50 protein-coding genes (2 of these 50 running past the window's edge) are annotated in these 57,026 nt (G+C 68.4%); 25 read left to right on the top strand and 25 right to left on the bottom strand.

Annotation, left to right across the window (positions count from 1 at the left end):
• From kdgT to ACWPKK_RS19165, 6 genes are all read right to left on the bottom strand, one after another.
• Positions 1-87, bottom strand: partial view of a 2-keto-3-deoxygluconate transporter gene (gene kdgT, locus ACWPKK_RS19190; RefSeq protein ID WP_324870749.1) — the 5' portion only. Its footprint begins 930 nt before the window's first position; 87 of the gene's 1,017 nt are visible here — the first part of the coding sequence; its start codon is at positions 85-87; its stop codon lies beyond the left edge, outside the window.
• Between the two features lie 215 nt (positions 88-302).
• A complete protein-coding gene (locus ACWPKK_RS19185; protein ID WP_452007284.1) occupies positions 303-1,430 on the bottom strand; it encodes a malate/lactate/ureidoglycolate dehydrogenase in 1,128 nt (375 codons plus the stop codon).
• Between the two features lie 163 nt (positions 1,431-1,593).
• A complete protein-coding gene (locus ACWPKK_RS19180; RefSeq protein WP_452007282.1) occupies positions 1,594-3,270 on the bottom strand; it encodes a methyl-accepting chemotaxis protein in 1,677 nt (558 codons plus the stop codon).
• 87 nt (positions 3,271-3,357) lie between these two features.
• On the bottom strand, positions 3,358-3,972 hold the full coding sequence (locus ACWPKK_RS19175; RefSeq protein ID WP_324870746.1) for a histidine phosphatase family protein: 615 nt from the start codon (positions 3,970-3,972) through the stop codon (positions 3,358-3,360).
• Positions 3,973-3,983: 11 nt separating this feature from the next.
• Positions 3,984-5,141, bottom strand: a complete 1,158-nt coding sequence (locus tag ACWPKK_RS19170) for an alpha/beta fold hydrolase (RefSeq protein WP_452007279.1) — start codon at positions 5,139-5,141, stop codon at positions 3,984-3,986.
• Positions 5,142-5,212: 71 nt separating this feature from the next.
• Positions 5,213-6,742, bottom strand: coding sequence for an MFS transporter (locus ACWPKK_RS19165; protein WP_452007277.1), 1,530 nt, complete (start codon positions 6,740-6,742; stop codon positions 5,213-5,215).
• 772 nt (positions 6,743-7,514) lie between these two features.
• On the opposite strand from ACWPKK_RS19165, the gene ACWPKK_RS19160 reads away from it, so the two are divergent.
• Genes ACWPKK_RS19160 through ACWPKK_RS19150 form a run of 3 tightly spaced genes read left to right on the top strand, consistent with a single transcriptional unit; the run spans position 7,515 to position 10,079 of the window.
• Entirely contained in the window at positions 7,515-7,892 is a 378-nt protein-coding gene (locus ACWPKK_RS19160; protein WP_452007275.1) for a FeoA family protein, read from the top strand.
• Positions 7,893-7,928: 36 nt separating this feature from the next.
• Positions 7,929-9,854: a ferrous iron transporter B gene (feoB, locus tag ACWPKK_RS19155; protein ID WP_452007273.1), complete on the top strand. Its 1,926-nt coding sequence runs from the start codon at positions 7,929-7,931 to the stop codon at positions 9,852-9,854.
• A gap of 3 nt (positions 9,855-9,857) precedes the next feature.
• Positions 9,858-10,079 carry a hypothetical protein gene (locus ACWPKK_RS19150; protein WP_452007271.1) on the top strand — a complete coding sequence of 74 codons (222 nt, stop codon included), beginning with the start codon at positions 9,858-9,860 and terminating at the stop codon, positions 10,077-10,079.
• A gap of 12 nt (positions 10,080-10,091) precedes the next feature.
• Here the strand turns inward: ACWPKK_RS19150 and mntR are convergent, their stop codons facing one another.
• Complete coding sequence (gene mntR, locus ACWPKK_RS19145) at positions 10,092-10,571, bottom strand: manganese-binding transcriptional regulator MntR (RefSeq protein WP_324870740.1); 480 nt, start codon at positions 10,569-10,571, stop codon at positions 10,092-10,094.
• A gap of 244 nt (positions 10,572-10,815) precedes the next feature.
• On the opposite strand from mntR, the gene ACWPKK_RS19140 reads away from it, so the two are divergent.
• On the top strand, positions 10,816-12,174 hold the full coding sequence (locus ACWPKK_RS19140; RefSeq protein WP_324870739.1) for an Nramp family divalent metal transporter: 1,359 nt from the start codon (positions 10,816-10,818) through the stop codon (positions 12,172-12,174).
• A 21-nt stretch (positions 12,175-12,195) separates the two neighbouring features.
• Here the strand turns inward: ACWPKK_RS19140 and otnI are convergent, their stop codons facing one another.
• Together otnI and ACWPKK_RS19130 are read right to left on the bottom strand one after the other, a co-directional pair.
• Positions 12,196-12,969, bottom strand: coding sequence for a 2-oxo-tetronate isomerase (gene otnI / locus ACWPKK_RS19135; protein ID WP_452007268.1), 774 nt, complete (start codon positions 12,967-12,969; stop codon positions 12,196-12,198).
• A gap of 225 nt (positions 12,970-13,194) precedes the next feature.
• Positions 13,195-14,211: a 1-aminocyclopropane-1-carboxylate deaminase gene (locus ACWPKK_RS19130; protein WP_452007266.1), complete on the bottom strand. Its 1,017-nt coding sequence runs from the start codon at positions 14,209-14,211 to the stop codon at positions 13,195-13,197.
• A gap of 141 nt (positions 14,212-14,352) precedes the next feature.
• Between ACWPKK_RS19130 and ACWPKK_RS19125 the strand changes: the two genes are divergently transcribed.
• Positions 14,353-14,832, top strand: coding sequence for an Lrp/AsnC family transcriptional regulator (locus tag ACWPKK_RS19125; RefSeq protein WP_452007264.1), 480 nt, complete (start codon positions 14,353-14,355; stop codon positions 14,830-14,832).
• Positions 14,833-14,900: 68 nt separating this feature from the next.
• Here ACWPKK_RS19125 and ACWPKK_RS19120 read toward each other — a convergent pair whose 3' ends face one another.
• Positions 14,901-15,395: a nuclear transport factor 2 family protein gene (locus ACWPKK_RS19120; protein WP_452007262.1), complete on the bottom strand. Its 495-nt coding sequence runs from the start codon at positions 15,393-15,395 to the stop codon at positions 14,901-14,903.
• Between the two features lie 260 nt (positions 15,396-15,655).
• Between ACWPKK_RS19120 and ACWPKK_RS19115 the strand changes: the two genes are divergently transcribed.
• Positions 15,656-16,036, top strand: coding sequence for a hypothetical protein (locus tag ACWPKK_RS19115; RefSeq protein WP_452007260.1), 381 nt, complete (start codon positions 15,656-15,658; stop codon positions 16,034-16,036).
• Positions 16,037-16,059: 23 nt separating this feature from the next.
• Here ACWPKK_RS19115 and ACWPKK_RS19110 read toward each other — a convergent pair whose 3' ends face one another.
• Positions 16,060-17,373 (bottom strand): amidase, encoded by a 1,314-nt coding sequence (locus ACWPKK_RS19110; protein ID WP_452007258.1) that lies wholly within the window; start codon positions 17,371-17,373, stop codon positions 16,060-16,062.
• A 408-nt stretch (positions 17,374-17,781) separates the two neighbouring features.
• Between ACWPKK_RS19110 and ACWPKK_RS19105 the strand changes: the two genes are divergently transcribed.
• On the top strand, positions 17,782-19,332 hold the full coding sequence (locus ACWPKK_RS19105) for an FAD/NAD(P)-binding protein (RefSeq protein ID WP_452007256.1): 1,551 nt from the start codon (positions 17,782-17,784) through the stop codon (positions 19,330-19,332).
• A gap of 27 nt (positions 19,333-19,359) precedes the next feature.
• On the opposite strand, the gene ACWPKK_RS19100 is transcribed toward ACWPKK_RS19105, so the two are convergent.
• The 5 genes from ACWPKK_RS19100 to ACWPKK_RS19080 all read right to left on the bottom strand — a co-directional run bounded on the left by ACWPKK_RS19100 (position 19,360) and on the right by ACWPKK_RS19080 (position 24,390).
• Positions 19,360-20,064, bottom strand: a complete 705-nt coding sequence (locus tag ACWPKK_RS19100; protein ID WP_452007255.1) for an aspartate/glutamate racemase family protein — start codon at positions 20,062-20,064, stop codon at positions 19,360-19,362.
• A gap of 14 nt (positions 20,065-20,078) precedes the next feature.
• Positions 20,079-20,906 carry an ABC transporter permease gene (locus ACWPKK_RS19095; protein WP_452007254.1) on the bottom strand — a complete coding sequence of 276 codons (828 nt, stop codon included), beginning with the start codon at positions 20,904-20,906 and terminating at the stop codon, positions 20,079-20,081.
• 3 nt (positions 20,907-20,909) lie between these two features.
• Positions 20,910-21,827, bottom strand: a complete 918-nt coding sequence (locus tag ACWPKK_RS19090; RefSeq protein ID WP_452007252.1) for an ABC transporter permease — start codon at positions 21,825-21,827, stop codon at positions 20,910-20,912.
• Between the two features lie 181 nt (positions 21,828-22,008).
• Positions 22,009-23,313, bottom strand: coding sequence for an ABC transporter substrate-binding protein (locus tag ACWPKK_RS19085; protein WP_324870728.1), 1,305 nt, complete (start codon positions 23,311-23,313; stop codon positions 22,009-22,011).
• Positions 23,314-23,370: 57 nt separating this feature from the next.
• Positions 23,371-24,390 carry an ABC transporter ATP-binding protein gene (locus tag ACWPKK_RS19080; RefSeq protein WP_452007249.1) on the bottom strand — a complete coding sequence of 340 codons (1,020 nt, stop codon included), beginning with the start codon at positions 24,388-24,390 and terminating at the stop codon, positions 23,371-23,373.
• A gap of 291 nt (positions 24,391-24,681) precedes the next feature.
• On the opposite strand from ACWPKK_RS19080, the gene ACWPKK_RS19075 reads away from it, so the two are divergent.
• Positions 24,682-25,416, top strand: a complete 735-nt coding sequence (locus ACWPKK_RS19075) for a GntR family transcriptional regulator (RefSeq protein ID WP_452007247.1) — start codon at positions 24,682-24,684, stop codon at positions 25,414-25,416.
• Between the two features lie 226 nt (positions 25,417-25,642).
• Here the strand turns inward: ACWPKK_RS19075 and nagE are convergent, their stop codons facing one another.
• Positions 25,643-27,100, bottom strand: coding sequence for an N-acetylglucosamine-specific PTS transporter subunit IIBC (gene nagE, locus ACWPKK_RS19070; RefSeq protein ID WP_452007245.1), 1,458 nt, complete (start codon positions 27,098-27,100; stop codon positions 25,643-25,645).
• A gap of 58 nt (positions 27,101-27,158) precedes the next feature.
• Positions 27,159-28,061 carry an N-acetylmuramic acid 6-phosphate etherase gene (locus ACWPKK_RS19065; RefSeq protein ID WP_452007243.1) on the bottom strand — a complete coding sequence of 301 codons (903 nt, stop codon included), beginning with the start codon at positions 28,059-28,061 and terminating at the stop codon, positions 27,159-27,161.
• A gap of 232 nt (positions 28,062-28,293) precedes the next feature.
• Between ACWPKK_RS19065 and ACWPKK_RS19060 the strand changes: the two genes are divergently transcribed.
• A complete protein-coding gene (locus tag ACWPKK_RS19060) occupies positions 28,294-29,052 on the top strand; it encodes a GntR family transcriptional regulator (protein WP_452007241.1) in 759 nt (252 codons plus the stop codon).
• 51 nt (positions 29,053-29,103) lie between these two features.
• Complete coding sequence (locus ACWPKK_RS19055) at positions 29,104-29,772, top strand: HAD-IA family hydrolase (protein WP_452007239.1); 669 nt, start codon at positions 29,104-29,106, stop codon at positions 29,770-29,772.
• Positions 29,773-29,917: 145 nt separating this feature from the next.
• Here the strand turns inward: ACWPKK_RS19055 and nagA are convergent, their stop codons facing one another.
• From nagA to ptsG, 3 genes are all read right to left on the bottom strand, one after another.
• Complete coding sequence (nagA, locus tag ACWPKK_RS19050) at positions 29,918-31,078, bottom strand: N-acetylglucosamine-6-phosphate deacetylase (protein ID WP_452007237.1); 1,161 nt, start codon at positions 31,076-31,078, stop codon at positions 29,918-29,920.
• Entirely contained in the window at positions 31,078-32,124 is a 1,047-nt protein-coding gene (locus ACWPKK_RS19045) for an SIS domain-containing protein (protein WP_452007235.1), read from the bottom strand. Before ACWPKK_RS19045 ends, nagA begins: the two co-directional genes overlap by 1 nt.
• Before the next feature lie 178 nt (positions 32,125-32,302).
• Positions 32,303-34,099 (bottom strand): PTS glucose transporter subunit IIBC, encoded by a 1,797-nt coding sequence (ptsG, locus tag ACWPKK_RS19040; RefSeq protein ID WP_452007233.1) that lies wholly within the window; start codon positions 34,097-34,099, stop codon positions 32,303-32,305.
• 333 nt (positions 34,100-34,432) lie between these two features.
• On the opposite strand from ptsG, the gene ptsP reads away from it, so the two are divergent.
• Positions 34,433-37,009, top strand: coding sequence for a phosphoenolpyruvate--protein phosphotransferase (gene ptsP / locus ACWPKK_RS19035; RefSeq protein WP_452007231.1), 2,577 nt, complete (start codon positions 34,433-34,435; stop codon positions 37,007-37,009).
• A 120-nt stretch (positions 37,010-37,129) separates the two neighbouring features.
• Here the strand turns inward: ptsP and ACWPKK_RS19030 are convergent, their stop codons facing one another.
• Positions 37,130-37,831, bottom strand: coding sequence for a hypothetical protein (locus ACWPKK_RS19030; RefSeq protein ID WP_452007229.1), 702 nt, complete (start codon positions 37,829-37,831; stop codon positions 37,130-37,132).
• Between the two features lie 299 nt (positions 37,832-38,130).
• On the opposite strand from ACWPKK_RS19030, the gene ACWPKK_RS19025 reads away from it, so the two are divergent.
• From ACWPKK_RS19025 to ACWPKK_RS19015, 3 genes are all read left to right on the top strand, one after another.
• Entirely contained in the window at positions 38,131-39,045 is a 915-nt protein-coding gene (locus ACWPKK_RS19025; RefSeq protein WP_452007227.1) for a DUF6502 family protein, read from the top strand.
• The gene (locus ACWPKK_RS19020; protein WP_452007225.1) at positions 39,042-40,400 is read left to right on the top strand and encodes a DUF5666 domain-containing protein; all 1,359 of its coding nucleotides are present in this window, start codon (positions 39,042-39,044) and stop codon (positions 40,398-40,400) included. The genes ACWPKK_RS19025 and ACWPKK_RS19020 overlap by 4 nt, the downstream gene beginning before the upstream one ends.
• Before the next feature lie 492 nt (positions 40,401-40,892).
• Positions 40,893-42,995, top strand: coding sequence for a methyl-accepting chemotaxis protein (locus tag ACWPKK_RS19015; protein ID WP_452007223.1), 2,103 nt, complete (start codon positions 40,893-40,895; stop codon positions 42,993-42,995).
• A 31-nt stretch (positions 42,996-43,026) separates the two neighbouring features.
• Here ACWPKK_RS19015 and ACWPKK_RS19010 read toward each other — a convergent pair whose 3' ends face one another.
• The gene (locus ACWPKK_RS19010; protein ID WP_452007221.1) at positions 43,027-44,244 is read right to left on the bottom strand and encodes an ROK family protein; all 1,218 of its coding nucleotides are present in this window, start codon (positions 44,242-44,244) and stop codon (positions 43,027-43,029) included.
• Between the two features lie 366 nt (positions 44,245-44,610).
• Between ACWPKK_RS19010 and ACWPKK_RS19005 the strand changes: the two genes are divergently transcribed.
• The 11 genes from ACWPKK_RS19005 to ACWPKK_RS18955 all read left to right on the top strand — a co-directional run bounded on the left by ACWPKK_RS19005 (position 44,611) and on the right by ACWPKK_RS18955 (position 56,290).
• Positions 44,611-46,128, top strand: coding sequence for a sugar ABC transporter ATP-binding protein (locus ACWPKK_RS19005; RefSeq protein ID WP_452007219.1), 1,518 nt, complete (start codon positions 44,611-44,613; stop codon positions 46,126-46,128).
• Positions 46,088-47,113, top strand: coding sequence for an ABC transporter permease (locus ACWPKK_RS19000; RefSeq protein WP_452008208.1), 1,026 nt, complete (start codon positions 46,088-46,090; stop codon positions 47,111-47,113). Before ACWPKK_RS19005 ends, ACWPKK_RS19000 begins: the two co-directional genes overlap by 41 nt.
• A 56-nt stretch (positions 47,114-47,169) precedes the next feature.
• On the top strand, positions 47,170-48,132 hold the full coding sequence (locus tag ACWPKK_RS18995) for a substrate-binding domain-containing protein (protein WP_452008205.1): 963 nt from the start codon (positions 47,170-47,172) through the stop codon (positions 48,130-48,132).
• 151 nt (positions 48,133-48,283) lie between these two features.
• A complete protein-coding gene (locus ACWPKK_RS18990; RefSeq protein WP_452007217.1) occupies positions 48,284-49,351 on the top strand; it encodes a sugar phosphate isomerase/epimerase family protein in 1,068 nt (355 codons plus the stop codon).
• Entirely contained in the window at positions 49,348-50,520 is a 1,173-nt protein-coding gene (locus ACWPKK_RS18985; protein WP_452007215.1) for a Gfo/Idh/MocA family protein, read from the top strand. The genes ACWPKK_RS18990 and ACWPKK_RS18985 overlap by 4 nt, the downstream gene beginning before the upstream one ends.
• Positions 50,521-50,898: 378 nt before the next feature.
• A complete protein-coding gene (locus ACWPKK_RS18980) occupies positions 50,899-51,735 on the top strand; it encodes an alpha/beta fold hydrolase (protein ID WP_452008202.1) in 837 nt (278 codons plus the stop codon).
• 3 nt (positions 51,736-51,738) lie between these two features.
• Positions 51,739-52,233: a DNA starvation/stationary phase protection protein Dps gene (gene dps, locus ACWPKK_RS18975; protein WP_452007213.1), complete on the top strand. Its 495-nt coding sequence runs from the start codon at positions 51,739-51,741 to the stop codon at positions 52,231-52,233.
• A 160-nt stretch (positions 52,234-52,393) separates the two neighbouring features.
• On the top strand, positions 52,394-53,080 hold the full coding sequence (locus ACWPKK_RS18970; protein WP_452007211.1) for a hydrolase: 687 nt from the start codon (positions 52,394-52,396) through the stop codon (positions 53,078-53,080).
• A 311-nt stretch (positions 53,081-53,391) separates the two neighbouring features.
• Entirely contained in the window at positions 53,392-53,667 is a 276-nt protein-coding gene (locus ACWPKK_RS18965; RefSeq protein ID WP_452007209.1) for a XapX domain-containing protein, read from the top strand.
• Positions 53,668-53,747: 80 nt separating this feature from the next.
• Positions 53,748-55,661, top strand: a complete 1,914-nt coding sequence (locus tag ACWPKK_RS18960) for an amidohydrolase (RefSeq protein ID WP_452008199.1) — start codon at positions 53,748-53,750, stop codon at positions 55,659-55,661.
• Between the two features lie 197 nt (positions 55,662-55,858).
• The gene (locus ACWPKK_RS18955; protein ID WP_452007208.1) at positions 55,859-56,290 is read left to right on the top strand and encodes a DoxX family protein; all 432 of its coding nucleotides are present in this window, start codon (positions 55,859-55,861) and stop codon (positions 56,288-56,290) included.
• A gap of 33 nt (positions 56,291-56,323) precedes the next feature.
• Here the strand turns inward: ACWPKK_RS18955 and ACWPKK_RS18950 are convergent, their stop codons facing one another.
• Positions 56,324-56,965, bottom strand: coding sequence for a response regulator transcription factor (locus tag ACWPKK_RS18950; RefSeq protein WP_452007206.1), 642 nt, complete (start codon positions 56,963-56,965; stop codon positions 56,324-56,326).
• On the bottom strand, positions 56,965-57,026 hold the final stretch of the coding sequence (locus ACWPKK_RS18945; RefSeq protein WP_452007204.1) for a response regulator. The gene runs 1,468 nt beyond the window's last position; only the last 62 of its 1,530 coding nucleotides appear in the window; its start codon lies beyond the right edge, outside the window; its stop codon occupies positions 56,965-56,967. Before ACWPKK_RS18945 ends, ACWPKK_RS18950 begins: the two co-directional genes overlap by 1 nt.

Here is a 57,026-nt window from a genome sequence, read left to right as displayed (position 1 = left end):
GGCGAAGGTGTTCAGGCACGCACCGAGGAACAGTGGAACGATCATCATCCCGCCGGGGATGCTGTCTATGCGCTTCTTGATGTTCATGACGCTAGGCTCCTGAAATGCCCGCTCGGGGTTTGCGCCGGGAGCGCGCGGCTCGCTGGCCGCGTTGTGTTCGTGTGTACTAGTATACTAGTACGCAGCGCTGCGAAAGACCTTGATATGGATCAATTCGGATTTTTCGCAGGAACACGGGCAAAGGCAGGGGCGACAGGGGCGCGGAAACGGTTGCGGCCGCGCCCTTCAGGCGTCGCAGATGGTCAGGCCAGCAACTCCGCCAACTCCACACCCCGCTCCCGGCCCAGGCTGTCCAGCATCGCCAGGGTGGCGCCGTCGAGCGGGATGCCGTCGGCCAGCCGCTGCCGGCGGGTGCGGCTTTCCGGCTCGCCCGGCAGCTGGATGGAGTCGGCACCGGGTGCGGTGGGCGTGTCGCGGATATAGGCGACCAGATCGTCGAGATCCGCGGCCCACTGGGCATTGCCGCCGCGTGCGGGGTCGAAGACGATGGCGAACATGTTGTTCATCACCCGGCCGGAATCCTGGTGCGACGGCGTGCCCGGCATCGCCGACGCCAGTGCTCCGGCCAGCACGTCGCACATCAGCGACAGGCCGAAGCCCTTGTGGCCGCCCAGCGGCAGCAGCGCGCCGGAGGGATCCTGGAACATCACGCCGGGATCGCGCGTGGGGTTGCCTTGCTGGTCGAGCAGCAGGCCGGGCGCCATCTCCTGCCCCTTGCCCATGGCGACCCGGCATTTGCCGACGGCCACGGCGCTGGTTGCGAAATCCAGGATCAGGGCCGGAGTCGCCTGCGTGGCCGGGATGGCGATGCAGATCGGATTGGTGCCCAGCCGCGGCCGGGTGCCGTCATGCGGCGCCACCGCCGGGCGGGTGACGACATTGACGAAGGCCATGGCGACAAGGCCCGCATCGCTGCACTGCTCGCCATAGGAGCCGACGCGGCCGATGTGATGGCTGTCACGCAGGGACAGCACCGCCAGCCCGTCCCGCCGTGCCCGCTGGATGGCGAGGTCCGTCGCCTCCCGCGCGATCACCTGACCATAGCCGCTGCCGCCCGCGACCGACAGGAAGGGCCCCGTCTCGCCGATCACGGTCGCGTGCTGGTTGGGGCGGAGCAATCCGGCGGCGATGGCCGGCATATACATGGCGAGCATGCCGACGCCATGGCTGTCATGCCCACGCAGGTTCGCCTCGACCAGATGGTCGGCCACCACCCTCGCCTCCTCCGCCTCGCTGCCGGCAGCCCGCAGCAGGCGGCGCACGGCCTCGGCCAACTTATCGGCCTGCACCGGCCGGATGCTGGTCCCATAGACGCCGGCATTGAAGGATGCCGCCGCGGCGAAGGGGTCCGTTTTTATCTCAGTCATCATCTGCCTTCCCGACCGGCGACCGCCGCCACCGGGCGACGGCCCCATTTCAGGTCCCTATTTGGTCCCGGCTTCACAACCGGAACAAGGGCGGAAATGGGAGGGCAGAAATACACCTGGGCTGGCTCCCGGCGGCCTGTACCGCCGGGAGCGCATCCTCTTCTGGTCAGGCCGCGTTGACCTCGGCCACGAAGCGGCGGACCTCGTCCTTCAGACGCTCCGACTGCTCCGACACGCTCTCCACGCTGGTGGACACCAAGCGCATCCGCTCGCTGGTGGTGGTCATGGTCGCCGACAGCGAACCGACGCTGCTGGTGACCTGACGGGAATTGTCGGCGGCCGTGCGGGCATTGGCGAAGATTTGGTGGGTCGCCGCCTCCTGCTGCTGCACGGCCGACGCCACCTCGCCGTTCAGGGCGCTGAGGTTGGTGATCAGGCTGGCAATGCCCTCGATGGCGCCGATGGCGTTGGCGGTCGCCGCGCGGATGGCCCCCACCTGCGACTGGATGTCCTCGGTCGCCTTGGCGGTCTGGGTGGCGAGGCTCTTCACCTCGCTCGCCACGACGGCGAAGCCCTTGCCGGCCTCGCCGGCACGTGCCGCCTCGATGGTGGCGTTCAGCGCCAGCAGGTTGGTCTGGCCGGCGATGGAGTTGATCAGTTCCACCACCGCGCCGATCTGCTCGGCGGCGGACGCGAGACCGGTGACGATGCCCGTGGTGTTGGACGTCTCCGTCACCGCGCGGGATGCGGTCTGGGCGGCGCTTTCCACCTGACGGCTGATGGCGGCGATGGACCCGCGCAGCTCCTCACTGGCGAGAGCGGCCGACTCGACGCTGTCGGACGCGCCCTGGGCGGCGCCTGCGGCGGCATGCGCCTGATCGGTGGTGCTGGCGGCGTCGTTGCTGAGGGCAGCGGTGCGCTCGTGCAGGGCGACGGTGGTGGTGCTGAGCGTCGCCACGACCTCGTCCATCGCGCGGGCGAACTCGGCGGCGCGGGCGGACAGGCGCTCGCGCTGGACGTCGCGGGCGGCGCGGTCCAGTTCGGCGCGCTGGCTCTCGTCGCGGGCGGTCTGCAGGGTGGTGGCGAGGCCGGCAACGGCGCGGGCCATGTCGCCGATCTCGTCTGGGCGGTCGGCATGAGGCACGGTGACGGTCAGGTCGCCGCCGCCGATGCGGCCCAGCACGTCGCGGACCGCCAGCAGCGGACGCGACAGGCCGCGCGAGACCCAGATGCCGATGCCGACGCTGATCGCCAGCAGCAGCAGGGTGACGCCCAGTTCACGCAGGGCACGGGCCTGGAATTCCGCGTCGACGTCGTCGGTGTAGACGCCGGTGCCGATCATCCACTGCCAGGGCTGGTAGCCGGTGGCGTAGGCGATCTTCGGCGACGGATCGGCGGTGTCGGTGCGCTTGTGGCGGAAGGCGACGAAGCCGCCGCCGGCCTTGGCCGCGTCCGTCATTTGCACGTTGAAAGGAACGCCGTCGGGATCCTTCAGGTTCAGCAGGTTCTTGCCCTCGACCTGCGGGCGCAGGCCATGGACCAGGCTGACACCGGCATAGTCATAGACGAAGAAATACTCGCCGTTGCCATAGCGCATGGCTCGCACGGCATTGCGGGCAAGCTCCTGCGCTTCGCCGCGCTGCAACTTGCCGGCCTTCTCCTGTTCGCCGTACAGGGCGATCACGGAGGATGCGGCGTCGACCATCTCCTTCACCTTGGCCTTGCGCTGTTCGATCAGGTTCGTGCGCATTCCCGTCAGGTGGACGGTGGCGCCGGCAAGCGTGCTGAGCAGCGCCACGCCGAACACCAGCAGCATCAGCCGCGTACCAATCTTGAGCTTCATCACGCCCTTCTCCTCAGTCCTGATCCACGCGGCACCGCAAGGCATCCACGCATCGTTCGAATTGGTTGGTCTGTTGGTCGTCTTCGCTCAGGCCGTGCATCCGGCCAGTCTCTCCAGTTGGTCGCAGCGCCACCGCCCCGGTCCGCCCGGCGGGACGGACAGGCGGGTGAAGGCCACGACCTCGCAATTTTCCAGCTCCACCCCCGGCCGGCCGGCCAGACGGTGCAGCAGGATGCGGCCGATCCCCTTGCTGCCGACCAGCAGCGGCCGGCGGGCCAGCAGGTCGGCGGCCGGATTCGCAGGCGAGGTGGCGAGTTCCTCCACCCCGTCGAGGACGCGCGCGGCGAACGCGCCCTCGCTCTCCCCGCCCGGCGGGGTTTCACCTGCGGCGAACCAGGGCCGGGTCAGATCGATCGGCAGCCCGTTCCACTCCCCCAGCCGGCGCTCGCGCAGCCAGTCGCGGGAGAGAAGCGGGACGCCCAGCGCCTCGGCAAACAGGGCGCCGGTGACCGCGGTGCGTCGCAGCGGACCGGCGATCACGAGGCCGCAGTCGTGCCCTTGGGCGCGGAAGCGCTCCGCCGCCCGGCGGGCCTGTTCGATGCCTTGTTCGGTCAACGCGACGTCGCGGTCGCCGCCGCAACGCACGCCGCGGCGGTTGTCCTCGGTCTGGCCGTGGCGCACGAAATGAAAGCGGTCGGTCATCGCCAGCCCCCTTACCGGAACAGGATGCGGTCGGCGCCCGCGGTCCATCCGAGGGTGCTTTCCGCCGGCCAGCCACGGGGGGCCGCCATCCAGCGGCGCAGGGCATCGATGTGCAGCGGATCGCTCAGCGTCGGGGTATGGCCGACGTCCGGCACATGGACGACGCTGACCCGCGGCTTCTCCATCATCCGCGCGATGGTGGACTCTTGCAGGGCGTCGCTCATCATACCGTGGACCAGCAGCACCGGGCAGGATACCCGCTGCCAGTCGTCCCACTGGTCGTGGTCCTGGGCGGCGCCGTCGCGGTAGCATTGCAGCGCGCGGATGTCGTGGCGGTAGACGCGGCCGCCATTCTCCTCCGACCAGCGGGTCTGGTGGAAGCTGTTGTGCAGAAGCACGGTGTCGTCCACCGGCCCGTCGTTCTTCTGGGCGGCGCCGGTGCGGTGGAACAATTGGGCCGGATGGCGGAAGACATAGTGGCGGGCGACCGACTCGGCGCGGCGGCGGCGGCGCTCGTTCGGGATGAAGGGACCGATGTCGTTGAGGATCAGGCCATCGACCAGCTCCGGCGCCTCGGCCGCCACCCGCATGGCGACGTTGCCGCCGAGCGAGGAGCCGAGCAGCGTCACCGACCCCAGCCGCTTGTGCCGGATCAGCGCCATCACCTGGGCGACGTTGCCGTCGAAGCTGTAGTCCGACTGTTCCGCCAGCCAGCCGCTGCGGCCGCGCCCCGCCCAGTCCAGGCACAGGACGTGGTAATGGCGCGACAGGGCACGGGCGATGTAGTCGAAGCGCCGGGCCGAATTGGCGATGCCGCCGAGGCAGATCAGCGCCGGATTCTGCGGGCTGCCCCATTCCGTGTAGGCGAGGCGGATGCTGTAGTCGGTACGCAACCGCTCCACCGTGCCGGGCTGCAGCTCGGCGCTGTGGGTGTAGTCGAAATGGCGCAAGCTGTGGCCGGCCCCGATCAGCGGCTCGATCACCCGCATGATCGTCTCGTAGGTCTTCCAATTGATCTCTTCGGCCGATCCGATGCCGAGCGCGTCCAGCGTGGCGCGCAGCGCCTCCATCGCACGGCCATGACGGCCATCGGCTGGAAGGGTCTGGCCGCCGCAGAGCGGCGGTGCCGGCATGGCGCGAAGGGGCTCCACGAGCATCTGGTCAGGCATGGGCGTCTTCGCCTCCGTGATAGATGGGTGGGGGATCGATAAATGCGGAGATGGCAAGCGGGTCGCCGTGGTCATGGGGCCGCGCCCTCTCCGGCCGGCCGTGATGCGGGGGCTGCGGCCGGGGCCAGCAGGAACACCGCGCAGAAGGCCGTGCCGCACAGCATGCCCAGCACGCCCAGCGTCACCAGCGCCGCCTGAATCCCGAATTGGTCGGCGGCGGCGGCGGCCAGCAGCGGGCCCGCCACCGATCCGCCCCGCTCCAGCAGGCGGTAGACGGCGAAGACGCTCGAGTCGCCCATGCGGGCGCATTCCGTACGGCAGACCTCCGGCACCAGGGCCAGCTGGGTCGCGTTGTTCAGGGCGTGGGCGACACCCAATGCCGCGATGCCGGCCAGGATGCCCGGAACGCCGGGGTCCTGAAGGACTGCCAGCGTGCCCGCCCCGCCGACCAATCCGCCGATCCCGGCGAGCAGGGCATGGCGGCCGGTGCGGTCGGCCAGCCGCGACACCCATGGACCGAGCAGCACGATGATCAGCCCGTATGTCATCATCAGCCGGCCGATCCCCGCCGGCGTCTCGCCTGCCGCATGGAGGGAGACCGGAACCAGATAGAAGAGGTAGCCGGTCAGCATCAGCTTCGTCGGCACCGACGAGAACAGCAGCAGGGCGACGAAGCGCGGGTTGGCGAGCAGGCCGCCCACGTCGCCCAGGCGGAAGCGGCGGTTCTGCGCCCGCTCCACCCGGTCGGCCGGAAGCAGGGTCGCGGCGGCGGCGGCGGCGGCCAGCGCCAACAGGGCCGAGGCTGCGAAGGTGGCGCGATAGCCGAGAAGGTCGGCGAGGACACCGCCCAGCGGCGCGCCACACAGGCCGGCGACGATCACGGCGGCGACGAACTGCGCCATGCCGCGCGCCCGCTGACCGGCCGGGGTGTGGCGGGCGATGAAGCCCTGCGCGCCGATGAACATCACGGCATAGCCGAGCGCGCAGGCGCTGCGCCACAGCAGCAGTTCTGTCAGCGACCCCGCCAGCGCCGTCCCGGCGAAGCCCGCGACCGCCGGCAGGGTGCCGAGCAGCAGGGTGCGGCGGCTCCCGAACCGGTCGGCCCAGGCGCCGGCGAAGGGGGTGAAGACCGCGACCAGCGCCATGAACAGCCCGATCGGCAGCCCCATCATCAGGGTTTCCGACAGGCCGGGCACCGGCGTGTAAAGCTCGCGCACGTAGAGCGGCAGGAAGGCGCGCGACAGCTCTTCCGCCAGCATGAACAGGAACAGCGCGGCGCGCATTCCCGCCACCGCCGACGCGGGTTCCGATGCCTGTGCCGGTGCCGGGCGGCGCGGCGCGGCGGCAAGCAGGAGCAGAGCCTCGAACACCAGCAGAAGCGAGACAAGCAGCAGAACGGCGCCATCAAAGAGGATGCCGCGCAGCGCCTCGGCCGGCAGCACGGAGGTCAGCTGCGGCAGCACCCCGGCCGCGAAGGCGATCAGGGCCGTCGCCACCATCATGATGGCGCGCAAGGGCGTGGCTCCGGCCGCGCGCAGCAAGGCCGGAGCCCACAGGGCCGACAACGCCACCGCAGCCGAAACTGCGGCGGCAACTGTCATCAAACGATCACGAACGACATTGAGCACAACCTGTGCGGCATTGGGCTCAATTGTCGAGGCATAGCTTACATAAAATTTAGCACAAACCAGAAAAGACAGGATGACGAGGCTAATTGCTGTGATGACAGGCAGAGTCACGCGCGGACGTGCGACCGAATTTGGTTGCATAGGCAGCTCCAGACACACAACCGCTTTCAGGAAGTGTGTTGGAGGCTAAATCGTAACTCCAAAGAATTGGTAAACCGAAATTGCATCGGAAATAAATGTTTCCTCCGGATTGTTGCATATCCGTGTATGCATTTTGTTCAGATCACTGATACTGAAGATCTTCGGTAAAATGCCGACGGATACTCGCGGAGATAGGGAACAACTACTTCGTTATGTGAATAGCGACCGTTTTCTTGTCTGCGATACAGCACATACCAAAGCAACCGCGATCCCCATCGTCCAAGGACAAATGGCGGTTGCAGTGCAGCACGGGCCTTTCGACGCTATTTCAGATTGGGGTGCAGCCATCGCCGCCACGCAAAGTGGGTCCATCGGTCTTTCGTGCAGGGCAATTAGCACCAAGCCCGCATACCAAAATTGCAGGGAAAAAAGGCCTATGACCACGCTCCCGGCGGCCACCCCATTGTCGGCATGTCCATAGCAGGGCTTTGCGACGCTTCGCCACATCGCTGTTGAGAGTGATTCGCATCATTATGGCCCCTGCGGCCCGGTGCCGCCGAATTGCACGCCCTGTCGGTGCCGTGCAGCCGAAAGGTGATCCTCAATGACTGCCCCCGTGTCGGGTCCGATCTCCGGACCCGCTTCCGCCGCCGTTCCCTCTCCCGTTGCCCGCATGACGCCCGGTCCGGCACCCGGTACCTCCTCCGACCCGCCGTCCGCCGTGGACGGCTGCCGTCTCGGCGCGTTGCGCAAGGGCCAGCGCGCGGTGGTGACCGGTCTCGACGAGAGTGCGGTCGCCACCCCGCTGCCGCCCGGCGAACTGGAACGCCGCATGATCGAGATGGGCCTGATCGAAGGCGCCCGCGTGGAGATCCTGCATGAAGGATTCCCGGGCTCCGATCCGCTTGCCGTGCGCATCAACGACCACACCCTGGCCATGCGCCGGGCGGAGGCGCACGCCGTTCTGGTGACGCTCGGCTGAGCGTCGCCTCCCCTTCCTGCGGAAAGGATTTCCGCGATGTCGAATTCTGCCGTTTTGGCCGTACCCGTTATGCCCACAGCCGGTTTGGCCGCTTTGCCGCGCATCGCGCTGGTCGGCAACCCGAACTGCGGCAAGACCGCCCTGTTCAACGCGCTGACCGGCGCCCGCCAGAAGGTCGCCAACTATCCCGGCGTCACGGTGGAGCGCAAGGTGGGCGAGCTCCTGAGCCCCGCCGGCGCCCGCGTCCAGGTGATCGACCTGCCCGGCACCTACAGCCTGCGCGCCCGCTCTCCCGACGAGGAGGTGACACGCGACGTCGTGCTCGGCCGGTTCGAGCATGAAACGCCGCCGGACGTGATGGTCTGCGTCGCCGACGCCACCAACCTGCGCCTGCATCTGCGGCTGGTGCTGGAGTTGAAGAAGCTCGGCCGTCCCATCATCCTGGCGCTCAATATGATGGATGTCGCCGAGGCGCGCGGCTGCCGCGTCGACGCGGCGGCCCTGTCGGCGGCGCTCGGCGTGCCGGTGGTGCCCACGGTGGCGATCAAGCGCACCGGCGTGGTCGGCCTGCTCGACCAGATCGACCGCAGCATGATGGTGATGGCGTGCGACGGCCCCCCGGCACCCTGCGGCTGGAGCGAACCGTCGGCACGCGACCTGCGCGCCTACCATCAAGAGGTCGAATCGATCCTGGCCGCCGCGCTGCGCGACGCCGGAAAGCCGTCGCTCGCCACGCAACGCATCGACGCGGCCCTGCTGCACCCGGCCATCGGCCTGCCCTTCCTGTTCCTGGTGCTGTTCCTGATGTTCCAGGCGGTGTTCGCCTGGGCGGCCCTGCCGATGGACATGATCGAGGGCGCCCTGGGCTGGGTGCAGGCGGCAGCCGGCGCCGCCCTGCCCGACGGCATGCTGAAGAGCCTGATCACCGACGGCATCATCGCCGGGGTGGGCAGCGTGGTGATCTTCCTGCCGCAGATCCTCGTGCTGTTCCTTTTCATCCTGATCCTTGAATCCACCGGCTACATGGCACGGGCGGCCTTCCTGCTCGACCGGCTGATGGGCGGCGTCGGCCTGCACGGCAGGGCCTTCATCCCGCTGCTGTCCAGCTTCGCCTGCGCCGTGCCCGGCATCATGGCGGCGCGCACCATCGAAAACCGCGCCGACCGGCTGGCCACCATCATGATCGCCCCGCTGATGACCTGCTCGGCCCGGCTGCCGGTTTACACGCTGATCATCGCCGCCTTCGTCCCCGAACAGACGGTGGCCGGCGGCATGATCGGGCTGCAGGGGCTGGTGATGTTCACGCTCTATGCCGCGGGCATCCTGTCGGCGCTGGCGGTCGCCTTCGTGCTGAAGCGCACGATCTTCAAGGGCGCGCGGGAGCCGCTGCTGATGGAACTGCCGGCCTATCGGCTGCCCAGCCCGCGCGACATCCTGATCGGCCTGCTGGAACGCGCCCGCATCTTCCTGGCCCGCGCCGGCACGGTGATCTTCGCCATCATGATCCTGCTGTGGTTCCTCGGCACGTTCCCGGGGGCACCCGAGGGCGCCACCGGCCCGGCGATCGACTACAGCTTCGCCGGAATGCTGGGCCATGCGCTGGCGCCGCTGCTGGCGCCCATCGGCTTCACCTGGCAGATCGCCATCGCGCTGGTGCCGGGCATGGCGGCGCGCGAGGTGGCGGTGGCCGCGCTCGGCACCGTCTATGCGCTGAGCGAGACGGGAGACGCGCTGTCCGGCTCGTTGTCCGGCGTGCTGGCGGCGGACTGGAGCTTGCCGACGGCGCTGTCGCTGCTGGCATGGTTCGTGTTCGCCCCGCAATGCGTCTCCACCCTGTCGGTGGTGAAGCGGGAGACCAACTCCTGGTTCTGGATGATGGTGATGATCGCCTATATGACGCTGCTCGCCTACGGTGCGGCCTTCGTCACCTTCCGGATGTCCAGCGCCCTGCTGGGAGGGTGAGCGATGATGGAAACACTCGTCGTCGGGCTGATCGTCACCCTGGCCTTCGCCTGGGTCGCCTGGACCATCCTGCTGCCGGCCGCCGCCCGTGACCGCCTGCGCCGGCTGGCGGGTCGCCCCGCCCCGCCAGCCCCGGCGGGCGGTTGCGGCGGGGGCTGCTGCGGCTGCGAGGCGGCCGGCCCGAAGCCGGTGCGGCGCCACGGCGGCTCCTGCGGGAGCCACTGAGAGGGGTGACGGTCAGCCGCCCCGCGCCAGCGCGCGGCGGAAGGCGTCCAGCGTCTCGGCGCTGACATGGTGCTCGATGCCTTCGGCGTCGATGCGCGCAGTGTCGGCGCTGACGCCGAGGGAGCGCAGGAAGGCCTCCACCGTCTGGTGGCGCTCCCGGCTTTCCTCGGCGATCCGGCGGCCGGCATCGGTAAGGAACACCGCCCGGTAGGGCTTGCGGGTGACCAGCCCCTCCGCCGCCAGACGGTCGAGCATGCGGGCGACGGTGGGCTGCGCCACGCCAAGCCTTGCGGCGATGTCGACCTGCCGGGCCTCCTGCCCGCTTTCGATCAGGTCGGCGATCAGCTCCACGTAATCCTCGGCCAGGGCGGAGCGCTGCGCCTCCCGTGTGCGGCGGAACCCCTCGGCATGGAGTTCGGCATCGGGCAGGGCGGAATCAGCCGACACGGCCCCACCCTCTTCCCACTCAGGCGACTTCCGGGATTCGGCCATCGCGCGCGTCGACTCCTCTGAAGGTCATGCCCAAACGGTTGCGCCACACCCTCCGACGCCAACCGCTGGCCGTCAAGCCACCATCGATCCGACCGACACCCACCCGTCGGGACGCGCATCCTTCGGGGATGGGTGGAGATTCCGGCAAAAAGTTGCGGTTCGGAAAGTATAGCACCTTGCATACTCGTTGTCCCGGTACATACTTGATTGATACCAATTCGCAACTCGGCCAGGAGTCTCGCCGATGTCGGAAGCCGAAGCCGCCCTGCCGACCCCGAAGGCCTGGAGGAATTCCAGTCCGGATGGAGAGGCGCGACTCAGCCTGCCTGAGGTCCATGCCTCCGTCGCGGTGCCGCAGGGCGGCCTGTGGCTGCGCCGGATGCTGGCCTTCGCCGGGCCGGGCTACATGGTGTCGGTCGGCTATATGGATCCCGGCAATTGGGCGACCGACCTCGCCGGCGGGTCACAGTTCGGCTACACGCTGCTTGCCGTCATCATGTTGTCGAACCTGATGGCGATTCTGCTGCAGTCGCTGGCTGCAAGGCTCGGCATCGTCACCGGCCGCGATCTGGCCCAGGCCTGCCGCGACCATTATCCGCGTCCGGTCAACATGGTGCTGTGGGTGGCGTGCGAGGCAGCGATCATCGCCTGCGACCTTGCCGAAGTGATCGGCACCGCCATCGCGCTGAACCTGCTGTTCGGCATCCCGCTGATCGGCGGCGCGCTGATCACCGCGCTCGACGCCTTCCTGGTCCTGCTGCTGATGCAGCGGGGGTTCCGCTATCTGGAAGCCTTCGTGATTGCGCTGCTGGTGGTCATCGCCGGCTGCTTCATCGTGCAGATCGCCGCCGCCGCTCCGCCGGTCGCCGCCGTCCTGCACGGCTTCGTGCCATCGGCGGAGATCGTCACCAACCCCGAGATGCTCTACATCGCCATCGGCATCCTGGGCGCGACGGTGATGCCGCACAACCTGTACCTTCATTCGTCCATCGTGCAGACGCGGGCCTATCCGCGCACGGAGGAAGGGCGGCGCGACGCCATCACCTGGGCCACCGCCGACAGCACCATCGCGCTGATGCTGGCCCTGTTCGTCAATGCCGCCATCCTGATCCTGGCAGCCAGCGTCTTCCACGGCAGCGGCCATACCGACGTCGCGGAGATCGGACAGGCGTTCGAACTGCTGTCGCCCCTGCTCGGCCTCGGCATCGCATCGACCCTGTTCGCGGTGGCATTGCTGGCCTCCGGCCTGAATTCCACGGTGACGGCGACGCTGGCCGGCCAGATCGTGATGGAGGGCTTCCTGCGGCTGCGCCTGCCCCATTGGGCGCGCCGGCTGCTGACCCGCGGGCTTGCCATCATCCCGGTGGTGGTGGTGACGGCGATCTATGGCGAACGCGGCACGGCGCAGCTTCTGGTCTTCAGTCAGGTGGTGCTGTCGATGCAGTTGCCCTTCGCGGTGATCCCGCTGGTCCGCTTCGTCACCGACCGCAGCAAGATGGGCAAATTCGTGGTCCCCGGCTGGGTCGCTACCCTGTCCTGGATCGTCGCCACGGTGATCGTCGTGCTGAACCTGAAGCTGCTGTACGACACCGTCCTCGCGTGAGGGCCGGTCAGTCGCGGCCGGTCAGCCGCAGTAGGGGCCGAACCAGCCGAGCCCCTCCTCGGTCCGGCCCCGCGGGCGGTATTCGCAACCGACGAACCCGCCATAGCCCAGCCGGTCCAGTTCGGCGAACAGAAAGGGCCAGTTGAGTTCCTCCCCGTCCGGTTCCTGGCGGGAGGGGACCGAGGCGATCTGGATATGGCCGATCATCGGCATCAGCCGGCGCAGCGCCGTGGTGACGTCGCCATGCAGGATCTGCCGGTGGTAGATGTCGAACTGCAGCCTGACGTTCGGCCGCCCGATCCCGGCGATCAGCCTTTCCGCGGCGGCGAAATCATTCAGGAAATAGCCGGGCATGTCGCGCCCGTTGATCGGCTCCAGCATCAGATCGATGCCGCGTTCGCCCAGCACATCGGCGGCATACAGCACCGCATCGCGATAGCGCGCGGCGGCCGCCGGGTCGCCGGGCTCGCCCAGCCCGGCCATAAGGTGCAGCCGGCGGCAGCCCGTCGCCTCGGCATAGCGCAGCGCGGTGGCGACGCCGGCCTTCACCTCTCCGAAGCGGCCGGGCAGAGCGGCCAGCCCCCGCTCCCCCGCCGCCCAGTCGCCGGGCGGCATGTTGAACAGGGCCTGGGTCAGGCGATTGCGCTGGAGACGCCCGGCGATCTCGTCCGGCGCATGGTCGTAGGGAAACAGATACTCGACGGCGCGGAAGCCGGCATCCGCCGCGGCGTCGAAGCGGTCGAGGAACGGCCTCTCCGTGAACATCATCGTCAGGTTTGCGGCGAAGCGGGGCATGGCGCGGACCAGCCTTGGCAGGAGGGATGTCCGGGGCCGGCCCCGGCGGATGCGGCCGGACGGCCAGCCGCATCACGCGCGGGATTGAAGAGAAGCCATCCCGAAAGGTCAAGGCCGGTTCCGGCAGCAGGTCGCCAGGGCCATCGCATTTGGCTCCCTCTCCCGCCCCGGGAGAGGGAGCCAAATGCGAAAACCCTGGACAAGCCGCAACCCGGTCCGCCGGACTCAGCCGTTGCGGTAGGTGTAGCTGTAGCCGTTGATCGCCGGCGCCCCGCCGAGATGGGCGTAGAGCACCTTGGAGCCCTCCGGGAACCAGCCCTTCCTGACGAGGTCGATCATGCCCTGCATCGACTTGCCTTCATAGACCGGGTCGGTGATCATCGCCTCGGTGCGGGCGGCGAGGCGGATGGCCTCGTTGGTCTCGGCGCTCGGCACGCCATAGGCGGGATAAGCGTAGTTTTCCAGGATGACGATCTCGTCGTCGCGGACCTCGCGGCCGAGCTCGACCAACTCGGCCGTGCTGTCGACGATCTGGCGAACCTGGGTTCGGGTCTGCTCCGGCGTACCGGAGGCGTCGATTCCGATCACACGGTCGGCCCGGTCGTCGTCGGCGAAACCGACGATCATGCCGGCCTGGGTCGATCCGGTCACCACGCAGACGACGATGTAGTCGAACTTGAAGCCGAGTTCGGCCTCCTGCTTGCGCACCTCCTCGGCAAAGCCGACATAGCCGAGCCCGCCATATTTGTGCACCGACGCGCCGGCCGGAATGCCGTAGGGCTTGCCGCCGGCATCCTTGACCGACTGGATCGCCTCTTCCCAGCTCTTGCGGATGCCGATGTCGAAGCCGTCCGGAACGATGCGGCTGTCCGCGCCCATCAGGCGGGTCAGCAGGATGTTGCCGACACGGTCATAAACGGCGTCCTCGTGCGGGACCCAGCTTTCCTGCACCACGACGCATTTCATGCCGATCTTGGCCGCCGTCGCCGCCACCATGCGCGTGTGGTTGGACTGCACACCGCCGATCGACACCAGCGTGTCCGCGCCCGAGGCGATGGCGTCCGGAACGATGTATTCCAGCTTGCGCAGCTTGTTGCCGCCCATGGCGAGGCCGGAGTTGCAGTCGTCGCGCTTGGCGTAGATCTCGACCTTGCCGCCCAGCGCGGCGGTCAGGCGCGGCAAATGCTCGATCGGAGTCGGGCCGAAGGTGAGCGGATAGCGTTCGAAACGGTCGAGGCGCATCGTGGCATGCTCCATTGGTGAGGTGGAGCAACGGTATCACCGTCGTTTTGAAAGGTGCTTCCATAGTTTTCCGGCAGATTTCGCATCATTTCATCATTGCCGACCCTCGGTGAGCGAGATAGCCTCATTCTAAGCCAAAAAATGGAAGAGTCTTTCATGGCTGAAAAGCTGGACACGGTTGATCGCCGGATTCTGCAGCATCTTCAAAGGGATGGCCGGATGTCCAACGCGGATGTCGCCGCCGCGGTCCATGTCAGCCCGGCGACTTGCCACCGGCGTACGCAACGCCTGTTCGAGGACGGCTATATCCGGTCGGTGCGGGCGGAAATCGCACCGGCGAAGGTGGACCGCGGGACGCTGGTGATCGTCGGGGTGGTGCTCGACCGCTCGACGCCGGAAAGCTTCGGCGACTTCGAAAAGGCGATCCGCAAGCTGCCCTTCGTGCTGGACTGCCATCTGGTCGCCGGCGACTTCGACTTCTTCCTGAAAATCCGCGTCAGCGACATCGCGGACTTCAACGAACTGCATGGGCAGCAACTGATCGCCCTGCCCGGCGTGCGGCAGACGCGGACCTTCTTTGTCATGAAGGAGGTGATCGACAACGCCCTGCTGGACTTCTGAACAAGTCCGCCGATGAGGAAGGCGCCGGCCCCGCCCGCCGCCGCGGGATGACGGGGCCGGCGGTCCGGTCAAGCCGGCAGGGGCGAAGCCTGGCGGGCCAGCAGCTTCCAGCTGCCGTCGACCTTCTTCCAGACCTGCAGCACCTTGATGTGGGCGGTGTTGGTCTTGCCGTCGGCCAGGTTGTTGACGGAATCGAAGGTGTGGCGGGCGATGGCGATGTCGCCGACCACCTGGATCACATGGTCGCTGAGGTCCAGCGCCTTGAAGGCGTTCTTGCCGTCCAGGCTGCTGACGAAGGCCGCCTTGTCTTCCAGCCGGCTGTTGGAATGGCCGTAGGTCAGCTGCTCCATCGTCATGGCGCGCAGCGTGGCGCCGTCGCCGGCCAGCATGGCGTCGCGTAGCGCATTCACCGCCTTCGCCACCAGCTGCTGGTCGTCGTCGGCCGCGAAGGCGGTCGTCAGCGGGGCGATGGCACCGGATGCCGCCAGCCCGACGGCAGCTGTGGCGAGCAGGACGCGGCGCGAGCGGATATGGCCGGATTTGAAAGCATTCTTCTTGAGCATGGTGACCCTCCCAATCGATTGCTGTCGTGCCCGCCCGGAAAGGAACGGGCCATAAATTGGTATACTAGTATGCATTGCTGTTCCAGCGCCCCTTGGGGGTGTGCGCCGGTTCGCCGCAGGGCGCAGGAAGCGGGCGGCCGACGACACGCGAGCCGTCCTATGTAACTTTCCGCAGATCCTCTTGTGATCGGCTGCGCGGGACGGCCGGGACGGGTATGCTCCCCGCCGCGACTCGAGGGATGGACAGCAAGGGGACGGGAATGGCGACCAGACGGCGCAAGCTACCGCGCAAGCGCAAGGGCAGGCAGGTGACGACCGCCCGCGGGACGGCGGCGGACACGATCAATATGGGCCGGCCGTCGCCCGGCGGCCTCACCACGGCGGTGAGAGGGACGGCGGCGAGAACGACGGCGGTGGCCGGCGCCAAGGGGCGCAGGCCAAGCTTCGCCGCCACGCCCGATGCAGCCGCCGGACGCTTCCTCAGCCCCGAACAGCAATATCTGCTGAAGAAGCGGCGCGAGGCGGAGCAGCGCGAGGCGAAGGACCGCCGCACCGCCCTTGCCATAATCCTGGCGCTGGTCCTTCTCGTAGCCGGGGCGGTCGCGGGGCTGGTCTGGCTCTGGCAGTCCTCGGTGGCCTGAAGGAAGGCTGGGGCAAGCGGGGTTCAGGCTGCCAAGGCGGCCTCCAACCCGGCGGCGATGCCCAGCAGGCTGCGGTCGCTGCCCCGGCGGCCCATCGCCATCAGCCCTACCGGCAGCCCGGCGGACGGCACCGGCAACGAGATCGCCGGCACGTCGAACAGGTTGGCGATGCGGGTGTTGCGCAGCAGCAGCAGGTTGACGCGGTGGAAGGCGGCATCCTCCAGCACATCGGCGATGGCGGGGGCGGTCAGCGGAACGGTGGGCAGCAGCAGGACCGGATGCCGGGCCAGCCGCTCGTCCATCAGACGGATCAGGTCGGCGCGGCGGCGCTGCATGCGGACGTAATCGGCGGCAGGCGTCCGGCCACCGGCCTCGATGCGGGCGCGGGTCTTGGGATCGATGCCGTCGAGCTCCGCGATGCCAAGCTCCGCCAGCGTCGCCGCAAGCTCGATGGCGGTGAAGACGCCGACGCGGTCCAGATCGGCCAGGGCGTCCAGTTCGGCGTCGATGGAGCCCTCGACGATGTGAGCACCGGCGGCACGCAGGCGGTCCAGCGCCGCCTCGAAAGCAGCGGCGACCGCCGGTTCGATCCCGTCGAACAGCCGCCACCGCGGCACCAGGAAGGATTGGCCGGCAACCGGCAGCGGGACCAGCGGCGCTGGGTCGCCGTCGCCGAGAATTGAATCGAGCAAGGCCGCGTCGGCGACGGTCGCGGCAACCGGGCCGATCACATCCAGCGACGGCGACAGCGGGAAGGCGCCCTCGGCCGACAGGCGGCCGGAGGTCGGCTTGAACCCCACCGCGCCGGACAGCGCCGCCGGAATGCGTAGCGAACCGCCGGTGTCGCTGCCGACCGCGATCTCCGCCATGCCGTCCACCACCGAGATCACCGCACCGGAGGAGGAGCCGCCCGGCACCCGCGACCGGTCGCGCGGGTTGCCGGGATTGCCGTAATGGGGGTTGATGCCGACGGCGGAGAAGGCGAATTCGGTCATGTGGGTTCGGCCGACGATGACGGCGCCGGCGGCACGCAGCCGCGCCACGGCATGGGCATCCCGCCCGGCGGCGGGCCGGCCGCGCAGGATGGCGGAGCCGGCCGCGGTGGTGTCACCCGCCACGTCGAACAGCGCCTTGACCGAGACGATCCGGCCGTCGAGCGGCCCCAGCGGCCGACCCGCCGCCACCCGGCGATCGCTGGCGGCCGCGGCGGCCCGCGCCTCATCGGCATAGATTTCGGTGAAGACCATCGCGCCCTGCCGCTCCGGATCGGCGATGCGGGCAAGCGCCGCCTCAAGCCGTTCGGACGCGGACAGATGGGGGGCGGCGGACACGGGCATGTCGGGTTCCTGGCAGGTCATGGGACGGATCGGACTATAGCGGACCGTGCCATCGCATGTGCCACATCGGCGTCGGCTTGGCGACCAGGATCATGCGGTCGACGGAGCGGGCAGCGGCGCGAGATGCGGGTGCCCCTTGGAATCGACAAAGCCTTTTGGCTATTTTACAATTTATACATTTCTTACTGTGAAACTATCCTGATCTCTACTTTCGTCGGGGTATTTGCCCTTCGGCCGATGGCACGTGCTGACGGTGTGTGATAAGCAGGAGAGAACGAAGCGGACCGAGCAGACACAAGGCCGACGCGAGTCCCCTGGCCCCGACACGGCCTTTGCAGTTCCGAAGCCGGGGGATTGATCGCCAACGGCCGGCCTTTTCCGGAATGACTCACGGAAGGACGGACTCCGATGCCTGCAACGCCTCACTTCCATCCGCCCGGCGGCAATCCCCTGGGGCCCCTTGAACGTCATGCCGAGCGCCACATCGCCATCGTCGGCGCGGGGTTCACCGGCAGCCTGCTGGCGGCCCACCTGCTGCGCGGCGCGCGGGCGCCTCTGGTGGTCCATCTGATCGAATATGGCAGCAGACCGGGAACCGGCGTCGCCTACTCCACCCCCAACGGCGCCCATGTGCTGAATGTCCGCGCCTATAACATGAGCGCCTATCCGGACGACCCGCGCCATTTCCTGCGCTGGCTGTGGAGCCGGGCGGAGGGGCCGACACCGGAACAGCCGGTGCCGCCCAGCGGCCACGCCTTCGTGTCGCGCGCCCTGTACGGCGCCTACATCCAGGACGTTCTGGCGGAAGCGCAGGCGGAGGCCCCCACCCACGCACGCCTCAACCTGATCCGCGGCGAGGCGGTGGACGTCCGCACCGAGGACCCGGCCAACGGCAAGCGCGCCGTGCATGTGCGCCTCGGCGACGGCCGCGTGGTCAGCGCCGATACCGCCGCGCTCTGCATCGGCAACTTCCCGCCCTCCGCGCCCTGCCTGGCTTCGGCGACTGCGGCGGAGGCCTTCGCGTCCGACCGCTTCATCGGCGACCCGTGGGATGCCGCCGCCATCGGCCGCATCGACCAGGACGCCCCCGTCGCGATCCTCGGCACCGGCCTGACCATGGTGGACACGGTGCTGTCGCTGCTCGACCAGGGGCATCGCGGCCCGATCACCGCCGTGTCGCGCCGCGGCCTGCTGCCGCTGCGCCATGAGGAAACGCGGCCCTATACCTCCTTCCTGCATCCCGACGTGCTGCCCAGCACGGTGCTGGACGTGCTGATCGCGCTGAAGGCGGATGCGCGCCGGGCGACTGCGGACGGCTATGACTGGCGGTCTGCCTTCGACGCGCTGCGTCCGCACCATCACCGCATCTGGTCGCATCTGCCGATGGAGGAGCGCCGCCGCTTCCTCCGTCACGCCCGCCCCTTCTGGGAGGTGCACCGCCACCGCATGGCCCCCCAGGTGGCCGACCGGATCGCCGCCGCCCGAGCCAGCAGCCAGCTGACGATCCTGCCGGGCCGGCTGAAGGACGCGGCATTGACCGCGGGCGGGTTGGACCTGCACATCGTCGAGCGCGGCGGCGGAGCGACACGGGTGCTGACGACGGGTGCGCTGATCAACGCGACCGGCACCAACTGCGACTACACCCGCATCCGCCATCCGCTGGTGCGCTCGCTGCTGGACCGCGGCCTCGCGCGGCCGGATACGCTGCGGCTGGGGCTGGACGTGACGGAAGGCGGTGCGGTGATCGCCGCCGACGGCACCCCGGCTCCCCGCCTGCTGGCCTTCGGCCCGGTCGCCAAGGCGCCGTTCTGGGAAATGACCGCCGTGCCCGAACTGCGCAGCCAATGCGCCGAGGCGGCCCGGCGGATACTGGACGGCCTGACCGGCGGCGCGGCGGAAGGCCAAGGGGCGCTGCCGGTGATGCCGACGCTGGAATGCCCCGATCCGCCGCGGGTGTAATTACGGGGGTGTGAAAGGGCGTAGAGGTCACCGCGCCTTGGGCAGCGGCGGCGCATAGCCGCCGGTCTTGCCGGTGCGCAGGCCGAGCGCCGCCAGACCCTCCACCAGCTTCACGGCGGCGGTGACGCCGTCGATCACAGGCAGGCCCATTTCCCCGCTCAGCGAGCGGGCGAGGTCGGCCATGCCGGCGCAGCCCAGCACGATGGTCTCGGCTCCGTCCTGCTCCATAGCCCGGCGGATTTCGGCGCGCACACGGTCGACGGCGCCGGACGCCGGGTCCTCCAGCGCCAGCACCGGCACGCCCGCCGCGCGGATGGTGCAGCGGCCGGCCATGCCGTAACGCTGGGCCAAACGCTCCAGTGCCGGGATGGAGCGGGGCAGCGTCGTCACCACGCTGAAGCGGCCGCCCAGCAGCCCGGCGGTCTGCATCGCCGCTTCGCAGATACCGATCACCGGCGCGGTGGCAAGGCTGCGCGCGGCATCCAGGCCGACGTCGTCGAAGCAGGCGATAACCGTACCGGCGATGTCGCTCCCGCGCTGGTGCCGGTCGATTTCGGCCAGCAGGCCGGGGACGGCCAGCGCCTCGTCGTAATAGCCCTCGATGCTGGCGGGGCCGGTCGGTGGGTTGACGGCGAGGATCTCGGTGCCCGGCGCGGCGACCTTGCTGGCGGCGGCACCGATCCGCTCGGTCATGGAGGCGGTGCTGTTGGGATTGACGACCAGAATGCGCATGGTGGTGGGGATCCTCAAATGCCGCTTCGGCGCAGGCGGTGGCGGCGCAGCGCGATCAGGCCCAGCAGGGCCACGCCGATCACGGTGAAGGAGAAGACCGTCGTCAGCGATCCCAGCGCATAGAGCACCGGCGTCGTGACGTTGGTGGTCATGCCGTAGATCTCCAGCGGCAGGGTGTTGAAGCTGCCGGCGGTCATCAGCGTGCGGGCGAACTCGTCATAGGACAGGGTGAAGCCGAACAGCCCGACGCCGATCAGGCTCGGCAGCAGGATCGGCAGCACGACATGGCGCACCGTCTGCCAGGGCGAGGCGCCCAGGTCGCGCGCCGCCTCCTCATAGGCCGGATTGAAGCGGTTGAAGATGGCGAAGACGATCAGCAGGCCGAAGGGCAGCGTCCAGGTCAGATGCGCGCCCAGCGCCGAGCTGTACCAGGCCGGCTCCAGCCCCAGGATGTTGAAGAACAGGCCGATGCCCAGGCTGACCAGGATCGACGGCACGATCAGGCTGGCGACGGCGAGATAGAACAGCGCCCCGCTGCCGCGGAAGCGGCGGCGGAAGGCGAAGCCGGCCAGCACCGAGAACAGCACGGTCAGCACCATCACCATCAGCCCCAGCGCGATCGACCGCCGGAAGGATCCGCCGAAATCGCCCACCGCCTGCTGTTCGAACAGGTTGCGGAACCAGTGCAGCGAGACGCCGTTCATCGGGAAAGTCAGCCCGCCCTCCGGCCCCTGGAAGGACAGGATCAGGATGGTCGCGGTCGGGCCGTAGAGGAACAGCACGAACAACGCGAAGAAGGCCCCCAGCAGATAGAAGGACAGGCCCCGGCGTGATGAATTCATCGCTCACAGCTCCTTCCGGATGTCGACGACGCGCAGCATCGCCACCACCATGATCAGGACGACGGCCAGCAGAACCACCGCGTTGGCGGCGGCGGCCGGGTATTGCAGAAGCGAGATCTCGTTGGCGATCATCAGGCCGATGGACGCGCTCTGCCCGCCGCTCATCAGCCGCACGGTGATGAAGTCGCCCATCACCAGCGTGACGACGAAGATGGAACCGATGGCGATGCCGGGCTTGGTCAGCGGCAGGATGACGTTCCACAGCGTCTGCGCCGCGCTGGCGCCGCCGTCGCGCGCCGCCTCGATCAGCGCGCGGTCGATGCGCATCATCGAATTGAAGATCGGCACCACCATGAACAGCGCATAGAGGTGGACGAAGGCGAGCACGACCGAGAAGTCGGAAAACAGCAGGAACTCCAACGGCTGGTCGATGATCCCGGCGGAGATCAGGCCGGAATTCAGCAGCCCGTTGCGCCCCAGGAACGGGATCCACGAGATCATGCGGATGATGTTGGAGGTCCAGAACGGAATGGTGCAGACCAGGAACAGCACCATCTGCCAGGTGGTAGACCGGACATGGAAGGCCAAGAAATAGGCGACCGTGAAACCGATGCCCAGCGTGATCGCCCAGGTCAGCGCCGCGTACTTCAGCGTGTTCAGATAGGTCTTCCAGGTGACCGGCGAAGTCAGCAGTTCCGTGTAGTTGGTCAGCACGAAGTCCGGGTAGATGCGCACGCTGTCGTAATCCCAGAAGCTGACCGCGACGATGGTCAGGATCGGCACCAGCAGGAACAGCAGCAGCGCGACGGTCAGCGGCGCCGCCTGGAGATAGGGGGCGACGCGTGGAGCCAAGCGGGGGCGCCTCGCCCTGCCGGCGGCGGCCGTGACGGTCGGTCGGGGCGTTTCGGCGGTCAGGGTCATGGGCGGGGTCCTGCGGGTTGAGGTGGTGTTTGAGGTGGTCGCCGCGCTTGCCCCCACCCTTCCCACGGCTGGCGCCGCGGGCCCCTTCCCTCCCCCGCTTCGCAAGGGAGGGAGTTATCCCCTCCCCTGCGAAGCGGGGGAGGGTTAGGGTGGGGGCAAGTGCGACCAGAGCTTCAGCGCATCAAGCCGCGATGAACTCGTTCCACTTGCGGACCATGTAGCGGTCCTCGTCCATCACCGCGTTCCAGCAGGCGACGCGGCCCATGCGGTCCTGGAACGACCCGCCGTCGCGCACGGCGCCGGCTTTTTCCATCACCTTGCCCTCGGGGCTGAGGATGTCGGTCTTGGCCGGCTGGCCCTCCATCCAGAAGGCCCATTCCTCCGGCGTCATGTGCTGCTTGGCGGTGTCGAGCACGGCCGAATAATAGCCCTGGCGGTTCAGATAGGCGCCGACCCAGCCCGACAGATACCAGTTGATGTATTCGTAGGCCGCCTCAAGCTCCAGCCCGCTCAGATGCTTGGCGATGCCCAGGCCGCCGCCCCAGGCGCGATAGCCTTCCTTCAGCGGCTGGTAGACGCACTGGATGCCCTTGGCGCGCACGGCGGCGACGGCCGGCGACCACATGGACTGGATGATGACCTCGCCCGACGACATCAGGTTGACGCTCTCGTCGAAGGTCTTCCAGAAGGCGCGGAACTGGCCGGCCTTCTTGGCCTCGGTCATGATCTTGAGGGTCTTGTCGATCTCCTCCTTGGTCATGTTGCCCTTGTCGCCATACTTGATCTCGCCCATCGCCTCGCAGACCATGGCGGCGTCCATGATGCCGATGGACGGGATGTTCAGCAGCGACGCCTTGCCCTTGAAGGCGGGGTCGAGCAGGTCCTTCCAGCTGGAGATCGGACGGCCGACCAGATCGGGGCGGATGCCCAGCGTGTCGGCGTTGTAGATGGTCGGGATCAGCGTCATCCACTGGGTCTGCGACTTGGCGAACTTGGTGCTGTCCTTGCCCTCGACGAAGCCGACTGTGTGGGGGGCTGTGCCCTGGGCGATGGCGCTGTCCGGCGTCAGCTTGCCGGTGACGAAGATCGGGACGATCTTGTCGAAATTCTTGATCTTGGAAACGTCCATCGGCTGCATCACGCCGGCCGGGAAGACCTTCTTGCAGATCCAATATTCGATGTCGGCGATGTCGTAGGACTTCGGCTGCGTCACCGCGCGCTGGGTCACCGCGTCGGAATCGAGCGCCGTCATCTGCAGGGTGAAGCCCAAATCCTCCTTCACCTTGTCGGCGACGGCATTCAGGTTCGACACGCCGGTGCCGAACTGGCGCAGCGTGATGTTCTTGATGTTCTGCGCCCAGATGGTCGGAAAGCCGGTGATCGCGCCGGAGCCGACGGCCGCACCCGCCACGGCGGCGGTGCCCTTCAGCAGGGTGCGGCGGCTGACGCCGGTGGAGAGCTTCGAAGGAGTACGGGTGTCGGTCATCGCTGAGCCTCCAGTCTGTTCGTCGTGTTGTTTTTTGGGTAGCGCTTTTGAAAGGGATCAGGCCGCCAGCGGGTGGACGTCCCGCCGGCTCCAGCCGGCGCGCACGCGGTCACCGACCGTGACCGGCGCGTCGAAATAGCGGGCCTCGTCCAGCACGACGGCGAACTCGTCGGCGCCGGGAATGTCGAGGCTGAGATGGACGGAAGCGCCGTGATACTCCAGCGAGCGCACCGTGCCCTCCACCTGGATCTCGGTCGGCAGGTCGGCGCCACCCAGCTGGATGCGGTCGGCGCGCACGGCGCAGCGGCCGGCATCGCCGACAACTCCGCCCCCAATCGCACCACCCTCGATTACATTGTGGCCGCCGATGAAGCGAGCGACGAAGGCGGTGCGCGGGTGGTTGAACAGCTCGCGCGGCGGTCCGGCCTGTTCGATGCGACCCTGGTTCATCACCACGGCGAGGTCGGCCAGCGCCATCGCCTCGGTCTGGCTGTGGGTGACGTGGATGAAGGTGATGCCGATGTCGCGGTGCAGGCGCTTCAGCTCCTCGCGCATGCGCACGCGCAGGAAGGGGTCGAGCGCCGACAGCGGCTCGTCCAGCAGAAGAACGCCCGGCTGGGTGATCAGCGCGCGGGCCAGCGCGACGCGCTGCTGCTGCCCACCGGACAGCTGCGACGGCAGGCGGCCGGCGTATTTGCTCATGTCGACGAGGTCGAGCATCTCGCGCGCCCGGCGGCGGCGTTCCTCCTTGGCGACGCCCTTCATCTTCAGGCTGAAGGCGACGTTGTCGGTGCAGTCCAGATGCGGGAACAGGGCGTAGCTCTGGAACATCATCGCCGTGCCGCGCTTGGCCGGCGGGTCGTCGTTGACCACCGTATCGCCGATCAGCAGGTCGCCGTCCGTGATGTCCTCATGCCCGGCGATCATCCGCAGGGTGGAGGTCTTGCCGCAGCCGCTCGGCCCCAGCAGGCAGCAATAGGAACCGGCGGCGATCCGCAGATCGATGCCGTCCACCGCCACGGTCGTGCCATAGGCCTTGCGCAGCTTCACGAGTTCGACCGTCGAACCTGCCGTCATCGGAGCGCCTCCAGAATTGTGCACAATCTGCGCGGTCGTTTGTGACCGGTTCGCCTTCTGCATGCCGCGTGCCAGCGGTGGAAGGCCGGGAATCAGCCGGTTTTCCGATGCTCAATTGCGCAACGGCTCGGCATTTGTGCAGCGCTTCGGCGCAATGGCGATATTTTGAGCAGCGTTGTTCCCAGCATTCACCGCTGCGCCACTTAGGAGATTGCCGTTTGCCTGCTGGCCCGCTTTGTGCACAATCTGCGGCACGTTTCCCGCACACCGCTAAAAGCACCCTGCCAGCCCATGACGACCGCCGCGCCCGCCAAGCCAGCCCGCCGCACGCCCCGCGCCAGCGCCGAAACCCGCATCGTCCGCAGTATCGGCGAGGCGATCGCCGACCGCCGCCTGCCGCCCGGCACCAAGCTGACGGAGGAAAGCCTGGCGGAAGCGTTCGGGGTCAGCCGGGAACGGGTGCGCAAGGTTCTGCTTCTGCTGGCGCAGCGGCGCGTTGTGACGCTGATCCCCAACCGCGGCGCCTTCGTCGCCAAGCCGACGCCGAAGGAGGCGCGCGAGGTGTTCGAAGCCCGCCGGGTGATCGAACGCGCGATCATGGAACGGCTCGAACGGATGCCGCGCCCCTTGCCCGACGATGTGCTGGAAAAGCTGCGCGGCCATGGCGCGCTGGAGGATGCTGCGGAACTCGCGGCGGACCGCAAGGCGATGATCCGGCTGTCCGGCCAGTTCCACCTGCTGCTGGCGGAATTCGCCGGCAACGCGACGCTGACGGGGATCCTGGCCGACCTGATCGACCGCTCCAGCCTTGCCATCGCGGCCTTCGAACGGCGGTCGTCGCACACCTGCTCCGCCGACGATCACCGCCGCCTGATCGCCGCCCTGATCGGCAATGCGCCGGGCGAGGCGACCGCGCTGATGATAGACCACCTCGACGAGGTCGAGCGTCAGCTGGATCTGGACGCCAAGACAGACACCCGGATCGACCTGAAGGCGATCTTCGCCGACGAGCCGGAACCGGCTTGAAGGGGCACGAGTCCAAAAAAGAAAAACCCCTCTCCCCTTGCGGGAGAGGGGCTGGGGTGAGGGGTCACAAATCTAATGTTTCCCACGCCCTTCGGCCGTTTACCCCCCTCATCCCAACCCGCGGGTCGGCAAAACGCCGTTGGCGTTTGGCCGATCCCGCCCCACAAGGGGAGAAGGGCTTCGCAGCTCCTTGCCGCGCTTCAAACGATCGCTCAGCGAACTCCATTCAAACCCGCATGCCGGCCGAGATGTTCAGCGTATCCTGGATCTCCCCGGCCAGCTGGTCGGCGATGGGCCCGACGATGACCTGGACGGAGTTGGCGGACGGCTTCACCACGCCGCGGGCACCCAGTCGCTTCAGTTCCGCCTCGTCGATGCGGGTAGCATCGGCGACGGCCAGACGCAGGCGCGTTGTGCAGGCCTCGACCGAACGCAGATTGCCGGTCCCGCCCAGTGCCGCGACATAGGCGCTGGCCCGGTCGCTCGCCGCCGCCGCGGGTGTCGGCGCATGGACGGCCGGCGCCGCCTGCCCGGCGGGGATGGCGACATCGTCGCGACCCAGCGTCTTCAAGTCGAAGCGCCGGATGACGAAGCGGAACAGCGTGTAATAGACCACGAAATAGACCGTACCCACCGGCAGAAGCAGGATCGGGTTGGTCGCCTTGCCGTAATTCAGCACGTAGTCGAACAGGCCCGCCGAGAAGCCGAAGCCCAGCTTCACGTTCAGCACGTCCATCAGCACCATCGACAGGCCGGTCAACACGGCATGGACGGCGAACAGCACCGGCGCCAGGAACATGAAGGCGAATTCCACCGGCTCCGTCACGCCGGTCAGGAAGGCGGTCAGCGCCATCGACAAAAGCACGCCGCCGACCGCCGCGCGGTTCTCCGGCTTGGCCGTGTGGTACATGGCGAGGCAGGCGGCGGGCAGGCCGAACATCATCACCGGGAAGAAGCCGGCCATGAAGGCGCCGGCCGCCGGATCGCCCTTGAAGAAGCGGTTCAGGTCGCCGGTGACGCCCTGGTAATCGCCCAGCAGGAACCAGGCGATGTTGTTGATGATGTGGTGCAGGCCGGTGATGATCAGCACCCGGTTCAGCACGCCGTAGAGGAACAGCCCCAGCTTGCCCAGCCCCAGCACGCCGGTGGTCAGTGCGCTCAAGCCCGCATCGACGATGGGCCAGCCATAGCCGAAGATCAGCGCGATCCCCAGCGCCGCCAGACCGGTGACGATGGGCACGAAGCGCCGTCCGCCGAAGAAGGCGAGATAGTCCGGCAGCTTGATGTCCTTGTACCGGTTATAGAGCTGGCCGGCGATGATGCCGATCAGGATGCCGACAGGGATGCTGATGCGGCTGGACATCTTCGCCACCAGCTCCGGCGGCACGCCGCTGAGCACGACGGCGCCCTTCACCGCCACGAAATATCCCACCGCACCGGCCAACCCGGCCGCGCCGTGGTTCTCGCGGGCGAAGCCGATGGCGATGCCGACGGCGAACAGGACGCCCAGGTTGGAGAAGACGGCGTCACCCGCCGCGGCGATGAAGGCGATGTTCAACAGGTCGGGCTGGCCGATGCGCAGCAGCAGCCCGGCGATGGGCAGCACGGCGATCGGCAGCATCAACGCCCGCCCGAGCCTCTGGACGCCCGAAAAACGGTCGCCCGAAAAACGATCAGCAGACATTCGGACGTCTCCCAGTGAAACGGACTCCGGCCTCAGGGTGCCGGGTCTGTCATGTTGGTCATATTCGCGTTGTCAGCCCGGCGCGTTCCATCGCCCGGCGCAGGTTGCCGCCGGTCTCGATCAGCAGTCGGTCGATGTCGGCATTGTCCAGACCGGCAAGGCCCAGCACGGCGCGGCGGACATCGCCATGCCGCTCCAGCGCCGCACCGGCCGCTGTTTCGTCCACCCCCGCGATGCGCGCGACCATGGCGGCGCAGCGGCGGCGAAGCTTGGCGTTCTCCGGCCGCACATTGATCATCAGGTTGTCGTAGACGTTGCCGAGCGCGGTCATCACGCCGGTCGAAAACAGGTTCAGCACCACCTTCTGCGCGGTGCCGGCCCCCAGGCGGGTGGACCCCGCGATCACCTCCGGCCCCGTCAGGGTCAGGATGGGATGCTCCACCGCCTCCAAGAGCGGCGACCCGGTGCTGCTGGCGATCGCCATGGTCAAGGCGCCCGCCTCCCGCGCGGCGCGGAGAACGCCGACGGTGTAGGCGCTGGCACCGCTGGCCGACAGGCCGACGACCACATCCTCCGCGGCGATGCCCACACGGGCCGCTTCACCCCGGCCGGCATCCTCGTCATCCTCCGCCGCACCGGTCAGCCCGCGCGACAGGTCGAGCCCGCCTGCGATCAGCAGGACCAGCCGCTCTGCCGGCCAGTCGAAGGTCGGCCCCAGATCCAGCCCGTCCAGTGCCGCGACCATGGCCGAAGACCCGGCGCCGGCATAGACCAGCCGCCCGCGCCCGCCGGACAGGCGGTCCGCCGCGGCCTCCACGGCGGCGGCGACGGCCGGCAGGGCGGGTGCACAGGCGGCGAGCGCCCGCGTCTGCCCCTCCCAAAGCGCCGTCATCAGTTCGTCGGCCGGCCAGACGTCCAGCCGGCTGTACCGGTGCGCCGTATCCTCCGTGCCGCCCGCCATTCCCGCCGCTCCCGCTCTGCTCGCCGCCCATGGCGGGCGGCCCATTCCCGACCGCCTGCCGGCCGCCGGTGGTATTAGATTGGACTGTATGTGCAGCATACCAAAATCCGGTCTGTCCGCAATCGCAATCTGATTGTTTGCCTTTGCCTCTTTCAGGGAATCCCCCTGCGGCTGTTGCCCATTGGCCTTTCAGTGGTATCATGTTCGTCCCAGAGCATTGGAGTGGTTACCGATGTCCACAGCCGCCGCCGCGGCCCCGTTCGACCCGACCGCCCTTTCGGATGCCCTGCCGCTGCCGCTCTATCTTCAGCTGGCGCGGCATCTGCGGACGCTGATCGTGGAAGGGCGCCTGACCGACCAGGATGCCCTGCCCGGCGAGCGCGAGCTGGCGGAAACCTTCGGCGTGTCGCGCGTCACCGTGCGCAAGGCCTTGCGGGAGCTGATCGCGGAAGGGCTGCTGCACCAGCGCCAGGGAGCCGGCACCTTCATCAACCGCAGCCCTCATGTGGAACAGCGCCTGTCGGCGCTGACCAGCTTCACCGAGGACATCGGCGGGCGCGGGCTGAAACCGGACTCGCGCTGGCTCACCCGTTCCGTCGGAACGGCGACTCCGGAAGAAGCGATGGCGCTGGGGCTGCGTCCGGGGGCGGAGGTGGTGCGTCTGCACCGGCTGCGGCTGGCCGATGGAACGCCGCTCGCCATAGAACTCAGCGCCCTACCCGCCAGCTTCCTGCCCGATCCCGAACTGGTGCAGGGATCGCTGTACGAGACCCTTCGTGGGCGCGGCCATCCGCCCTTCCGCGCCCTGCAACGCTTGTCTGCCATTCGCCTGCCGGTGGATCAGGCGGCGCTTCTGGGGGTTCCCGACGGCGCCCCCGCCCTTTACATTGAGCGCCGCACCTTCCTGGAGAACGGAACTCCGCTGGAGTTCGTCCGTTCCCACTACCGCGGCGACGCCTATGACTTCGTCGTGGAGCTGTCGCTGGCCTGATCCCTGCGGATCATCCCCTCCCACGCAGAAAAATCCTGACGAGAGCGCGCGATGAAGCCTGCCCTTGATACCCCGTTCCGTGTCCGCGCCATCCTGTTCGACATGGACGGAACCCTGATCGACACCACGGGTCCCGTGGAACGCTCCTGGCGCAGCTGGGCGGCCCGGCACGATCTGGACCCCGACGCCATCCTGGCCGTCTGCCACGGCGTCCGCAGCATCGAAACCGTCCGCCGCTTCGCCCCCGCCGGTGCCGACATCGATGAAGAGGTGCGTCTGGTGGAGGAATGCTACACCAACGATACCGAAGGCGTGCGTGCCGTTCCCGGCGCCCTGGAGCTTCTGCAATCGCTGCCGCGCCATCGCTGGGCGGTGGTGACCTCCGCGCCGCAGGACATGGCGAGAAAGCGGATCGCCCAGGCCGGCCTGCCCCTGCCCGACCTGCTGATCGGCGCCGACAACGTCACCCAGGGCAAGCCCCACCCCGAAGGCTACCGCACCGCCGCCGAGAAGCTGGGCTTCGACCCGCGCGAGACCGTGGTGTTCGAAGACGCCCCGGCCGGACTGGCGGCCGGCAACGCCGCCGGCGCCTGGGTCATCGCACTGACCACGACGCTGCCGGCGCATGAACTGGGCGAGAATCTGTGCCTGCCCGATCTGACGGCGCTGCGGGTGCGGGTGGACGAGGATGGGTTGGAGATCGTGGCGGTTGGTGGGTGATACTTGGGGCGTCAGACCCCCACCTAACCTCCCCCGCTGGGCGGGGGAGGGACTGCCGCCGCCTTCCCAATCAAGCACTTATCCCCTCCCCCGCCCAGCGGGGGAGGGTTAGGGTGGGGGTATCCGAAGCCGACACTCCCCCACCTCAAGCCCCCCGCCACTCCCCCTCCACCCAGGTGCCCTTCACCGTCAGATCCGACCGCAGCAGCACCAGATCCGTCCGCCAGCCCGGCGCGATCCTCCCCCGCTCGCCCGCCATCCCCAAAAACTCCGCCGGATAGAGCGACGCCATCCGCAGCGACTCCTCCAGCGGCAGGCCGATCAGCGTCCCGGCATTGCGCACCGCCGTCGCCATGTCGAGATCGGCCCCCGCGAGCGTCCCATCCGCCAGCACCAGCCGGCCATCCCGCCGGTAGATGGTCCGGCCGTTCAGTTCGAAGTGATCCGCATCGGTTCCCGTCGGCGGCATGGCGTCGGTCACCAGCATCATCCGGCCGCGCGGCCGGGCGGCCAGCGCCGCGCGCATCATCAGCGGATGGACGTGATGCCCGTCGGCGATCAGCCCGCACCAGGGCCGCCCGTCGCCCAGCGCCGCACCGGCCGGACCGGGCTGGCGATTGGCGATGCCGGGCATGGCGTTGTAGAGGTGCGTCACCCCGCGCACGCCGAGGTCGAAGGCCTCCACCACCCGCTCCGCGCTCGCCATCGTGTGGCCGACCGACAGGATCACCCCGGCCGCCATCAGCCGCGACAGGGCCGCGTCCTCCACGCATTCCGGCGCCAGGGTCAGCAGCACCCGGCCGCCCGGCATCCGCGCCGGCAGGCCGCCGATGAAGTCAAGATCGGCCTCGTCCGGCGCACGGACGAAGCGCGGGTCATGGGCGCCCACCCGCTGCGGGTTGATGAACGGCCCTTCGAAATGGATGCCCAGCACGCCGCTGCCGGGTTGCGCCACTGCCGTCACCGCCGCCTCGGCGGCAGCGCGATGGCATTCGGGCGTGTCGGTGATGATGGTCGGCAGCAGGCCGGTGGTGCCGAAGCGCCGGTGCGCGGCGGCAATGGCGAGCGTCGCCTCTGGCGTCGGTTGCTCGTTGAACAACACGCCGCCGCCGCCATTGACCTGGATGTCGATGAAGCCGGGGGCCAGCAGGTCGCCCGCCTCCAGCGCCACCGTCCGGTCGATGTCTGGCGGAGTGCGGCCGGGGGCGACGATGTCGAGAATGCGGCCATCCCCAACCAGCAGGCTGCGGTCGTCGAGGATGGTCTCGCCCGTGAAAATCCGGGCGCCGGTCAGGAGCTGTCGCATCAGACGGTCTTCGTCACTTTGGCAAGGTTGGGCGGGCTGTCGGGATCGATGCCGCGGGCCAGCGCCAGTTCATAGACCGCGCCGTAGAAGCTCTGCAATGCCGCCAGCGGTGCGGCCTCCGGCGCCAGGTCCGGCAGGCCGGGCAGCAGCGTGGTGCCGGCAATGCCGCTTTCCATGGTGGCGACGGCGGCCCCCAGCCCGACGATGCGGTCCACCACCGCGCGGGTGTGCGGTTCCGCCGCGTCGGACTGGGTCAAGGCCAGCACGGGGAATCCCGGACCGACCAGTGCCAGCGGGCCGTGGACGACTTCCGCGGCGCTGAAGGCCTCCGCATGCAGGCGGCAGGTCTCCTTGAACTTCAGCGCCATCTCCAGCGCGGCCCCGAAGCCGACGCCGCGCCCCAGCACATAGAGGTTCCGCGCACCGGCGAGCGGCATCAGCGCCGGTTTCCAGTCCATCCCCTTCGCCGCCTCGAGCGTTTCCGGCAGGGCGGCCAGGGTGGATTTCAGAGCCGGATCGTCCTGCCAATGGGCGACCAACTGCAGATAGGCGGCGAGCGAGGCGATGCAGGACTTGGTCGCGGCGACGCTACGCTCCGGACCCGCCGACAGCGGCAGGAAATGGTCGCACATCTCGGCCAACGGCGAGTCCTCCGCATTGACGAAGCCGACCACCAGCGCGCCGCCGGCCTTCGCCGACTCCACCAGACGCAACAGGTCGGGGCTGCGGCCGGACTGCGAGACGGCGACGAACAGCGCGCCCTCCAGGCTCAGCTGTCCGCCATAAACCGAGGCGATGGATGGACCGATGGAGGCCACCGCCCGGCCCATGCGCGTTTCGATCAGGTATTTGCCGTAGGCCGACGCATGGTCGGAACTGCCGCGGGCGCAGGTGACGACGAAGCGCGGCGGATGACGGCGCAGCCGCTCCCCCAATTCGGCGAAGCCGGCGCCGCAACGCTCGATCTGCCGCGCCACCGCGGCGGGCGCCTCTACCGTCTCGGTTGCCATCAGGGGGAGGTTTCGGGGCGGCTTCTGCTCTGTCATGGCGGCGCTCGCGATTGACTGGTATAGATACCAATGTAAGACCTTATCGCGGCGGAGGCCAGCGCCCATTGGTGGAATCGCATCTCAGCAGCAATCGCAATATGCAAAAGAAAAGCGGCGCGCCCTGGGAAGGCCGCGCCGCATGATGAAACCAGTCGAATACCAGATGAGACTCGCGCTATTCGGCGGCGCGGCGCCCGCCCGGCAACAGGCCGGTCAGCGCGCCGGCAAGCGCGTCGGCGTCGTTGCCGACGATCAGGTCGAGGCCGTTGGCGCCCAACCCCATCACGGCACGGACGCCGGCCTTCTTCAGCGCCTCGGCATTCGCCTTGCCGGCATCGGTCAGTTCGATCCGCAAGCGGGTGGTGGCGAAGGCGGCGAGCGTCTTGATGTTGCCGGCACCGCCCAGCGCCTCGGCGAGGCGGGCGGCGCGGTCGGTCGGCAGCGGTGCGGCCGGAGCGGCAGAGGACGAAGCGGCGGTCGGCTTGGCGGAAACAGGCGCCGCGACGGCGGCCGAACCATCGGCTTCCGGACCGGCACTGCGCAGATACTCCTGCATTTCCGTCTTCAGATTCTCCGACAAAGTGCCGAACACTGCCTGCACGCTGTCGCGCACCCGCAGGATGCCGGAGGCGCCCATTCCGCGCAGCTTGCCCTCGTCGACGCGGGTCGGGTCCTGCACCACCACGCGCAGCCGGGTGATGCAGGCGTCCAGGTTGGAGATGTTGCCGCGCCCGCCGAAGGCAAGCACGAGGTCGCGCGCCCGCTCGCTGCCGGTTGCGGTCGAGGCGGCTCCCTCCGCCGCATCCTCGCGACCGGGGGTCTTCAGGTTCAGCGCCCGGATGGTGTAGCGGAACACCACGTAGTAGATCGCCGCATAGATCGGCCCCAGGATCAGCACCAGCCACCATTTCTGCGAATAGGGGCTGAGCACGTTGAACAGCACGAAGTCGATGCCGCCCTGGGAGAAGGTGAAGCCCATATGGGCGCCCAGCGAGTTCATGATGAACTGCGAGGTCGCCGCCAGAACCGCGTGGATCAGGTACAGCACCGGCGCCAGGAACAGGAACGAGAATTCGATCGGTTCCGTGATGCCCGTCAGGAAGGAGGTGAGCGCCGCGGAGATCATGATGCCGCCGACGCGCACCCGATTCTCCGGCTTGGCGGCATGCCACATGGCGATGGCCGCGGCCGGCAGGCCGAACATCTTGAACAGGAAGGCGCCGGACAGGATGCCGGCGGTCGGGTCGCCCGCGAAATAGCGGGCGATGTCGCCATGGACGATCTGGCCGTCGGCGTTCTGGAAGGACCCGATCTCGAAGAAGAAGGGCACGTTCCAGATGTGATGCAGGCCGAAGGGGATCAGCAGGCGTTCGACGAAGCCGTAGATGGTCGCGGCCAACCGCGGATCGTTCACTGCCGCCCAGTGCGAGAAGCTGTTGATGCCGCCCTGGATCGGCGGCCAGACCACCGACAGAACGACGCCCAGCACGATGGCGGCCAGCGCGGTGATGATCGGCACGAAGCGCTTGCCGGCGAAGAAGCCGAGATAGGCCGGGAGGGCGATCTTGTAGAAGCGGTTGAACATTGCCGCCGCAAGACCGCCGGCCAGGATGCCGCCGAACACGCCGGTTTCCATGGACTTGATGCCCATGATGGTCTTGGGTTCCATCCCCCAGACCGTGGTCATCACGCCCAGCGTGGCCAGCATCACGATATAGCCGATGGTGGCGGCGATGGCCGACACGCCGTCATTCTCGGTATAGCCGAGCGCCACACCGATGGCGAAGATCAGCGGAAGATTCCCGAAGATCACGTCGCCCGAATTCTTCATCAGCATCGACAGCAGCGGCGGCATCCATTCGAAGTTCGCCGCTCCGATGCCCAGCAGCAGACCGGCGACGGGAAGCACCGCCACCGGCAGCATCAGCGATTTGCCGATCTTCTGTAGAAACGCAAAGGGGTTCAAGGCCATGGCGGCTCTCCCGCAATTTGTCCGGCGGCGGCAACATCGTCATCCCCGGACGGGAATACAACCCGCAAGTGGGACAGGTTTCACGACATAGGCGACATAGCATGTCAGGCAAGGCTTGAGGCTTATCCCGGATGCGCTCGACCGGGCGCGGATTGGCCGTAAGCTTCCGCCTTTTCCAGACAGGAAGTTTCGATAATCTATAGCGGGAATTGCGCTTGGGCTATGCGGCGTCTGCGCGCATACAAACGATCCGGCAGCCGTGAGACGATGACGGCCGTCCGACGCGAAGGCGCCCGCTGGGGTCGATGCGTTAAGAATGAGGACCAACCAATCATGACCGCGATCACGCTTGCAGCACCGCTGGCCGGATGGGCCATGCCACTGGCCGAGGTTCCCGACCCCGCCTTTGCCCAGGGGCTCGTCGGCACCGGCATGGCCATCGACCCGACCGTGAACGAATTGCGCAGCCCCTGCGACGGCGTCGTGCTGTCGATTCACCGCGCGCGCCACGCCTGTACCGTGCGCGCCGCCAGCGGTGCGGAGGTGCTGCTGCATCTGGGCGTCGACACCGTCGGGCTGAACGGCGAAGGCTTCACCGCCCATGTCCGCGACGGGCAGGCGGTGAAGGCCGGCGATCCGCTGATCAGCTTCGACATGGATCTGGTGGGAAGCCGGGCGCAGAGCTTGGTCAGCATGATGGTCGTCGTGAATGACGGCTTCACCGTTGACGGCCAGTCCGTCAACCGTGAGATCACCGTCGGCGAGCCGGCGATGACCATCCACGGCGGCAGCGGCGCCGATGCCGTGGCTTCCGCCGCCGCCGCGCCCGACTCGGACGAAACGGGTGAGCGCGGCGTTGTCCTGCCGATCGCCAACGGCCTGCATGCCCGGCCAGCCGCGGCCCTGGTCGCCGCCACCAAGGCTTATCCCGGGACCGTCACCATCCAATGCCGCGACCGCAGCGCGAACGCCAAGAGCGTCGTCGCCCTGATGGGACTCGGCACCGTGCTGGGCGATCGGCTGACCGTGCGCGCCGTGGGCCCCGGCGCCCAGGACATGGCGGAGAGCATCGCCGTGCTGATCGAAGGCGGGCTGGGCGATCCGGTCGTCGACGGAGCGGCGGCGGCGTCCGCGCCGGCTGCCGCCGGCCTGGCCACCCCCACGGCCGCCATTTTGGCCCAACCGGCGGAGGAGGAGATCGGCCCGCCCTTCGCCCCCGGCGAGGAGGTTCTGCTGAAGGGCACCATCGCCGTGCCGGGGCAGGCGGTGGGAACCGTCGTGCGCCGCTTCCGCAGCGCCGTGCGCGTGGCGGAAGAGGGCGGCGGACCGGCGGTGGAGGAGCCGCGGCTGCGTCGGGCGCTGGACAGCGTGATCACGGAGCTGGGCCGGTCGGCCGAACGGATGCCGGAACACGCCGCCATCTTCCAGGCCCACCGCGAGCTTCTGGACGATCCGGAACTGCTGGACGGCGCGCTCGCCGACATCCGCGCCGGCAAGAGCGCGGAATGGGCGTGGCAGCGGACGGCACGGCTGCAGGCCGATGCGCTGGCGGCGCTGGCCGACCCGCGCATGGCGGAACGGGCAGCCGACCTGCGCGACTTGGAACAGCAGGTGCTGGCCGTGCTGGCCGGCAAGGCGCCGAGCGTCGGTCTGGCGGAACTGCCGGCCGGCAGCATCGTTCTGGCCGACGAAATCCTCCCCTCCGACCTTGCCGGCGTCCCGGCGGGGCGGCTGGCCGGCATCGGCATGGTGCATGGCGGCCCGACCTCCCACGCCGTGATCCTGGCGGCGGCGCTCGGCGTGCCGACCGTGGTGGCGCTCGGCTGGCAGGCGGAGCGGGTGCCGGACGGCGCCCCCGTCGTTATCGATGGCAACCGCGGCGAACTGCTGGTCTTCCCGCCGGAGGACATGCTGGCGACGACCCGGACCGCCGTCGCCGCCCGCGCCGCGCGGCGCGAGGAGAACCGCCGCACCGCCGGCGAGGACTGCCGCATGGCCGACGGCACGCGGATCGAGGTGTTCGCCAATCTGGGCCGGGTCAGCGACGCTCCCGGCGCCGTGATGGAGGGGGCGGAGGGCTGCGGCCTTCTGCGCACCGAATTCCTGTTCCTGGAACGCCAGTCCGCGCCCACGGAGGACGAGCAGTATCAGCAGTACCAGCAGATCGCCGACGCGCTGGAAGGCCGGCCGGTGGTGATCCGCACGCTGGATGTCGGCGGCGACAAGCCGCTGTCCTATCTGCCGCTGCCCAAGGAGGAGAATCCGGTGCTGGGCCTGCGCGGCGTCCGCGTGGGCTTGCGCGAACCGGAGCTTCTGCGCGCGCAGATCCGCGCCATCCTGCGGGTGAAGCCGGCAGGCGCCTGCCGCATCATGGTGCCGATGATCGCCTCGCCGTCGGAATTGCTGGCGGTGCGCCGGATGGTGGACGAGGAGCGCGAGAGGCTCGGCCGCGCAGAGCCGATCGAACTTGGCGCGATGATCGAGGTGCCGGCCGCGGCGCTGATCGCCGACCGCATCAGCGCGGTGGCCGATTTCCTGTCCATCGGCACCAACGACCTGACCCAGTATGTGCTGGCGATGGACCGCGGCAACCCGCATGTGGCGGCCCAGCTCGACGCCCTGCATCCGGGCGTGCTGCGGCTGATCCGTCTCGCGGTGATGGGGGCCAAGACCTATGACCGGACGGTCGCGGTCTGCGGCGGCTCCGCCTCCGATCCGATGGCGGCGCCGCTGCTGATCGGGCTGGGCGTGACTGAACTGTCGGCCACCCCGGCGGTGATCGCCGACCTGAAGGCCTTCATCCGCACCCTGCGCATGGAGGACTGCCGCCGCGTCGCCGAAGCGGCACTGGGCACCGACAGCGCCGACGAAGTCCGCCGGCTGGTGGCGGAGACCTGGCCAGCGATCTGACGCCGACCAGACAAGCGAGAGGCCCGCAAGCGAAAGGCCGGCCGTCCGTTTCCGGGCGGACCGGCCTTTTCCTCTTTGCGGGTTCCTCTCTGCGAGCAGCCCGGATCAGGTGGAGGCGGATCAGATCCGGCCGGCCATCAGCATGGCGGCCACCGCCTGACATCCGCCATGCCAGCGGGCGGCGGCGCGGGAGGCGGTGCGCATCGCGGCGATGCCGATCAGCGACGCGGCGACGAACAGGCCGGGCTGCAGGTCGCCCCGCATCAGCAGTGCGGCGGCCATCCCGACGATCAGCACCCGGTAGACCGTCTCGCAAAAGCGCAGACCGGCCAGGAAGGCGTCGGCATCGCCGAAGCCGTCGCCGCCGACCAGCCGGCCGACCTGCGACCGCCCCTTCATCGGGCTCGCCGGTCCGGTGGCGCCAAGGGCGATCATCGCCGTCAGCGCCGCGACGCCGGCCATCGCAAGCGCACCCAACAGCGGATGCAGCAAGGCCAGGACCGCCAGATGGACCGGTGCCCACACGGCCTCCAGCACCCACACGCGCTCCAGCCACGCCACGGCTCCCCCCGACGGCATCAGCCGCGCCAGTTCCCGCATCTGGGCGAAGTCCAGCAGGGCATGGAGGGCGAAAAGTCCCAGCGCGACGGCGACCAGAGCAAGCAGCGCACCATTCCCCGCGCCGTCCCACAGGGCTACCTGGAGCGGACCGGCATAAAGCGCGCTGCCGGCCACCAGCAGGTTCGCCAGCGCTCCAAACAAGCCGCTACGGGCCAGGGTGGATCGGTTCAAGGCCGCGTGACGGGCGGTGGACGACGCCATGTCGGACGCTCGCGTTCGGAAAGGAAGGACCGAGGATGGAGCCGGTGAGTCCCGGTGGGGAGACTGGTCGAACGATACTAGGCTCATGCGGGTTACGGCCGGACGGCCGCTCCTTCACCACGGGGCGCTGGAACGATGCGCCGGAGCGGAGCGCGGTGCACCGCGGGCATGATGCGTGGGAAAATTTCCCACATCAAGTGAAAAGCTAATTCCCTTTCCGCTGACCCGCGCTATTGTCAGCTCTGTTCCGGGGCATGATCCCCCTCGTCATTCGCAAGCTTTGTTGGAGTTTCCGGCGCGTGCCGACCCGCAACCCCGCATCCGACAGCCCGAAGGGGGCCGGCTTATCCGGGGCGGCTCCCCCGCCGGGGGTGCTGACGGCGGTTCGCCGGCTGCTGGTGCCGCTGGTGCGGACGCTGATCGGCTTCGGGATATCCTGGCCGATGTTGGCGAACCTGCTGAAGTCAGTGTATGTCGAGGTGGCGGAGCGAGGCTTCGCGCTGCCGGGGAAGCCGATGACCGACAGCCGCATCACCCTGCTGACCGGCGTCCACCGCAAGGACGTCAGCCAGATCCGCAACGCACCGCCGCCGGCGGAGGCCGCCGCCGCCGCGGCACCGTCGTTCGGATCGCAGGTGCTGAGCCGCTGGCTGACCGAATCCGCCTTCCGCGATGCCGGCGGCCGGCCGCGCCCCCTGCCCCGCACCGCTTCAGCCGATGGCGAGGACAGTTTCGAGACGCTGGTCACCGGCATCAGCAAGGACATCCGCCCGCGCGTCCTGCTGGACGAACTTCTGCATGCCGGACTGGTGGCGGAGCGGCCGGACGGCCTGCTCGAACTCGCTGCGGCGGCGCATGTGCCGCGCGGCGACCTGGACAAGCTCGCCTATTATTATGGCCGCAACCTTGCCGACCATCTGGCGGCGTCCGGGCACAATCTGGCCGGCGGCGCACCGCCCTTCCTGGAACGGGCGCTGGCTTATGACCGGCTGAGCCCCGAGTCCGTCGCCGCCCTGCGCCGGGAGGCGGACCGGCTGGGCATGGCGATGCTGGTGGAGTTGAATCGGATGGCCGCCGACCTTGCCGACGGGGATGCCGGCCGCGAGGACGCCAACCACCGCTTCACCGCCGGCCTCTACCTCTATGACGAGGCGGAACCGCCCGCTCCTGCGCTGAAAGCCGCCGATTCAGGCGGGGAAACGGCTCCGTCGTGACCGATCCAGCCAGCCCCCCGCTTCGTCGCCCGGTCGGATTTCTGGCCGGCACGCTCGCCGGCACGCTGGCCCGCAACCTTGTACTCACGCTGTTGCTGGTTGCCGCCGGCTGCGGCCCTCTGCGCGACGGCTCCTCCCGCGATGGAGGCGTGGCGGACCGTGGGATCGGGGGAACCGGCATTTCGGTCACCGACCGAGGGATCGGCGGCACCGGTATCGGCAAAACGGGAATTATCGGCACGGTAACCGCATTCGGCAGCGTCTGGGTCAACGGCCTGCGGGTCGATCTGCCGCCCACCACGGCGGTGCGGATCGAAGGCCGGCCGGCGGAGCCCGGCGAGGTCAGGCTCGGCCATGCGGTCGCCATGACGGCGAGCCCCGGCGGGCCGACCGGGCTCACCGCACGCACGCTGGAGGTCCGCTATGTCGTGGCCGGTCCGGTGGAGCGGGCGGAGGGGGGCAGCGGTCTCGTGATGGGGCAGCGCATAGACCTCGCCGATGCGGAGGGAACCACCGCGCTCACCCCCGGCCGTTGGGTCGCCGTTTCCGGCCTGCGCCGGCCGGACGGCGTCGTCGATGCCAGCCGGGTCGATCCCTGGGACCCGGCCCGGGGCTGGATCCTGCGCGGCCGGCTGGATGCGGCCACACCCACTACTCTCACCGTCGCCGGGGTAACGCTTCGACGCGGGGTGAGCGCTGCCATGCCTCCGGTCGGGAGCCTCGTCCGCGTCGCCGGAGTTCCGGCTGCGGCGGATGCCTCCGACAACGCGGCGCTGTCGGTCGATCCGGATCCCTTCAACCCCTTCGGCTCTGCAGTCGGCGCACTGTCGGTCGAAACCTATGTGGATTCGTCGGGACAGACGGCGATCCCCGGCGGCCCCCGGCTGGACATGGCGGATCGCGGCGCGGCGCCGGCACGGGTGGTGATCGACAGCGTGGTGACATCCGGCGGCGGACTCGGCCGCAGCCGCGCCTTCGGTGCCGCACGCCTGGGCGGGCGGTCGCTGTCCGGGGCCGACCCCGCGGCACGCGCCGCCGGACTGGCGCGTGAAAGTCAGCGTCCTGACGGCCCACCGGGCGGGCCGGGCATGGATGGACCGACACCGGAACCCGGCCGCTCCGCCACCGACGCAGATGCACCATCCGGCCCGGCGCGCGCCGGCAGCCTACCTTCACCCGGTGCATCCTCGCCGGCCGGCGGCAGGTTCAGCGGACCGGACAGGGGACCGGCTGGCACACCCAGCAGCAGCTTCGGCCGCGGTGGCGGTCCAGGCAGGGGCCCCCGCGGACATGGTCCCGGATCAGGCGCCGGGCCGGGAGGAAGCCCCGGTGGTCACAGTGGCGGCTTTCACTGACGCTCAGCGGCGCAGTCCAGCAAATCAGGGTTGCGCTGATGGCCTCATGAAAGCACCTGGTCCGAACGAAGTCGAGGGATGCACAAACACTGATCGCAAAACCCCCGCACACCTTACCATCACAAGGTAGCCAAGCCCGCTCTTAGCTCTTTTATTCGAAATTTGTTCAGTTTTTACTGACAATTTCCGCGGGACCTGCTGCGGCATTTTGATCCACATTTTGAATATGTCTGCATTCTCAAAATTTTCTGAGTTAGCATACTAGTATATCAACGTCGAAGGAATGCCCCGGCGGAAGGAACTGTCCAGTTGTCAATAAGGGTAGAGCCGGGCTGACCGCTCTGCTTCCTTTATTGTCTTTGGTTTAAACCATGGACCACGTCGAATGCCCACTGCCGCACGGACTGGGACACCTCCCGGGCTCATGCCGGCCGGCGTTACGGCCGCTCCCTCCGCACAGGCCGGAACTCTTCGCATAGACAGGACCTGACAATGATCACGCTCCTTCCGCGGCTGTCGATCCGCGCCACGCTTGGCCTTGTCGTCGCCGCGCTGGGCCTGCTGCTGATCGCCACCAGCACCTACACGATGATCGACGTGGTGAACCGGACGCGCACCGCCGACAGGGTCGCCGCGCTCAGCGAGACCAGTCGAGAGTTGCTGCGCACGCTGCTGGCGATCCGGCTGGAGCGCGGGCTGGTCGGACCGGCGCTCGGGGCCGAAGGATCGCTCGGCGACACCGAACTCCGCCAGATCTCCACGAACCGCGAGGTGGCGGAGGCCGGCTACGCCGCCATCGCCGCCAAGCTGGGCGGGCTCGACCTTCCCGGCCTGCCGGCTGCAACGGAAAAGCTGCGCAGCACGCACGACACGCTCGCCGAATTGCGTCGACGTGTCGACGATGCCCTCCGGCAGGGCAAGTCGGCGCGTGATCCGTCGGTGGCCGCGGCCTGGGCGACGGCGCCGGTCGCCTATCTCGACGCGCTGACCGCCGCCACCGATCTGCTGGACGCGTCTCTGAAGCTGGCCGATCCGATGGTCGATCACCTGCTGGGCATCAAGCGCGCCGCCTGGAACACCCGGCTGAATGCCGGCGGCATGGCGCTGCGCATCCAGACTGCGGTCGCCACCGGCCAGGCCTGGACCGCGGCCGACGCGCAGGCGGTGGCGGAGGCTATCGGCCGCACCACCCAGGCCTGGACCCTGGTGACGGAATCCGCCGCCCGTCCCGACACGCCCGACACCATCCGCAGCGCGGTCGAGAAGGCCAAGGTGAATTTCGAAGGTCCGCTGGTCGAACAGCGCAAGGCGGTGCTCGCCGCGCTCGCCGAAGGACGCAAGTCGCCGGTGGAGATCGGCACGATGCGCCAGCAGGACACAACCAGCCAGGGCTATATCGTCGATGCCGCGCTTGCCGCGGTGGACCGGATGGTCGCCCGTGCCGATGCGCAGGCTGCCCATGCCACGCGCGACGCCGTCATTGCCGGCCTTCTGGTGGTGGCCGCCATCGCCCTGACCATCGTCGGTCTGATCGTCGCCAAGCGCCGGGTGAGCGACCCGATCCGCTCCATGACCGACGCGATGCGCCGGCTGGCCGACCGCGACATGGCGGTGGCGATCCCCGGACTGGACCGCAGCGACGAGATCGGCGGCATGGCCGCGGCCGTCACGGTGTTCCGCGACAGCATGATCACCGCCGACCGGCTCGCCGCCGAACAGGCGCGCGAACAGGCTGCCAAGGAAAAGCGCGCGGCCCATCTGGAAGCGCTGATGCGCGACTTCGACGCCAAGGCGATGCACATCGTGGAGACCGTCGCGTCGGCCGCCACCGAGATGCAGGGCACCGCCGGGGCCATGTCCACCACGGCCTCCCAGGCCAGCGAGCAGGCGACCGCCGTCGCCGCGGCGTCCGAACAGGCCTCCACCAACGTCCAGACGGTGGCGTCGGCGACGGAGGAACTGTCGGCCTCCATCCTGGAGATCGGCCGACAGATCGCCGCCTCCACCCGCATCTCGGGCGAAGCGGTGACCCAGGCCGAACAGACCAACACCACCATGCGCGTCCTGGTGGAGGCGGCCGACCAGATCGGCCATGTGGTGGAGATGATCAACACCATCGCCGCCCAGACCAACCTGCTGGCGCTGAACGCCACCATCGAAGCGGCCCGCGCCGGAGAGGCCGGCAAGGGCTTCGCCGTCGTCGCCGGCGAGGTGAAGGCGCTGGCCAGCCAGACCGCGCGCGCCACCGACGAGATCCAGGCCAAGGTGCGGGAGATTCAGCTCGCCACCGGCGGCGCGCAGGAGGCGATCCAGGGCATCGGCCAGACCATCGGCCGCATCAGCGAGATCACCACCACCATCGCCGCCGCGATCGAGGAGCAGGGGGCGGCGACCCGCGACATCGCCAGCAACGTGACGGAGGCCGCGCGCGGCACCACCTCGGTGTCCTCCACCATCGTCGGCGTCAATCAAGCGGTTCTGGAAACCGGCTCCGCCGCCACCGACGTGCTGGACGCCGCCAGCAGCCTTGCCCGCGAGGCGGAAACCCTGCGCGGCGAGGTCACGTCCTTCATCACCGCGGTGCGCGCGGCGTAACACCAGACAACAGGGCGGGCCAGCGACGGCATCAGGGACGGCCGCTCCGCTCCCTGCCCGCCCCCGCCAGCATGGTTTCCTGCACCGCCATCACCGCCGCCCCGATCACCCCGGCGCTCTCCACCTCCGGCACATACTGGATGTCGAGATGCCGGGTGGAGAGGGCGAGCGAGCGCTGGTAGACGCTCTGCCGGATCGAGGCTAGCAGAAGCGGGCCGATCCGGGCGACGCCGCCGCCGATGAAGATGTGCGACGGGTTGAAGAAATTGACCACAGCGGCCAGCATCCGGCCGATATGGGCGCCGGCCTGCTGGACGATGGCGTTGGCGGCGGCGTCGCCCGCCCGGCTGGCATTGCCGAGATCGACGGTGGTCAGTGCGCCGTTGCGCTCCAGCACCTCCATCAGCCGCGGGCTTTCCCCGGCACGGGCAGCCTCTTCCGCCATGCGGGCGATGGCCGGGCCGGCCGCCATTGCCTCGACACAGCCGGCATTGCCGCAATGGCAGAGCGGTCCATGCGGATCGACGCAGATATGGCCGACGTCGCCGGCCGAACCGTCGCGCCCGCGGTAGACCATGCCGTGGCAGATGATGCCGCAGCCGATGCCGGTGCCGATCTTGATGACCAGGAAGTTCTGAAGCTGGCCGCGCAGGCGCCAGTGGGTGCCCAGCGCCATGATGTTCACGTCGTTGTCGACGAAGACCGGGGCGGCATAGTCCTGCGCCAGACAATCGCGGATCGAGAAGCTCTCCCACCCCGGCAGCAGCGGCGGGTTGACCAGCATGCCGCTGTCGAAGGCGACCGGCCCCGGCACGCCGACCCCGATCCCCAGCACCTGCGCGGCACCGATCCCGCAGCGTTCCCGCGCCTCGCGCAGCAGATCTCGCACGCGTGCGAACAGGACGGCCGGGCCGTCGCGGACGTCGGCCGGTTCCGACCGATGGTCCAGCACCGTCATGTCCGGCGCGAGCAGAGCCACATCGACGCTGGTGGCGCCGATGTCGATCCCCGCCAACACCCCCATGCGGTGGCTCAGCCGCAGCACCTCCGGCCGCCGCCCGCCGGACGAGGGCTGCACCCCACCCTCCTCGATCAGCTCGCGCCCGATCAGGCTGGATATCGCCAGGTTGGCCTTGCTTTTGGAGAAGTCGACGGAGGAGGCCAATTCGCCGCGCGACAGCCCGCCCGACCAGAACAGCCGCTCCAGCATGGCGCGCTCGCCGTCCGACAGACGTTGCCAGTCAACCATCGGCGTGTGCCTTTCTGAACATGGGGAGTTAGACCCCCACCTAACCTCCCCCGCTGAGCGGGGGAGGGACTGCCGCTGAGCGTCGACAAAGCTCAAATCCCCTCCCCCGCCCAGCGGGGGAGGGTCAGGGTGGGGGCATTCGGAGCCGACACCACCACATCCACCTCCCTACCACACACACCCCACTTTTGCCAAATTATGTTCGAAGTCGTCCATTGTCTGTCCAAAGCGACGAGCTTACCATCCGCTTAACAGACGAAGCGGCGTCTTCCGGGACGACACGCTCCGCAATGGGAGAAACGTCATGGACGGCATCCGCCCCGCCACAACGCGGCCGGTGGACAGGCCGTCAGGGGGTGCGGAGCCATGAGCCTGCATGTCGCCTTCGACGGCATCACCAAGGAATTTGGAGCCGTGCGCGTGCTGCACGGCGTCGGCTTCGACCTGCATCCGGGGCGGGTGCATGGCTTGCTGGGCGAGAACGGCGCCGGCAAATCGACGCTGATGAAGATCCTCTCCGGCTATCACGCGCCGACCGCCGGCACGCTCAGCATCGATGGTCAGCCGGTGACCTTCAAAAGCTCCCGCGACGCCGAGAAGCGCGGGATCGTGCTGATCCACCAGGAACTCAGCCTTGCCGACGACCTCACCGTCGCCCAGAACATGTTCCTCGGCCACGAGATCAAGCGCGGCTGGCTGCTGGACGACCGCGCGATGCGCGAACAGGCGGCCCACGCCCTGCGTCAGGTCGGCTTCGACCGCGACCCCGACACCAAGGTCCGCGATCTGATCGTCGCCGAGAAACAGCTGGTGGAAATCGCCAAGGCGCAGCTGCGCAACGCCCGCCTGCTGATCATGGACGAGCCGACGGCCAGCCTGACACCATCCGAATGCGACCGGCTTTTCAAGCTGATCGGCCGGCTGCGGCAAGACGGCGTCACCATCGTCTACATCTCCCACAAGCTCGACGAGGTGGAGCGCATCACCGACGAGGTGATCGTCATGCGCGACGGCCGCTTCGTCGCCCGCGCCCCCACCGCCGAGACGCCGCGCCAGCGCATGGCGACGCTGATGGTCGGGCGCGAGTTGACCGACATGTTCCCGGACAAGCACATCCCGGCCATCGGCAAGCCGCTGATGGCGGTGCGCGGACTGACCGTCCCCGGCTGGGCGGAGGATGTCAGCTTCGACCTCGCTCCCGGCGAGATCCTGGGCTTCGCCGGGCTTGTCGGCGCCGGCCGCACCGAACTGTTCGAAGGCATCCTGGGCCTACGCCCGCGCAGCGGCGGCACCATCGAGATCGAAGGCCGCCCGGTGTCCTTGCGCACCCCGCGCGAGGCGATGCGCAACGGCCTGACCTATCTCAGCGAGGACCGCAAGGGCAAGGGCCTGCACGTCAAGATGGGGTTGCGCGACAACCTGACCCTGATGACGCTGCGCCACCACGCCCAGCCGCTGCTGTCGCCGGCGTCGGAGGCCAATGCACTGGAACACGCAGTGGCCAACTTCGGCATCCGTGGCGATCCGCAAGGGGCGGCATCGTCCCTGTCCGGCGGCAACCAGCAGAAGCTGGCCATCGCCAAGTTCCTGGAGCCCGACCCGCGCGTCTTCGTGCTGGACGAGCCGACGCGCGGCGTCGATGTCGGCGCCAAGCGGGACATCTATTTCCTGATCGCGCGTCTGGCCGCCGAAGGGCGCGGCGTGATCGTAATCTCATCCGAACTGATCGAACTGATCGGGCTCTGCCACCGGGTGATCGTGATGCGCGGGCGCCGGGTGACCGCGACCGTGCCCGCCGACCGGCTCAGCGAAGAGGAGTTGATTGCCCATGCCATCGGGACAGATGCCAGCGGGACCGACGTCGGCACCCACACCCGCAACTGAGGCCCGCGCCGTGTCCACTGCCAAGCCGGCGCGCCGGTTTGATCCGCACCGCTTCGGCCCGGTCATCGGGCTGGTGCTGCTGCTGATCGTCGGCACGGCGCTGAACCCGGATTTCGCGACCTGGGACAACATGATGAACGTGCTGACCCGCACGGCCTTCATCGGGATCATCTCCATCGGCATGTGCTTCGTCATCATCTCCGGCGGCATCGATCTGTCGGTGGGGTCGATGGCGGCGCTGATCGCCGGCGGGATGATCCTGCTGATGAACGCGCTGGCCGCATCGGTCGCTTCGCCGGTCGCGGTGGTGGCGCTCGGCATGCTGTTCGCGCTGCTGCTGGGCGGCGGCTTCGGGCTGGCGCACGGCTATCTGGTCACGCGCGGACGGATCGAGCCCTTCATCGTCACTCTGGGCACGCTCGGCATCTTCCGCGCCGTCCTGACCTGGCTGGCGGATGGCGGCGCCATCACGCTGGACAACGACCTGTCGGAGGCCTACGGCCCGGTCTATTACGGCAGCCTGCTCGGCATTCCGGTGCCGGTCTGGGTGTTTCTGCTGGTGTCGGTGGCGGGGGCCGTCCTGCTGAACCGGACCGCCTTCGGCCGCTATGTTCAGGCCATCGGCTCCAACGAGCAGGTGGCCCGCTTCGCCGCGGTGGATGTCGACCGGGTGAAGCTGCTGACCTACGGCCTGCTCGGCGTGTGCGTCGGCATCGCCACGGTGCTGTATGTGCCGCGCCTGGGCTCCGCCTCCCCCACCACCGGTCTGCTGTGGGAGTTGGAAGCGATTGCCGCGGTGATCGTCGGCGGCACCTCCTTCAAGGGGGGCGAGGGGCGCATCGCCGGGACGGTGATCGGTGCGGTGCTGCTGTCGGTCATCAGCAACATCCTGAACCTGACCAGCATCATCAGCGTCTATCTGAACGCGGCGGTCCAGGGCTGCGTCATCATCGCCGTCGCCTTCCTGCAGCGCCGGCGTCCTTAAAAACGATAAGGAGGAGAAACGTCATGTCGGAAGTTGCGCGTTATTCCCGCCGTTCAATGTTGGGCCGTCTTGTCTTGGGCGCCGGCATTGCGATGGCGGCGACGGTCGCCCTCGGCGGCGTCGCCTTCGCGGCGGATCCGGTGAAGCTGGGCGTCAGCATCCCGGCCGCCACCCACGGCTTCACCGGCGGCATCGTCTGGTGGGCCAATCAGGCGAAGGCGGAGCTGGAAAAGGCCCATCCCACCCTGAAGATCACCGTCAAGACCGCCAGCGGCGCGCCGGAGCAGGCGAACCAGCTTCAGGATCTGGTGACGGTGACCAAGATCGACTCTCTGGTCATCTTCCCCTTCGAATCCGCCGCCCTGACCCAGCCGGTGCTGCAGGCCAAGAAGAAGGGCGTCTACGTCACCGTCGTCGACCGCGGCCTGACCGATCCGAGCGCCCAGGACGCCTACATCGCCGGCGACAACACCGCCTTCGGCCGCATCCCGGCCGAATACATCGCGAAGAAGTACAACGGCAAGGCCAACATCGTGGCGCTCCGCGGCATCCCGACCACGCTCGACAACGAGCGGTGGGAAGCCTTCACCGCCGTGATGAAGCAGCATCCCGGCATCAAGATCCTGGACGCCAAATACGCCAACTGGAACCGCGACGACGCCTTCAAGGTGACGCAGGACTTCCTGACCCGCTTCAAGGAGATCGACGTCATCTGGGCCGCCGACGACGACATGGCCTTCGGCGTGCTGAAGGCGATCGAGCAGGCCAAGCGCACCGACATCAAGGAAGTGTTCGGCGGTGCGGGTTCCAAGACGATGGTGAAGACCATCATGGACGGCTCCAACCCGCTGCTCCACGCCGACGTGTCCTATTCGCCGAAGTTCATCTACGACGCCATCAAGATGACCGCCGAAGCCCGCCTGAAGGGCGACAAGCTGCCGGCGACCCACATCATCCCATCGGCGCTGATCACCAAGGAGAACGCGAAGGAGTTCTACTTCGCGGATTCGCCGTACTGAGCGTCGGCGCCGGTTGCCCCCTCCCCGACCCTTCCCCGCTGGTGCGGGAGAGGGTGCCTTCTGCGAAGCGGCGGCAGTCCCCTCTCCCGCGTCAGCGGGGGAGGGTTAGGGAGGGGGCTTCCCGCACGCCCCCATCAGGGAGCCAAAACCCATGAAGACTATCAAAGGCCCCGCGATCTTCCTCGCCCAGTTCGCGGGCGACGCCGCGCCGTTCAACTCGCTGGACGCCATCGCCCGCTGGGCTGCCGGCCTCGGCTTCAAGGGCGTGCAGATCCCGACCTGGGACCGCCGCCTGTTCGACCTGCAGAAGGCCGCCACCAGCCAGACCTACTGCGACGAGGTCAAGGGCACGCTCGCCGATGCCGGGGTCGAGTTGACCGAGCTGTCCACCCACCTGCAGGGCCAGCTGGTCGCCGTCCACCCCGCCTACGACGCGCTCTATGACGGCTTCGCCCCGGCGGAGGTCCATGGCCGGCCCGACGCGCGGCAGGCCTGGGCGGTGGAACAGCTGCATCTCGCCGCCAAGGCCTCCGCCAACCTCGGCCTGACCGCGCACGCCACCTTCTCCGGAGCGCTGGCATGGCCCTATCTCTACCCGTGGCCGCAGCGTCCACCGGGCCTGATCGAGACCGCCTTCGACGAGTTGGGCCGGCGCTGGCGCCCGATCCTCGACGCCTTCGACGAGGCCGGCTGCGACCTCTGCTATGAAATCCACCCCGGCGAGGACCTGTTCGACGGCACCACCTTCCAGATGTTCCTCGACCGGGTGGATGGGCACAGGCGCTGCAACATCCTGTTCGATCCCAGCCACTTCGTCCTGCAGCAGTTGGACTATCTCCGCTACATCGACGTCTTCCATGACCGCATCCGCATGTTCCACGTCAAGGATGCGGAGTTCAACCCGACCCCCTGGCAGGGCGTCTATTCCGGCTATGCGCCGTGGAAGGACCGGGCCGGGAGATTCCGCTCGCTGGGCGACGGGCAGGTCGATTTCCGCGGCATCTTCTCCAAGTTGACCCAGTACGGCTTCGACGGCTGGGCGGTGCTGGAATGGGAATGCTGCATCAAGCATCCGGAGCAGGGAGCCGCCGAAGGCGCCCGCTTCATCCAGGACCACATCATCCGCGTCACCGACCGCGCCTTCGACGATTTCGCCGATGCCGGAACCGACGAGGCGGCCAACCGCCGGATTCTCGGTCTGGGGAAAGGGACATCATGAGCGCGGACCAAACACCCGCGGCCTCCAGGCGCTTGAGGCTGGGCATGGTCGGCGGCGGCCAGGGCGCCTTCATCGGCGCGGTCCACCGCATCGCCGCCCGCATCGACGACCGTTATGAACTGGTCGCCGGCGCCCTGTCCTCCAACCCGGAACGGGCGCGGGCCAGCGGGGCGGAGCTGTTCCTGGCGCCGGACCGCTGTTACGACGACTTTCGCAGGATGGCGGCGGCGGAGGCGGCGCGGTCCGATGGCATCGACGCGGTCGCCATCGTCACGCCGAACCACCTGCATCACCCCGCCGCCAAGGCTTTCCTCGAGGCCGGCATTCACGTCATCTGCGACAAGCCGCTGGTCCACACGATGGAGGAGGCGGAGGAACTGGCGGCATTGGTGCACAGCCGCGACCTCGTCTTCGTGCTGACCCACAATTACAGCGGCTACCCGATGATCCGGCAGGCCCGCGCCATGGTCGCGGCCGGGACGCTGGGTAAAGTCCGTGTGGTGCAGGCCGAATATGCCCAGGACTGGCTGGCGACCGATCTGGAGGCCAGCGGCCAGAAGCAGGCCTCCTGGCGCACCGACCCGGCGCAGAGCGGCATCGCCGGCTGCATCGGCGACATTGGCACCCACGCCTTCCATCTGGCGGAGTTCGTGACCGGCCTGCACTGCACCGATCTTGCCGCCGATCTGACCGCCTTCGTGCCCAACCGGCGGCTGGACGACAACGCCCACATCATGATGCGTTTCGACGGCGGCGCCCGCGGCATGCTGTGGGCGAGCCAGGTCTGTCCCGGCACCACCAACGGCCTGCGCCTGCGCGTCTTCGGCGAGGCGGGCGGCCTGGAATGGCAGCAGGAACAGCCCAACGAACTGCGTTTCACCCCGCTGGGTGAGCCGACCCGCACCCTGCTGCGCGCCGGTGCCGGCAGTCTGCCGGCCGCCAGCGCCATCTCCCGCACCCCCGCCGGCCATCCAGAAGGCTATCTGGAAGGTTTCGCCCAGATCTACCGCGACGCCGCCGACCTCATCGCCGCCCGGCTAGACGGCCGCCCGCCCCCCGCCGACGTGCCCTTGCCGACGGTGGAGGACGGGGTGCGCGGCGTGCGCTTCATCCATGGCGCGGTGGAGTCCAGCCGGCGCAATGCAGCGTGGGTTTCGTTGGTTGACTAGTTCCCTCTCCCAGGACGGGAGAGGGAGTTTAATCGCCCCAAAGAAAGCCGGTCCTCTTCCATGAGGGCCGGCTTTTTGCGTTCGGCCAAGCGCAATGCACAGAACCGGCAAAAGCCGTTCCGATGAGGCAATCAAGCCACCTGCCCTTTCCGTAGCATCTGTTCATCAAGACAACCGGAGCCGGACCAGCCGGCCGGCACGGCCCCGAACGGACTACGCATGACCATCCACGACTTCCACCCGTCGCGCCGGACGGTCCTTTCCGGCAGCGCCGCCCTCGCCGTTGCAGGTGGCGGCGTGCTGAGCGCGCTCACCGGCCCGGCCGCGGCGGCCGGCACGCAGACCGAACGCAAAGACATGATCAAAGGAACGAAACCCATGCTCCAGGGCAGCTACGTCACCACCAAGGACGGCGTCCAGATCTACGTCAAGCAGTGGGGACCGCAGACCGGCCAGCCCATCGTCTTCAGCCATGGCTGGCCGCTGACCGGCGACGCCTTCGAAGACCAGATGATGTTCCTGGCCCAGCACGGCTACCGCACCATCGCCCATGACCGCCGCGGCCATGGCCGCTCGTCGCAACCCGGCTTCGGCAACGATCTCGACCATTACGCCGACGATCTGGCCGCGGTGACCGAGGCGCTGGACCTGAAGAACGCCGTTCATGTCGGCCATTCCACCGGCGGCGGCGAGGTCGCGCGCTACATCGGCCGCCATGGCGTGTCGCGCGTCGCCAAGGCCGCCCTGATCGGCGCCATCCCGCCCATCATGGTGAAGACCGACTGGAACCCCGACGGCGTGCCGATGGAGGTGTTCGACGGCATCCGTGCCGGCGTGAAGGCCGACCGCTCGCAGTTCTTCAAGGACCTTGCCCTGCCCTTCTACGGCTTCAACCGTCCCGGCGCCAAGGTTTCGCAGGGCGCCATCGACGGCTTCTGGATGCAGGGCATGATGGGCGGCCTGCTGGCCGAGTACGAGTGCGTCAAGGCCTTCTCCGAAACCGACCAGCGCGAAGACCTGAAGAAGATGATCGTCCCGACGCTGGTCCTGCACGGCGACGACGACCAGATCGTCCCGATCGCCACCTCCGCCAAGGCCGCCGTCAAGCTTCTGCCGAAGGGCACGCTCAAGGTTGTGGCCGGTGCGCCGCACGGCCTGTGCACCACGCACAAGGACATCGTGAACGAGGAACTGCTGGCCTTCATCCGGAGCTGAGCCATGACCTACCTGTCCCGTCTCGACCTGCACGATGCCGTGCGCAAGGAAGCCGCGGCGCTGCTCCAGGCCCGCCTGTCCGATGCGCTCGACCTGGAAGCCCAGACCAAGCAGGCGCACTGGAACGTCAAGGGTCCGCACTTCCTGCAACTGCACGAACTGTTCGACCGCGTCCATGATGAGGTCGAGGGCTTCGTCGACGTGATCGCCGAGCGCATCACCACCCTGGGCCACATCGCCGACGGCCGGGTGCAGACCACCGCTGCCCGCAGCGCTCTCTACGAATATCCGCTGCAGGCGGTCGACGGCGTGGCGCACCTGAAGGCGCTGGCCGGCGCACTGGCCCAGTTCGGCGCCCGCGTGCGCGCCGACATCGAGACCGCCACTGGCGTGGGCGATGCCGACACCGCCGATCTGTTCACCCAGGTCTCGCGCGAGTGCGACAAGCAGCTGTGGATGCTAGAAGCCCATCTGGTGACCGGCGAATCCGCTGCCTGATCTCCACCGTCACTGTTTCCTTTGACGCAACAGTCATGTTTCAAATCGCATGATTGTTCGAACCGCCTCCACCATGACAAGGTCCCTGTCAGACGGCGCCGACGACGCACCGACAGCAGGCGGCCCAATCTTTGAAACCCACGCAAAACAGGAAACGAAAATGACCTTCCCGGCCAAGTCGCTCATCAACGCCGACGACACCGTCTTCATTTTCATCGATCATCAGCCGCAGATGTCCTTCGGCGTGGTCAACATCGACCGCCAGCAGCTGAAGAACAACACCATCGCTCTGGCCAAGACCGCCAAGCTGTTCGGCGCCTCGACCATCGTGACCGCCGTCGAGACCGAGAGCTTCTCCGGCTACATCTGGCCCGAGCTGATGGACGTCCTGAAGCAGGACCCGATCGAGCGCACCTCGATGAACAGCTGGGATTCGGAAGAGCTGGTGGCCGCCGTCAAGGCGACCGGCAAGAAGAAGCTGGTGATGGCCGCCCTGTGGACCGAAGCCTGCCTGCTCTACCCGACGCTGTGCGCCATCGAGGAAGGCTTCGAGGTCTACATCGTCACCGACGCCTCGGGCGGCACCTCCAAGGAGGCCCATGACGCCGCGGTCCGCCGCATGGAGCAGGCCGGCGCCCATTCCATCACCTCGATCAACGTCCTGCTGGAAATCCAGCGCGACTGGGCCAAGCGCGAAACCTATGACGGCGTGATGAACATCGTTCGCGAGCATTTCGGCGCCTACGGCATGGGCGTCGATTACGCCTACACCATGGTCCACAAGGCCCCGCAACGCGGCGAGTACGCCCACAAGGTGACCGCCGCCGCCGCCCACGAACATGCGTGATCCTGCTCCCAGGGTGATTGCATGAGTGTTTGAAGCAGCGGCCTTCCGTCTCGGAAGCCCTTCTCCCCTTGTGGGGCGGGATCGGCCAAACGCCAACGGCGTTTTGCCGACCCGCGGGTTGGGATGAGGGGTGCTGCGGCCGAGGGCCGGTGGAAGTATTGGACTTGCGCCCCCTCACCCCAACCCCTCTCCCGCAAGGGGAGAGGGGCTTCTAAGGCGGGTGAAGCATGCATGCGATTGCTCCACTCCCTCCCCGGTGCCCGGTTCCGGCCGGGCACCGGTCCCCATTACCAGATCGGGAGCCCGGACCCATGATGCCCTATCTTCTTTCGGCCGGCGCCGGCATCCTGGTCGGCGTCATCTATGCGCTGATCGGGGTCCGGTCGCCGGCACCGCCGACCATCGCCTTGATCGGGCTGCTCGGCATGCTGGTCGGTGAGCAGGTTGTGCCGGTCGTCAAGCGCCTGATCGCCGGCGAGCCGGTCGTCGCCTTCATCCAGACCGACTGCGCCCGCCATGTGCTGGGACCGCAGGCCGGGGCCGACAGGACGCCGGCCGCCACCACTCCGGAAGGAGAGAAGGCATGACGCCCCCAAACCCGCCCGCGATCAGCCGCCGGAAGGCGATGGCGGGAACCGCCGCCGCGTCCCTGCTCTCCGCGCCGCTGATGTCCACCCTCGCGTCCAGAACCGGGAATGCCGCCATGCCCAACACCGCCACCACTGGTGACGTGATCCTCGTCAACGCCAAGGTCACCACGCTGGACCGCGCTAACCCGCAGGCCAGCGCCATCGCCATCCGCGACGGCCGCTTCCTCGCCGTCGGCACGGAGGCCGAGGTGCGCGCCGCCGCGCCGCAGGCGACGGTGATCGACGCCAAGGGCCGGCGGGTGATCCCCGGGCTGATCGACAGCCACATGCACATCATCCGCGGCGGCCTAAACTACAACATGGAGCTGCGCTGGGATGGCGTGCCGAGCCTTGCCGACGCCATGTCCATGCTGAAGCAGCAGGCGGCGATCACGCCGCCGCCGCAATGGGTCCGGGTGGTCGGCGGCTTCACCGAGCACCAGTTCGCCGAAAAGCGCCTGCCGACCATTGAGGAGCTGAACGCCGCCGCCCCCGACACGCCGGTCTTCATCCTGCACCTCTACGACCGCGCCCTGCTGAACGCCGCGGCCCTGCGCGCCGTCGGCTACACCAAGGACACGCCGAATCCGCCTGGCGGCGAGATCGTGCGCGACGCGGCCGGCAACCCGACTGGCCTGCTGCTGGCCCAGCCCAACGCGACGATCCTCTATTCGACGCTGGCCAAGGGACCGAAGCTGCCGCCCGAGTACCAGCTGAACTCCACCCGCCATTTCATGCGCGAGATGAACCGGCTGGGCGTGACCGGGGTGATCGACGCCGGCGGCGGCTACCAGAACTATCCCGACGACTACGCCATCATCGAGAAGCTGCATGCCGATGGCGAGCTGACCCTGCGCATCAGCTACAACCTGTTCACCCAGAAGCCGAAGGAGGAGTTGTCCGACTTCGCCGGCTGGGCGTCGAAGGTCAAGCCCGGCGACGGCGACGACAGCTACCGCCACAACGGCGCCGGCGAGATGCTGGTCTATTCCGCCGCCGACTTCGAGGATTTCCGCGTCGCCCGCCCCGACATGCCGCCCAACATGGAAGGCGATCTGGAGCCGGTAATCCGCCTGCTGGCCGAGAACCGCTGGCCCTGGCGTCTGCACGCCACCTACGACCAGACCATCAGCCGCGCGCTGGACGTGTTCGAGAAGGTCAACCGCGACATCCCCTTCGACGGGCTGCACTGGTTCTTCGACCATGCCGAGACGATCAGCGACCGCAACATCGACCGCATCGCGGCCCTTGGCGGCGGCATCGCGATCCAGCATCGCATGGCCTACCAGGGCGAATATTTCGTCGAGCGCTACGGCGCGAAGGCGGCCGAACGCACCCCGCCCATTGCCAAGATGATGGCGGCCGGCCTGCCGGTCGGCGCCGGCACCGACGCCACCCGCGTCGCCAGCTACAACCCGTGGGTCTCGCTGTCCTGGCTGGTGACGGGCAAGACGGTGGGCGGCCTCAGCCTCTACCCCCAGGCCAACCGGATGGACCGCGAGACGGCGCTGCGGCTATGGACGGAGGCCAACACCTGGTTCTCCAACGAACAGGGCAAGAAGGGCCAGATCAAGGCCGGGCAGTTGGCCGACCTCGCCGTGCTGTCCGACGATTTCTTCTCGGTTTCCGAGGACCGCATCGCCCATCTCGGCTCCGTCCTGACCATGCTCGGCGGCGCGGTGGTGCATGGCGAGGGCGACTACGGCCCGCTGGCGCCGCAATTGCCGAAGCCGATGCCGGACTGGTCGCCGGTGCGGACCTTCGGCGGCTATTACAAGTCGGCCGACGGCGGTGCGGGCGACCAGCGCAAGGCTCTGGCATCGGCCTGCGGCTGCGCCACCGGCTGCGGCGTCCACGGCCATGACCATGCCGCCGCCTATGCCGCCGACGTTCCGGCCGCCGACGTGCAGTCCTTCTGGGGCGCGCTCGGCTGCGGCTGCTGGGCTGTGTGAGGTCCTTTCCCCGAAAGCTGGTCCCCTCTCCCCCCTGGGGAGAGGGTTAGGGTGAGGGGGTCGCACGGCGAGGAGCATCAAGGGTCGCGCGCTCTCCGCCCCCCACCAGATCCGCTCGATGCATCCCCCTCACCCCGACCCTCTCCCCGGGGGGAGAGGGAGATTTTCGCCTCACCCACAAAACAAAACGGTGCCCCATGACCTTCCGGGACATAGAACGCCCCATCGACCGCATCCTGGACTGGGACGGCACATGGCTGCTGGCGCGGCTGGCTCTGGTCGGGGCCTATCTGCTGGGCGGGCTGGTGAAGCTGGCCGACTGGCCGGGCGCCGTCGCCGAACAGGCGCATTTCGGCCTGCATCCGCCGGAGCTGTGGGCGGCGCTGACCATCCTGGTGGAGCTTGTCGGGCCGCTGCTGATCCTGCTGGATCGGGCGCTGTGGCTGGGCGCCGGGGTGCTCGGCGTGTTCACGGTGCTCGCCGCGCTGATCGCCAACGACTTCTGGACCATGGCCGGACAGGAGCGCTTCATGGCGACCAACGCCTTCTTCGAGCATCTCGGGCTGGTCGGCGGCTTCGTACTGGCCGCCATGCTGTCGCGGCTGCGCCGGCGCTCCCGGCGCTTCTGAGGGAGGCCCGCCCGGCCCGGTCAAGGCACACAATCAGTGAACCCGGCCGGGCACCAGGCTGTCGACGATCCGCACCAGTTCCACCACCGACCGCGCCTCCATCTTGCGCATGGCCTGACCGCGGTGCAGCTTCACCGTCGCTTCGCTGAGGCCGAGGTCGTCGGCGATCTGCTTGTTGCGCAGGCCGGACACCACCATCATCGTGATCTCGCGCTCACGCGCCGTCAGCGTGTCGAAGCGGGCGCGCTGGGTGACGAGACCGCGCTCCTGGTCGCGCTGCTCGCCATGCCGGGCGATGGCGGCGTGGATGGCGTCCAGCAGTTCCTGGTGATGCACCGGCTTGGTCAGGAACTCGAAAGCCCCCGCCTTCATCGCACGGACCGACATCGGCACGTCGGCATGCCCGCTGATGAAGATCACCGGCAGGCTGTTGCCGCAGCGCGCCAGTTCCGCTTGGAAATCCAGCCCGCTGCGCCCCGGCAGCCGCACGTCCAGCACCATGCAGCCGACATCGATGACCGGGCGCTGGTCGATGTATTGCTGAACCGATCCGAAGCTCTTCACCTGCAGCCCGACGGACTCGAGCAGCCCTTCCAGCGCCTCGCGGACGGCCTCGTCGTCGTCGATGATCACCACGGTCACCACGTCCGCGGCGGTTTCGGCCTTGCCCCTCATCACACCCCTCCGGACGATACCGGCAGCACGAATTCGAACACGCTCCCGCAAGGGGTGCCCG

This window comes from Azospirillum largimobile (genome assembly GCF_977007025.2).
Note: the sequence above shows the minus strand (reverse complement) of the source record. Positions and strands in the feature narration are given on the sequence as shown.

Coding starts and splice junctions, on each gene's coding strand:
- ACWPKK_RS19185 (WP_452007284.1), bottom strand. CDS start 1,430: ATGATGACTGAGATAAAAACGGACCCCTTCGCCGCGGCGGCATCCTTC.
- ACWPKK_RS19180 (WP_452007282.1), bottom strand. CDS start 3,270: ATGAAGCTCAAGATTGGTACGCGGCTGATGCTGCTGGTGTTCGGCGTG.
- ACWPKK_RS19175 (WP_324870746.1), bottom strand. CDS start 3,972: ATGACCGACCGCTTTCATTTCGTGCGCCACGGCCAGACCGAGGACAAC.
- ACWPKK_RS19170 (WP_452007279.1), bottom strand. CDS start 5,141: ATGCCTGACCAGATGCTCGTGGAGCCCCTTCGCGCCATGCCGGCACCG.
- ACWPKK_RS19165 (WP_452007277.1), bottom strand. CDS start 6,742: ATGACAGTTGCCGCCGCAGTTTCGGCTGCGGTGGCGTTGTCGGCCCTG.
- ACWPKK_RS19160 (WP_452007275.1), top strand. CDS start 7,515: ATGACTGCCCCCGTGTCGGGTCCGATCTCCGGACCCGCTTCCGCCGCC.
- feoB (WP_452007273.1), top strand. CDS start 7,929: ATGTCGAATTCTGCCGTTTTGGCCGTACCCGTTATGCCCACAGCCGGT.
- ACWPKK_RS19150 (WP_452007271.1), top strand. CDS start 9,858: ATGATGGAAACACTCGTCGTCGGGCTGATCGTCACCCTGGCCTTCGCC.
- mntR (WP_324870740.1), bottom strand. CDS start 10,571: ATGGCCGAATCCCGGAAGTCGCCTGAGTGGGAAGAGGGTGGGGCCGTG.
- ACWPKK_RS19140 (WP_324870739.1), top strand. CDS start 10,816: ATGTCGGAAGCCGAAGCCGCCCTGCCGACCCCGAAGGCCTGGAGGAAT.
- otnI (WP_452007268.1), bottom strand. CDS start 12,969: ATGCCCCGCTTCGCCGCAAACCTGACGATGATGTTCACGGAGAGGCCG.
- ACWPKK_RS19130 (WP_452007266.1), bottom strand. CDS start 14,211: ATGCGCCTCGACCGTTTCGAACGCTATCCGCTCACCTTCGGCCCGACT.
- ACWPKK_RS19125 (WP_452007264.1), top strand. CDS start 14,353: ATGGAAGAGTCTTTCATGGCTGAAAAGCTGGACACGGTTGATCGCCGG.
- ACWPKK_RS19120 (WP_452007262.1), bottom strand. CDS start 15,395: ATGCTCAAGAAGAATGCTTTCAAATCCGGCCATATCCGCTCGCGCCGC.
- ACWPKK_RS19115 (WP_452007260.1), top strand. CDS start 15,656: ATGGCGACCAGACGGCGCAAGCTACCGCGCAAGCGCAAGGGCAGGCAG.
- ACWPKK_RS19110 (WP_452007258.1), bottom strand. CDS start 17,373: ATGCCCGTGTCCGCCGCCCCCCATCTGTCCGCGTCCGAACGGCTTGAG.
- ACWPKK_RS19105 (WP_452007256.1), top strand. CDS start 17,782: ATGCCTGCAACGCCTCACTTCCATCCGCCCGGCGGCAATCCCCTGGGG.
- ACWPKK_RS19100 (WP_452007255.1), bottom strand. CDS start 20,064: ATGCGCATTCTGGTCGTCAATCCCAACAGCACCGCCTCCATGACCGAG.
- ACWPKK_RS19095 (WP_452007254.1), bottom strand. CDS start 20,906: ATGAATTCATCACGCCGGGGCCTGTCCTTCTATCTGCTGGGGGCCTTC.
- ACWPKK_RS19090 (WP_452007252.1), bottom strand. CDS start 21,827: ATGACCCTGACCGCCGAAACGCCCCGACCGACCGTCACGGCCGCCGCC.
- ACWPKK_RS19085 (WP_324870728.1), bottom strand. CDS start 23,313: ATGACCGACACCCGTACTCCTTCGAAGCTCTCCACCGGCGTCAGCCGC.
- ACWPKK_RS19080 (WP_452007249.1), bottom strand. CDS start 24,390: ATGACGGCAGGTTCGACGGTCGAACTCGTGAAGCTGCGCAAGGCCTAT.
- ACWPKK_RS19075 (WP_452007247.1), top strand. CDS start 24,682: ATGACGACCGCCGCGCCCGCCAAGCCAGCCCGCCGCACGCCCCGCGCC.
- nagE (WP_452007245.1), bottom strand. CDS start 27,100: ATGTCTGCTGATCGTTTTTCGGGCGACCGTTTTTCGGGCGTCCAGAGG.
- ACWPKK_RS19065 (WP_452007243.1), bottom strand. CDS start 28,061: ATGGCGGGCGGCACGGAGGATACGGCGCACCGGTACAGCCGGCTGGAC.
- ACWPKK_RS19060 (WP_452007241.1), top strand. CDS start 28,294: ATGTCCACAGCCGCCGCCGCGGCCCCGTTCGACCCGACCGCCCTTTCG.
- ACWPKK_RS19055 (WP_452007239.1), top strand. CDS start 29,104: ATGAAGCCTGCCCTTGATACCCCGTTCCGTGTCCGCGCCATCCTGTTC.
- nagA (WP_452007237.1), bottom strand. CDS start 31,078: ATGCGACAGCTCCTGACCGGCGCCCGGATTTTCACGGGCGAGACCATC.
- ACWPKK_RS19045 (WP_452007235.1), bottom strand. CDS start 32,124: ATGACAGAGCAGAAGCCGCCCCGAAACCTCCCCCTGATGGCAACCGAG.
- ptsG (WP_452007233.1), bottom strand. CDS start 34,099: ATGGCCTTGAACCCCTTTGCGTTTCTACAGAAGATCGGCAAATCGCTG.
- ptsP (WP_452007231.1), top strand. CDS start 34,433: ATGACCGCGATCACGCTTGCAGCACCGCTGGCCGGATGGGCCATGCCA.
- ACWPKK_RS19030 (WP_452007229.1), bottom strand. CDS start 37,831: ATGGCGTCGTCCACCGCCCGTCACGCGGCCTTGAACCGATCCACCCTG.
- ACWPKK_RS19015 (WP_452007223.1), top strand. CDS start 40,893: ATGATCACGCTCCTTCCGCGGCTGTCGATCCGCGCCACGCTTGGCCTT.
- ACWPKK_RS19010 (WP_452007221.1), bottom strand. CDS start 44,244: ATGGTTGACTGGCAACGTCTGTCGGACGGCGAGCGCGCCATGCTGGAG.
- ACWPKK_RS19005 (WP_452007219.1), top strand. CDS start 44,611: ATGAGCCTGCATGTCGCCTTCGACGGCATCACCAAGGAATTTGGAGCC.
- ACWPKK_RS19000 (WP_452008208.1), top strand. CDS start 46,088: ATGCCAGCGGGACCGACGTCGGCACCCACACCCGCAACTGAGGCCCGC.
- ACWPKK_RS18995 (WP_452008205.1), top strand. CDS start 47,170: ATGTTGGGCCGTCTTGTCTTGGGCGCCGGCATTGCGATGGCGGCGACG.
- ACWPKK_RS18990 (WP_452007217.1), top strand. CDS start 48,284: ATGAAGACTATCAAAGGCCCCGCGATCTTCCTCGCCCAGTTCGCGGGC.
- ACWPKK_RS18985 (WP_452007215.1), top strand. CDS start 49,348: ATGAGCGCGGACCAAACACCCGCGGCCTCCAGGCGCTTGAGGCTGGGC.
- ACWPKK_RS18980 (WP_452008202.1), top strand. CDS start 50,899: ATGCTCCAGGGCAGCTACGTCACCACCAAGGACGGCGTCCAGATCTAC.
- dps (WP_452007213.1), top strand. CDS start 51,739: ATGACCTACCTGTCCCGTCTCGACCTGCACGATGCCGTGCGCAAGGAA.
- ACWPKK_RS18970 (WP_452007211.1), top strand. CDS start 52,394: ATGACCTTCCCGGCCAAGTCGCTCATCAACGCCGACGACACCGTCTTC.
- ACWPKK_RS18965 (WP_452007209.1), top strand. CDS start 53,392: ATGATGCCCTATCTTCTTTCGGCCGGCGCCGGCATCCTGGTCGGCGTC.
- ACWPKK_RS18960 (WP_452008199.1), top strand. CDS start 53,748: ATGTCCACCCTCGCGTCCAGAACCGGGAATGCCGCCATGCCCAACACC.
- ACWPKK_RS18955 (WP_452007208.1), top strand. CDS start 55,859: ATGACCTTCCGGGACATAGAACGCCCCATCGACCGCATCCTGGACTGG.
- ACWPKK_RS18950 (WP_452007206.1), bottom strand. CDS start 56,965: ATGAGGGGCAAGGCCGAAACCGCCGCGGACGTGGTGACCGTGGTGATC.